We start from the raw sequence: 57,671 nt of genomic DNA on the forward strand, positions 1-57,671 counted from the left end.
GCCGTCGCCATCGTAGCCTCGCTAAAGCTCGACAACTCCCACATCGTGACCTGTTAACCCGCTCAAAGGTGGGAGCTGGCTTGCCTGCGAAGGCGGCGGTACAGGCGACATTTCTATCGACCATGCCGCCGCAATCGTAGCCTCGCTAAAGCTCGACAACTCCCACATCGTGACCTTTGAACCCGCTCAAAGGTGGGAGCTGCCTTGCCTGCGAAGGCGGCGGCACAGGCGACATCTCTATCGACCATGCCGCCGCCTTCGTAGCCTCGCTAAAGCTCGACAACTCCCACATATTGATTTGTGCACCCGCTCAAATGTGGGAGCTGGCTTGCCTGCGAAGGCGGCGGCACAGGCGACATCTTTATCGACCATGCCGCCGACATCGTAGCCTCGCTAGAGCTCGACAACTCCCACATAGTGACTTGTGAACCCGCTCAAATGTGGGAGCTGGCTTGCCTGCGAAGGCGGCGGCACAGGCGACATCTTTATCGACCATGCCGCCGCCATCGTAGCCTCGCTAAAGCTCGACAACTCCCATATCGTGACCTGTGAACCCGCTCAAAGGTGGGAGCTGGCTTGCCTGCGATAGCAATCTGTCAGTCAGTACATTGTTGACTGAACCACCGCTATCGCAGGCAAGCCAGCTCCCACAGTTTTTTCAGCGGTGGGTCAGGGGTTATTGCTGCCAGGCCGCGGGGTTTACCAGGTTCTTCGGCCTTTCCCCGGCCAACGCCTGCAGCAGGTTGTCCACCGCACACTTGGCCATCGCCTCTCGTGTCTCATGGGTGGCCGAGCCGATATGTGGCGTCGCCACCACGTTGTTCAAACGCAGCAACGGTGAGTCGTGACTCAGCGGCTCACGCTCGAATACATCCAGCCCCGCCGCACGAATCGTGCGCTGTTGCAACGCCTCCACCAGCGCCGCTTCGTCCACCACCTTGCCCCGCGAGATGTTGATAAAGAGCGTCTCCGGGCCCATCAGCGCAAACTCTTCGGCGCCAATCAGTTTTTCTGTTTCGGCCGTCAGCGGCAACGTGAGGCAGACAAAATCGGCCTGTTGCAGAAGGTCAGGCAAGCTGCGGTACTGCGCACCAAAGCGCTGTTCCACCAACGGTTTGGGCGAATGGCTGTGGTAGATCACCGGCATGCCAAAGCCAAAATGCCCGCGTTGGGCCAGGGCTTCACCGATGCGGCCCATGCCGATGATGCCCAGGGTCTTGCCGTGCACATCGCTGCCGAAGTGCGCGGGGCCGATGTTTTTGTTCCACTGCCCGGCGCGCACCATGTCGGCCAGTTCAACCACGCGGCGGGCGGTGGCGAGGATCAGCGCAAAGCCGGTGTCGGCGGTGGTTTCGGTGAGCACGTCGGGGGTGTTGCTGAGCAGGATGCCGCGCGCGGTCAGGTAGTCGATGTCGTAGTTGTCGACGCCTACCGACACGCTGGCCACCGCTTCCAGCTGCGGCGCCAGGTCGAGCAGTTGGGCATCCAGGCGCAAGCTGGCACCGAGCAGGCCGTGGGCGCCCGGCAGCGCATCGCGCAGCTGGGCCAGGCCGCTGGCGTCCAGCGCTTCGATCAGGGTGACGTCCGCCTGTTCATGCAGGCGCGCCATCAGCGGTGTGGAGAGTTTTTTGTACAACACAACGGACTTTTTCATGCGGTCTTTACCTTCAAATCCAGGGTTGGTGCCGGCGCGCGGTCGCTGGCGCCGGGCTTGAGGAAAATCGTCAACACCACCGACAGCAGCAGCGCGCCGCTCATCAGCAGGTACGAAGCACCGGGCGAGCCGGTGCTGCTATTGAGGTAACCCACCAGGTACGAACCGCCGAACGAACCGAGGGCGCCCATGCTATTGATCAGCGCCATGGCGCCGCCGGCGACGTTGGCTGGCAGGATCTCGGGGACGATGGCAAAAAATGGACCGTAGGGCGCATACATACAGGCCCCGGCAATCACCAACAGGGTGTAGGACCACCAGAAGTGTTCGGCACCCAGAGCGTAGGAGCCATAGAACGCGACGGACGCGATCAGCAGCGGCGGCCAGACAAACCGTTTACGTTTTTGCAGCTTGTCCGAGCCCCACGACACCACCAACATCCCAATCACCGCCGCCAGGTATGGCAGCGCCGACAGCCAGCCGGCCTCGACCATGTCCATCTGCAGCCCGGCCTTGAGGATCGACGGCAGCCACAGTACAAAGCCATACACGCCGATGCTCCAGCAGAAGAACTGCAGCGCGAGAATGATCACCTTGGGCGAACGGAACGCTTCGCCATAGTTCTTCACGGCCTTGATGCCCACCTGTTCGGCGGCGAGGGCGGCTTCCAGGCTGTGCTTTTCGCTGTCGCTGAGCCACTTCGCGTCTTTTGGCCGCTCATCGGCCAGGCGCCACCAGATAAACGCCCACAGCACGGCGGGCAAACCTTCGATGATAAACATCCAGCGCCAGCTGAAATGCTGCACCAGGTAGCCCGACACCACCGACATCCACAGCATGGTCACCGGGTTGCCGAGGATCAGGAAGGTGTTGGCGCGCGAGCGTTCGGCACGGGTGAACCAATGGCACAGGTACACCAGCATCGCCGGCATCACCGCAGCTTCGACCACGCCAAGCATGAAGCGAATCACGATCAGCATGTAGGCGTTGGACACCACGCCGGTCAGCGTGGCCAAGCCGCCCCAGAGGATCAGGCTGACAAAGATCAGCTTCTTCACGCTGCGCTTCTGAGCGTAGATCGCCCCCGGTACCTGGAAGAAAAAGTAACCAAGGAAAAACAGCGCCCCCAGCAACGACGACATGCCGGGGGTGATCATCAGGTCTTCGGCCATCCCGGAGGCGGCGGCGAAGCCGTAGTTGGCGCGGTCCAGATAGGCCAGGCTGTAGGTGATAAAAACGATGGGCATGATGTACCACCAACGGCGGGTGGCGAGTTTCACGGTTTCCATGGGGTTGCTCCTGAGCTTGTTGTAGTTGTGGCAACAGGTAGTGGGTTAGGCAACGGCTTGTACGGGTAACTCCAGGCGGGTAGGCAAACCTTCCATATCGCCGCGACTCTGTACGGCACGGCTGCCGATCCAGTTGCCGCGCTGCACGGCCGCGGGGAAGCTGAGGTTTTCCAGGAGGGCGCTGATCATGCCCACGGCAAAACCGTCGCCGGCGCCCACGGTGTCGACGACTTTGGCCACGGGCACGGCGGCGATAAACCCTTGGTCCAGGTGCGTGCGGTAGTAAGCGCCGTCCGCGCCGAGCTTGATGGCCACGGCTTCGGCGCCACGGTCGAGGTAGAACGCGGCGATATCGGCCGGGTCATCGAAACCGGTCAGCAGGCGGCCTTCACCCAGGCCCGGCAAGACCCAGTCGGCGAGGCTGGCGAGGGCGTTGATCTCGCGGACCATCTGCGCCTGGCTGGCCCACAGCGCCGGGCGCAGGTTGGGGTCGAACGACACGCTGCGCCCGGCGTTGCGCATTTGTGTCATCAGTTCCACCGACAGCTCGCGGGTCGCCTCGGACAGCGCGGGCGGAATCCCGGTGGCGTGCAGGTGACGGGCGTTGAGCAAGGTTGGGCTGATCGCCGCAACCGACAGGTGACTGGCCGCCGAGCCCTTGCGGAAGTACTCCACCTGCGGGTCGGCGCCGGCTTCTTCGCGGGACTTGAACTGGAAGCCGGTCGGATGCAGGGGATCAACGGCCACGTGCGTGCAATCCAGCCCTTCGTTTTGCAGCGTGTCCACCACAAAACGCCCGAGAGAGTCATTGCCCACGCGGCTCAGCCACGCCACCTTGAAACCCAGGCGCGACAGGCCAATGGCGACATTGCTGTCGGCACCGGCAATGCGCTTGTGGAACTGCGCGACCTGGGCCAGATCGCCGGTTTGCTCGGCGACGAACATCGCCATGGTTTCGCCAAACGAGAGGATATCGATCTCAGACATGGGCGTTCTCCGCACGCGGTTGGCCAAGGTGGGCGAGGGCGGTGACCTGCTGCGCGGTGACCGCGATCAGGTCGTCGCCCTGCAACGGAAATTCCACCGCCCGGGTAATCCCTTGAGTCATGTGCTTGAGCAATTGTTCCCACAGGTGCAGGTCGGTGGCGCCGGGCGGCAGAGCGACGAGTTTGCCGTCCGGGCGGCGGGCCACGGCCTTGCAGTGCAGGTAATCCACATGCCGGCCGAGCAGGCGCGCGGCGGTGAGGGCGGATTGGTCCTGCCACTGCCAGTTGCCGATGTCGAAGGTCATCTTGATCGGCAAGCCCAGGCGTTCGACCTCGGTAAAGAAACGCTGCATCGGCTCGATGCGCCCACCGTGCAGGGTCTGGTCATTTTCCACCAGCAACCGGACCGGATGGCGGTTGAGCAGGGCGTGCAGGCTGTCCAGGTCATTGGTGTCGGTGAAGTAGCCGAGGGAGACTTTCAGCCAGCGCGCACCGAAGGCCTGGGCGCGGTCGAGGGTGGCGGCGAGCTCGGCGTTGGGCTGGGCGCGGCCGGCGACCCACAGTTCCAGAGGCGAAGAGAACACCGATTGCAAGTCATGCTGCGCGGCGGCCTGGGCCAGTTCGGCGGGGTGTTCGTGGGTCAGCAGCTCTTCACGCCATTCGATGCGCTGGGCACCGGCGGCGGCGAGCAGTGCGACAAAACTCAATTGGCCCTGCTGGCGGACCAGGTCGGCGCCGTAGCTGGAAAGGCTGATGGAGACGGGGTATTTATGCATTGTTGTTTACCTCTGAAACCGGTTTCATTTTTAAGCGCAATTCAAAAAAGTGGGAGCTGGCTTGCCTGCGATAGCGGTGGCTCAGTCAATCCTTGCTTGGCTGACCCACCGCTATCGCAGGCAAGCCAGCTCCCACAATGGATTGTGTTGAGCCTCGGATAATCAGTCGGGGCAGGAAATCCTGGGTGCGCGTCGGCTCGGTATCGCCGCGCAGGCGCTTGAGCAGGCACTCGAAGGCGCTGGCGCCGATGGCTTCGGTGGGCTGGGCGAGGGCAGTGATGCCATTCCCTACCAGCGGATACCAATCCAGATCATCCAGGGCGATCAGGCCAACGTCGTCGAACAGGTTGCAGCCCAGGTGTTTGAGCGCGCGGGTGCAGGCCAACGCGGCGACGCCGTTGGCACAGAACAGTGCCTTGGGGCCAGGTTTGGCGAGGAAGGCTTGCAGGTGTTTCTCCAGTTCGCCGTCCAGTTCCACGACAGCGCCGGTCAGCTGCGGGCGAGCGGCAATCTCGCCCTTGAAGCTGTGCAACCGCTCCAACCGCGAACTGGTGCCATCGGTGGCTTCGCTCACCAGCAGCACGTCGCGATAACCCTGTTGCTCCAGATGCTCAACGGCCATGCGCACCGCCGCCGGGTTGTCCAACCCCACCAAGTCGCTGTGCAGCGGCGCGAGCTTGCGATCCACCAGCACCAGGGGCATTTCCCGTTGCAGTTCCAGCAATTGGTCGAGGTGATGGCCGAGGGTGTTCACGATCAGCCCTTCGATGTTGTACGAACGCAGCGCGGCTAGGTGCTGGCGTTCCTGTTCGTCATCGCGGTCGGTGTTGCACACCACCAGGCTGTAGCCGTGCTGGCGGCAGGCGGTTTCGACGCCGTGCATCACGGCGATGGAATAGGGGTTGCGGATATCGGCGACGAGCATACCGATCAGGCGTGTGCGCCCACGTTTGAGGCCACGGGCCATTTGGTTGGGACGGTAGCCAAGTTGCTCGATGGCTTGCTCGATGCGCAGAGCGATGGCATCGGAGAGCAGGGCGCGATCGTCGCCGATAAAACGCGAGACGCTGGCTTTGGACACGCCGGCGTGTTGGGCCACGTCGAGCATGGTCACGCGGCTGCGCTGGGCGGCGGAAAATGAAGTCACGGTTTGGCCTTTCTTATTGTTGGAGTTCGGGTTGCACTGAAACCGGTTTCAGAAAACACCAGCCATCGTTTGCAGTCAAGAGAAAGTTCGTTGGATAACACGGCGTTCTGGTTGATGAGTCCGACGGGCGGTAACCCCACCTGTTAGTTATGACAGTATCAGGGGGGGGCTGTCTGGGTGTTCAATCGGCATCAGATAAATCGCATAGCAGCTTTAAATGTATTGGGTGTAGGGCTAACAGGAGGCCGCTATGAGCAAGCCAAAACCCATTAAATCAAAGCCCACCAAAGCAGGGGCCAGCAAAGCAAAGGGGGGTAACGTTGTTGCTGGTTCTGGGGCAGTCCTGGCTTTCGATGGTCCCCGGGTAGTTCATGCGCTGTCAGACGGATTAGTGCCTGCACAGTACTATTTCAATAACCTTGCGTGCGAAATCGTAACACCATGGACCTTTCTGCCCGGCAATGGAGAGACTCATTACGTCATACCCGTGTGGGATGACCACAGCGCGGCACCCGTCGACGTGCTACCTGCCCTGCGACTGGATGGTCCGCTGACCCCTGCCGACTTTCCTATTCCGTTTGATATTCCCCAGACTTACTTGCTGATCAGTGCGAATGTCGATCTCTCTTTCCGGATCCATCTCGACTCGCCAACCTCGCCAAATTTCGACACGTCTGACCCCACGCTGCTCAGGATAGATCGGATTGCGCCTGGGGTTGGAGGGCCGCTGCTACCGGCGATTTTTCCGGTTGATCCGCTCACTGACGCTTACTTGGGCATGACGCCATTGGTGCCCATGCAAGTCCCTGGAGCTTATGTGGGCCGTGAGATTGGCGATGAAATACTGATGTATTTTTCGGATATGAACGCGCTACCGACGGGTGCGCCTACGGTGATTTCTCCGCCGCTGGTGAGTGCCACTGGGTCAATAATCGTGCAAGTCCCCAATACGGTTTTCCAGAACTTCCCTGGCGCCCCTTTTATTTTTTGCTTTTATCGACTGAGGGATCGGGCCGGCAATCTCAACCCAGAGTTTTCCCTGGTCGCGCAGGCCGCGCTGGAGGTGGGACTGCCCGCCCCGACTTACCCGCGGCCGCATTTTCCGCAGACTGATTCTGAGCCCATAGCGAATCCAAACCGATATATGACGTGCGCCTGTACACCAAAAATCTGGTTCGGCGTCGAGATTCGCATTGACCCGAGTGCAGGGCCGGGTTCGGGTATCCAGCATGGGGACCTGGTTGTGATGCGCTTTCAAGGTTATCGCCAGGCCCCTGACGTGGACCCACTTCCAGACATCGCCGATACCCAAAGTCACATTTGGGACTCGGTAGCGGACGCCTTGGGTTACTCCTTCTGGATTCTTGATGTTGAGCGTCTGATCCGCCCGCTCAAGGAAAGGGCGGGAGGGGAGGCGAGTTACAGGGTGTACAGGGGGGGATTAATGATTGGCCGGTCTGGCTCCCGGTTCGCACGGTTTGACCGCGTAGTGCCGTCGACGCCACCCACTCGCTATTGCTGGATACACGGCAATGCGCCTGAGCCCTGACCCTGGGCGCAGATGCACAGCATCCTATGGGTAAAGCGTTATCGGGGCGCCGAGGCAGATTTCACCGCAAGCACTAAGTGTTTTGGCTATGCCGCACATGAAGCGGTAGGGAGATGTATTGCCGGGAAATGAGTTCGTCCTCGGTATGTCCCAGGCGGATAAGTGGTTTTTTTGAAAGAAACCTACATTGAACGAACGTGGAGATCATCAAAAATGAGCAGCAATCCGAATGTGCCATTGGCCCCCCTGGCAGCCCCAGCGGCCCCCACTATCGTGGGTGCCCTTGATGATGCTACCGGACTGATTCTGGCCAGTAATGCGACGGCCCCCCTCACCGTACGATGCAAAACGGGCGATTTTTCAGATTTCGATGATTTTTTCGTCGTCGAAATGGCGGACGCTACACAACCACTGTTGGTCTGGGCTCCAGTGACAGCGCCGATTCAACTGAGCGCGACCCCTATCCCCATCCCTGACAGGTTCGAAATCACCGTGCCCGCTCCACCAGGTGGTTTCCGGCATGGTTTCTATCGGCTACGTAGCGTTCAGTACCTCAACATCAGTGGTGTTCCGGCAGCGACGGGAGAACACTCGGAGCCTGGGAATTTTACCGTTGACCTGCTTTCGCCGTATTCCGATCCCTCCTTTCGAGATCAGCCCGATGCAGTAGGATGGCCCGCAACGCTTCCCGTTGGTGCGGTGATCGACAACGCATATTTGGTCATGCATGGCGGGGTGGAGTTCGTTATTCCTGATAACACCTTCGTGCCTGTCCCAGGCAGGTGGCAGGCCGGTGACTTCATTACCTTCTACTGGAGCCCGGTGATGTTCCCGCGCCCAGCGGACATCGTCAGCCCCCCCGGTGGGATTCCAATGATGCAGACAGGCAATACGTTTTTCCTACCGGCAGCAATGATTGATTTGAGTGGGGACTACTACGCGTTCTACACCCTCACAGACCGGGCGGGAAACGTCAGTCGTCCTTCATTCATCGAAACTCGGCGCGTTGCTTTGATCGACGATCCAGACCGTGGCACCCCATTTCTTCCTTTAGCGCCTGCGCCCGAGGGCGGTAGCCCAGACGATTTGATCAATATTGCAGACTACCTGAGGGATCCTGAGGTAGTGGTCAGGCTTTATAACAACCACGCGCCCGCGCTTGATCGCCTGGAGATACAGTGGGATACGCAACCTTATGGCCCATTGGGCATGCCATTCACGTCGTTCCCGCAGACATTCAACGGCATGCAGACAGCAATCAGGGACGCTTATACCCAAACCACGGTTGGGCCGCAGTCGGTGCCTGTGCGCTATCGGATTTCGCGCAACGGGGCCTTGTTCCCCTCTTTCGACAAAACCATTCAGCTCGATTTGTCGGTAGGGGGGGCGGTCAACCCTGGTTTGCCGGGTACACCCAACATCAACCTTAACGAGCCCCATGTATTCGGGGCCGGTTCGACGACCCCGGATGTGCTGCTGCCTGCCCATGCTGATCAACAGGTACGCGTGGACATCGTCTTGTGGACCGTTGCAGTGGCGCCGCATCCGGGGCTGTCGATCATCTTTCTCTGGGAGGATGAGCGGGTTGGACCGTTCCCTATCGGTACTGCGGCGGGGGGCAGTACGTTCTCGTTCAGTATCGATTGGGCCGTGGTTGCCCGTCATGGCAACGACCTGAAGACCATCAAATATCTGGTCCTCGACCCGGCGACAACCAACGAAAACGAGTCGCCATCCACCACGGTCGATGTACAGGACGCCGTCGTCGTGGAGTTGGCGAAAGCGCAGTATATCGCTGCGAACGCGACTCGTTGGTTCTGCTCGGACTTGAAAACTCGGACGCCCGGGACGCCCCCTGTGCTGTTTGGTGAGGTTTATGTGCCAGGCGATCCACGGATGGCCCTCGGCGTGTCACTGACATTGACGTTGAGTCTTGACAATACATATCCAGGCCTGCCAGCGGATCCGGACCCGGTTACGAAGACTCACCTAAGCTTGACCCAAAACGACATCAACAACGGAATCACGTTCGAAATTGACTACATGCCGGACCTGGCCCAGGCCCCGAGGGGCACTATCGTGGCGACCTATGAAACGGTTTTGAGCAATGGAGTGACTGGCCATGGTGAACCGTCGGACATACGGAGCACGCTGGCGAACACCCACTTCTTCTGCGATGGGACCAATATTCCCTCACCTTGATCGAGCCTGAAAAAGAATAGGGGAGCGTAGCTCCCCTTTTTTGCGCAAGCATTTCCCCCGCCCTGGCTGCTGCCGGTTCACTCACCTCAATAAGATTAGTCCTACAGAGCTTGGGATGTTTGGTACGTACTCTTTGCGCCGCACAGGTAAGGCTCCATTCCTTGGGAACGAGCCTAACCGTTTTCATCGGCTCCACCCCCAGAGAGTGAACGACCATGTACGTACCCGCCAACTTCAAGCTCAAGCCCCTGAGCGCGATGATGAAAGTCCCGACCATGACCCTGCTTATGTTTGCAGCGGTTCATGGGGCTGCCCACGCCGATCAGCTGATTGGCGAACCAAAGACCATTGACTCCAGTGAGCCGTCCAAAGACTGGCAACTGGATCATAAGTCCGAACTGACCCTTAACGGCGCCACTGCACAGACTATCTTGTCCAATGATTCGGCGTTGATCGTGAACGCCGGCAGTCGAGTGAATGACATCCGCGCTACGCAAGGCTCGACCGTCAGCCTCACGGGCGCACATGTAGAGTCGCGCAACCCGTCGTTTGGTGCCGTGCGCCTGGATGACAGCACTGCAACCATCACCGGCAGTACCCTGATCAGCCATACCAATTTCGGCTTGCAGGCGTTCCAGAGTGCCGGTTCGCTTAAAGGCGGGGTTGCCGATGTGTTCAACAGTGTCATCAAAGGCGTTACTGCCGGTGCGCTTGCGCAAGGTAACAGCGAGCTGCACTTCAACCAAAACACCTGGGTTGAAGGCACCGGTGCCGACAGTGCCGGCGTTCGACTGGACAGCGGTGCACTTGTGACCGCCAGCCAAAGCACATTGATCGGTGGCAAGAACGGTGTGCTCATGACGAACCTGTTGAACAGCGCCGAATCCAGCAAGTTGGTGCTGGACAACTCCCACGTCGAAGGCCGCACGGGCTCCGCGATTCTTGTCGAGGGCCGCCCAGGACGCGTTCCGACCGTCGACATCGACGTACGCAATGGTTCGACCTTGACCGGTGGTAACGGCACGCTGCTGGAAGTGAACAGCGGCGCGACTGCCAACATGAATGTCGACAACAGCCGTTTGAACGGCAATGTGATTGTCGAGGATGGCAGCACGGCGCATTTGAGCCTGCAGAACAATGCCGGCATTACCGGCCAGTTGAAGAATGTCACCAGCCTGAACGTGGGCGATGCATCTTTCTGGGAGTTGACCGGCAACAGCCAGGTGGGCGCCTTGAGCCTGGCGGGTGGGACGGTCAAATTTGGCGACACTAACGCCTTTTATCAATTGGACCTGGACAGCCTGGAAGGCAATGGCACCTTTGTCATGGGCACTGATTTTGCCCGTGGCGTTACGGACTTCCTGAACATCGAAGGCGAGGCCAAGGGCAATCACAGCCTGTTGCTCGCGGCCAGCGGTACAGAGCCGGTGAAGCCTGAAGAGATTCGCGTGGTGCACACCGGTGGTGGCGACGCCAACTTTTCCCTGGTGGGCGATGTGGTCGACGTGGGTGCTTTCTCCTACGGTCTGAAGAAGGAAGGCACCGATTGGTTCCTTGATCCCAACAACCGCGTGATCAGCCCAGGCACCCGCTCGGTACTGGCGCTGTTCAACACTGCACCGACCGTCTGGTACGGCGAGGCCACTTCACTGCGTACGCGTATGGGTGAACTGCGATTTGAGCCAGGTCAGGCGGGTGTATGGGTTCGTGGTTATGGCAATAAATACAAGGTGGCCGAGAGCACTGGCGTGGGCTACGACCAAACCCAGCAGGGTTTCACTCTGGGTGCCGACACGCCGCTGGCCGATAGCCAGTGGATGGTGGGTGTGATGGCTGGCCACAGTTCGTCCGACCTGAACCTCAAACGCGGCACTTCCGGTAACGTGAAGAGCTACTACCTGGGTGCCTATGCCACCTGGCTGGATGATGAAAGCGGCCTGTATTTCGACGCCGTTGCCAAGGTCAACCGCTTCCACAACGAGTCCAAGGTCGGTTTGAGCGACGGCACTTCGTCCAAGGGCAAGTACAACAACACCGGTGGTGGCTTGTCGGCTGAATTCGGTCGCAACATCAAGCTGGATGACGGCTTCTTCGTCGAACCGTATGCCCAAGTGTCGACCGTGGTGATCCAGGGCGCCAACTACAACCTGGATAATGGCCTGAAAGCCGACGGCGAACGTACCCGCTCGATCATGGCCAAGGCCGGTGCAACGGTTGGGCGTGATATTCAACTCGACAGTGGCAGCGTGGTCCAGCCTTACCTGCGCGCGGCGATGGTGCACGAGTTTGCCAACAACAATAAGGTGTCGGTGAACAACAATGTGTTCAACAACGACCTGTCCGGCTCGCGTGCCGAGTTCGGCGCAGGCGTCGCGGTGAAACTGTCGAAGAACCTGCAACTGCATGCCGATCTTGAGCACAGCAGCGGCAGTAAAGTTGAACAGCCTTGGGGGGCCAACGTGGGTGTTCGGTACACCTGGTAAACCCCGATCAAAAAAGCCCGTATCGCAAGATACGGGCTTTTTTTTGCTTGTCGGCTCAGGTATGAATGTCGAAGTTGACGACCAAGCTGTGTACAACGCCGCTTGGATTGGTATCGGTGGTAACAACAGCGGAGCCCTGGACCTTGATAAGCTGCGGGAAGATTTGTTGAATGCTCAAGGAGCCGATAACGCCGCGTACCACGTAAGTATCCGTCGCAGTCTTGATCGAGAGCCAGAGTCTGGTAGAGGTGAACTCACTTGTCGTCAAGTCGAACGTCGTGCCGGCCGGCGTGTGGTCCGCAAACTGAATATAGATTTCCCGCACGGTGTCCTGGCCCTCGGTGTTGCGTCCAGTAATACCCAGAATGCGTTGTGAGGGGTCATTAACAATGGTGATGGTTTGGACACTGATTTCCTGGGCATCCAGGAACACCGAGAAGGTTCCCTCTGCCTCACGTGCCCGGGGGAACAATACGCTCTGTTGGTGGGGAGTCAGCGTTGCAGTTTGTGCTGGCATGATTGCGTCTCCATCTTGGATGAATAGGTCAAAAACGCGGGATGGCCGGAGTCTCTGGCTCAACTGACAAATAGCGCTGTGGGCAGCGCTGTTAACTGTCAAAGCCTGCAGGTAGAGCAGGGGCATTTACCTGACTTCATCGATCACTATCTTCGAATCAGCCGCCGTACCGTGGTTTCAATTAGACGCGCTTCCTTGAATAAATCTACTGTCAGATATGACAGTTCAACAGCCCGGTTTTTTACTTCTTCAAGGCCTAAACAGGTGCGTATTGCTCAGCCAAACAACCCAGCCGCAATATTGATCGAGAACCCCAGGATCGCCGTATTGAACAGAAACCCGATCAACGACTGCCCCAATACCACCTTGCGCATGCCCCGCGTGGCCACACCCACATCCGAGGTCTGCACCGCCACGCCGATGGTGAACGAGAAGTACAGGAAGTCCCAGTAATTGGGGGTCGTCAGACCTTCGGCAAAACGCAGCGCCGGTTCCTTGCCGTCCCAGGTGTAATACAACCGCGCGTAATGCACGCTGAAAATCACCCCGATCAGCAACCATGAACCGATCACCGTCAGCCCGGTAAACCCATAGTGCAGCAGGCGCGCGGTGGTCGGCAGGTCTTTGCTGCCGACCAGTTCGAAGGTGATGGTCGCCAGGCTGGCGATGGCCGCGATGCACACCATGAACAGCACCAGCCCGGCGTTCTCATCTTCGACCTCGGCGATGCGTTTGACGTCGGGGGCCTTGGCGCGCATGGTCAGCCACAGCATCAGTACCAGGTAGGTCCAAACGCCGGCGTTCCAGCCGATGAGGATTTTGCTGGTGAGGCTTTCGGCGGGAATCAGGATGCCGACGGCAAGGCCAAGCACGGCGGCGGCGGAAAGGCGAGGGTGGGTGCGGGCGAGGAAGGGCATGGCGGCTCACAACTGACGATGTGTGAGCAGACTGTACAGGATCATGAATGCAGCAACTAACCCCTGTGGGAGCGGGCTTGCTCGCGAAGGCGGTGTGCCAGTCAATGCATCCGGTGACTGACACACCGCCTTCGCGAGCAAGCCCGCTCCCACCAGGGGAACTACGGTGTTCGTGCTATCGAGGTTTTTTCTTCACCAGTTTCATCACCACCACAAAGAACACCGGCACAAACACCACCGCCAGCGTCGCGGTGATCATCCCGCCAATCACCCCCGTACCAATCGCCTGCTGGCTCGCCGAGCTGGCCCCGGTGGCAATCGCCAACGGCACCACGCCGAGGATGAACGCCAGCGAGGTCATGATGATCGGCCGCAAGCGCAGGCGTGCCGCTTTCAACGTCGCGCTGATCAGGTCTTCGCCCTGGTCATACAGGTCCTTGGCAAACTCGATGATCAGAATCGCGTTCTTCGCCGACAGGCCAATGATGGTGATCAAGCCCACCTTGAAGAACACATCGTTGGGCATGCCGCGCAAGCTCACTGCCAACACCGCGCCGAGCACGCCCAGTGGCACCACCAGCAACACCGAGGTCGGGATCGACCAGCTTTCATACAACGCGGCCAGACACAGGAACACGATCAGCAGCGACAGGCCCAGCAGCAGCGGCGCCTGGGCACCGGACAAACGTTCCTGCAACGACAGCCCGGTCCACTCCTGGCCCAAGCCCGCCGGCAACTGGCTGACCAGGCGCTGGATTTCATCCATCGCCTCGCCGGTGCTGTGTCCCGGTGCCGCTTCGCCGCTGATGGCGATGGCCGGGTAGCCGTTATAGCGCGTCAACTGCGCCGGGCCCTGGGTCCACTTGGCTTCGACAAATGCCGACAGCGGCACCATCTTCCCTTCCTTGTTGCGCACATTGATCTTCATCAAGTCCGCCACCTGGCTGCGCTGGTCGCCTTCGGCCTGCACCACCACGCGCTGCATGCGGCCCTGGTTGGGGAAGTCGTTGATGTAGGCCGAACCAATCGCCGAGGACAGCACATTGCCCACATCGGCAAACGACACGCCCAGGGCGTTGGCCTGCTTGCGGTCCACTTCCAGCTGCACCTGCGGCGCTTCGGCCAGGGCGCTTTCACGCACGTTGGCGAGGATCGGGCTTTTTTCGGCGGCCGCGAGCAGCTCGGTACGCGCCGCCATCAATGCGGCATGGCCGACGCCACCACGGTCCTGCAAGCGGAACTCAAAGCCGCTGGAGGTGCCCAGGCCGTCTACCGGCGGCGGCAGGATGGCGTAGGCAATCGCATCCTTGAGCTCGCTGAAGGCGGCGTTGGCGCGGTCGGCAATCGCCATGGCCGAATCCGCGCTGCCCCGCGCCGACCAATCCTTGAGCGTGGTAAACGCCAACGCGGCGTTCTGCCCCGAACCGGAGAAGCTGAAGCCCATGATCATGGTGGTATCGCCCACCCCAGGCTCGCCGGCGTTGTGCGCTTCGATCTGCTCGGCCACCTGCACCGTACGGTTCTTGCTGGCGCCGGGCGGCAGCTGGATATCAGTGATGGTGTAACCCTGGTCTTCCACCGGCAGGAACGAGGAGGGCAGGCGTGTGAACATCCAACCCAGGCCCACCAGCAGCACCAGGTAAATCAGCAGGTAACGGCCGCTGCGCTTGAGGGCGTAGGCCACCCAGCCTTCATAACGGTCGGTGAGCTGCTCGAAGCGCCGGTTGAACCAGCCGAAGAAACCGCCCTTGGCATGGTGCTCGCCCTTGGCAATCGGCTTGAGCAAGGTGGCGCACAGCGCTGGGGTCAAGGTCAGGGCAAGGAACGCCGAGAACAGGATCGAGGTGGCCATCGACAGCGAGAACTGCTGGTAGATCACCCCCACCGAGCCGGCCATGAACGCCATCGGCAGGAACACCGCCACCAGCACCAGGGTGATGCCGACGATGGCGCCAGTGATCTGACCCATGGCTTTACGCGTGGCTTCCTTGGGCGACAAGCCCTCGGTGACCATGATGCGTTCGACGTTTTCCACCACCACAATCGCATCGTCCACCAGGATGCCGATGGCCAGCACCATACCAAACATGGTCAGCACGTTGATCGAGAAACCCAGCAAGAGCATGGTGGCGAAGGTGCCCATCAGCGCAATTGGCACCACCAGCGTCGGGATCAACGTGTAGCGCACGTTCTGCAGGAACAGGAACATCACCGCAAACACCAGCGCCATGGCCTCCAGCAAGGTGTAGACCACCTTGGTGATCGAGACCTTGACGAAGGGCGAGGTGTCGTACGGAATCTTGTACTCCACGTTCGCCGGGAAGTAGCGTGACAGCTCGTCCATCTTCGCCCGCACCAGGGTCGCGGTGTTCAGCGCGTTGGCGCCGGGTGCCAATTGCACGCTGACGGCGGTGGACGGCTTACCGTTCAGGCGTGTGGAGAACTGGTATTCCTGGCTGCCGATTTCCACCCGCGCCACGTCGCCGACGCGCACGGTGGAGCCATCGGGGTTGGCCTTGAGCACGATGTCGGCGAATTCCGCCGGTGTGGACAGCTGGCCTTTGACCAGGATCGCCGCGGTGATTTCCTGGGTTTTTGTACCCGGCAAATCACCGATGCTACCGGCCGAGACCTGGGCGTTTTGCGCGCTGATCGCCGCATTCACATCGGCCGGCGTGAGGTTGAAGCCGATCAGCTTCTGCGGGTCGATCCAGATGCGCATCGCGCGCTCGGCGCCATACAGCTGCGCCTTGCCCACGCCGTCCAGGCGCTTGAGCTCGTTCATCACGTTGCGCGCCAGGTAATCGCTGAGCGCCACGTCATCGAGCTTGCCGTCGTTGGACGTAAGCGTGACCAGCAACAGAAAGCCAGCGGAGACTTTCTCCACCTGCAAACCTTGCTGGGTCACCGCCTGCGGCAGGCGTGGCTCCACGGCCTTGAGGCGGTTTTGCACATCCACCTGAGCCATCTCCGGGTCGGTGCCCGGCTGGAAGGTCGCGGTGATGGTGGCCGAACCGAGGCTGCTCTGGGACTCGAAATACAGCAGGTGATCGGCACCGTTGAGCTCCTGCTCGATCAGGCTGACCACACTCTCATCCAGGGTCTGCGCCGACGCGCCGGGGTACACCGCATAGATTTCGACTTTCGGCGGTGCAACGTTGGGGTACTGCGCCACCGGCAACTGCGGGATGGCCAGCAAGCCCGCCAGCAGGATAAACAGGGCCACCACCCAGGCGAAGATCGGGCGGTCAATAAAGAACTGCGGCATGGCGGATTATTCCTTAACGAGCTGGCCGGAGGCGGGGCTGTTGTCCACCTCTACTTTTTCACCGGGGCGGGCGTGTTGCAGGCCTTCGACGACGATGCGGTCGCCGGGCTTGAGGCCGTGGCTGACCACCCAGCGGTCGTCGATCACCGCACCCAACTCCACCGGTTGCTGGCTGACGGTTTGCTCGGCGTCCAACAGCAACACCATCGGGATGCCGGCGCTGTCACGGGTAATGGCGCGTTGCGGCACGCTGATGCCTTGCTTGTCGACGGCCTGCTCCAGGCGCACCCGCACAAAGCTGCCGGGCAGCAGGTCGAGGTTCGGGTTGGGGAATTCGCTGCGCAGGATGATCTGCCCGGTGCCCGGGTCGACGCTGATCTCGGCGAACAGCAGCTTGCCCGGCAACGGGTAGAGGCTACCGTCGTCCTCGATCAGCGTGGCCTTGGCCTGGTCCTGGCCGACCTGCTTCAAGCTGCCGGCGCGGAAAGCGCGGCGCAGGTCGTTCAGCTCGCGGGTGGACTGGGTCAGGTCGGCGTGGATCGGGTCCAGCTGCTGGATAATCGCCAGCGGCGTCGCCTCGTTCTGGCCCACCAGCGCCCCTTCGGTGACCAGGGCACGGCCGATACGCCCGGAAATCGGCGCAGTCACGGTGGCGTAGCCCAGGTTCAGCCTGGCGCGCTCCACGGCGGCCTTGTTCGCGGCGACCTCGGCGTTGGTCTGGCGTAGCGCTGCGCGGGCGTTGTCGTAGTCCTGGCCGCTGATGGCCTTGTCTGCCACCAGTTGGCTGTAGCGCTGCTCTTGCAAGCGCGCCTGGAACGCGTTGGCCTCGGCCTTGCTCAGGTTGGCCTGGGCGCTGTCGAGGTCGGCCTTGAACGGAGCCGGATCGATGCGAAACAGCACGTCGCCTTGTTTGACGTCATGGCCTTCCTTGAACACCCGTTGCATCACCACGCCCGCCACCCGCGCCCGCACTTCGGCAATGCGCGGCGCAGCGATGCGCCCGCTCAGCTCGCTGGTGATGGACAGCGGTTTGGCTTCAAGGGTTTCGATACGCACTTTGGCCAGGGGCATCTGCGGCGCCTCGGCGGCGGACTGGTCACACGCGCTCAGGGCAAGGGTCAGGGCCAGCAGGCAAAACGGCGCAAACAGATTCTTCGACATGCTCTTATCCCAATAATGACTGGCGCATCCTAAAGTCACCTGCGCCGTGGTGCTGTGAAGCTGTGTAGCTCGTCTGTGAAGAAATGTAAGGTGCTGCCCACGCTGGGCTGCGGGCGTATATCCTTGCACAATCTCGCAAGCACCGAAGATCCAATGTGGGAGCGGGCTTGTGTGGGAGCGGGCTTGCTCGCGAATGCGGTGGTTCAGTCACCTCATGAGTTGGCTGATCCAGCGCATTCGCGAGCAAGCCCGCTCCCACATGGGATTTGTGTAAGACCAATAACTGTATTCGATGGAAACACCTTACATGCCCAACATCCTCCTGGTGGAAGACGACGCCGCACTCTCCGAGCTGATTGCCAGCTACCTGGAGCGCAATGGCTACCACGTCAGTGTGCTCAGCCGTGGTGACCATGTACGTGAACGCGCGCGCCTCAACCCACCGGATCTGGTGATCCTCGACCTGATGCTGCCCGGCCTCGACGGCCTGCAAGTGTGTCGCCTGCTGCGCGCCGATTCGGCGGGCCTGCCGATCCTCATGCTCACCGCCCGCGACGATAGCCACGACCAGGTGCTGGGCCTGGAAATGGGCGCCGACGACTACGTGACCAAACCCTGCGAGCCCCGCGTATTGCTGGCGCGGGTGCGCACCTTGCTGCGGCGCAGCAGCCTGTCCGAACCGCAGGTGGCCAACGACCAGATCCTCATGGGCAACCTGTGCATCGACCTGTCGGAACGCACCGTGACCTGGCGCGAGCAGGTGGTGGAGCTGTCCAGCGGCGAATACAACCTGTTGGTGGTGCTGGCCCGGCACGCTGGCGAAGTGCTCAGCCGCGACCAGATCCTGCAACGCCTGCGCGGCATCGAGTTCAACGGCACCGACCGCTCGGTGGACGTGGCCATCTCCAAGCTGCGACGCAAGTTCGACGACCACGCCGGCGAAGCGCGCAAGATCAAGACTGTGTGGGGCAAGGGCTACCTGTTCAGCCGTTCCGAGTGGGAATGCTGACCGATGTTTCGCGTACTCCTGCGGCTGTACCTGATCACCATCGTCACCTACAGCGCGGCGATCTTCCTGATTCCCAAGCTGGTGATCCAACTCTTCGAACACCGCTACATGGACTACAACGTCGAGCAGTCCCGCGGCATGCAGAAGCTGATCGTCAAGCAGTACCTGCGCGCGCCGGTGGAGCGTTGGTCGCAATTGACCGAACAGCTGAGCGCTGACTTTGCGCCGCTCAAGGTGCAACTGCTGCTGCGCCAGGACGCCAGCTACACGCCGGCCGAAGCCCAGTTGCTGGCCCAGGGCAAACCGGTGATCCGCCTGGGTGAGTGGGGCTGGATGGAAGACATCAGCTCGCCGATCAACGAGCAGTTCGTGGTCAAGCTGACCATTCCCCCGGACCCGCTGGACATGAACCTGCTGTACTGGTCGATGAACGTGCTGATCGGCGCGGCGTTGCTGGCGTGCCTTCTGGTCTGGTTGCGTCCGCACTGGCGTGATCTGGAGCGCCTGAAAAGCACCGCCGCGCAATTGGGCCGGGGCAACCTGGCGGAACGCACGCGCATTCCAGCCAGTTCCAATATCGGCAGCCTGGCGGCGGTGTTCGACACCATGGCCGATGATGTCGAACAGTTGCTCAACCAGCAGCGCGACCTGCTCAATGCCGTGTCCCATGAACTGCGCACGCCGCTTACGCGCCTGGATTTCGGCCTGGCGCTGGCACTGTCCGACGACTTGCCCCAGGCCAGCCGCGAACGCCTGCAAGGCCTGGTGGCGCACATCCGCGAGCTGGATGAGTTGGTGCTGGAACTGCTGTCCTACAGCCGCCTGCAAAACCCGGCGCAGTCGCCGGAGCGGGTTGATGTGGTGCTCGATGAGTTTATCGACAGCGTGCTGGGCAGCGTCGATGACGAGCTGGAAAATCCCGAGATCGTCATCGATGTGGCCCTCGACTGCGCCGTCGAGCGCTTCAACCTCGACCCGCGCCTCACTGCCCGCGTTTTGCAAAACCTGCTGCGCAATGCCACGCGTTACTGCGACAAGCGTATCCAGGTGGGCGTCAGGGTCGGGCCGGACGGTTGCGAAATCTGGGTGGACGACGATGGCATCGGCATCCCGCTGGACCAGCGCGAGCGCATCTTCGAACCGTTCTACCGCCTCGACCGCAGCCGCGACCGCGCCACCGGTGGTTTCGGCCTGGGGTTGGCGATCAGCCGGCGCGCCATGGAAGCCCAGGGCGGCACCCTGGTTGCCCAGGCATCGCCCTTGGGCGGCGCGCGGTTTCGCGTGTGGCTGCCCAGCGTCGCCTGATCAGAGCACCTTCACCGCGCGACCAATCGCCTGGATCGGCCCCGTCGGTTTGCCGGTCGGCGAGCCGCGGAGGTCTTCCAGGGTCAGCTCGAACAGTTGGTTAGGCGACAGCGGCGGCAGCTTGTCCAGCGGCACCGACAGCGTCTGCCCCGGCTTGACCAACCCCAGCGACACCGGGCCCTGCCAGCCATCGCCCTTGGTCCAGAATTGCAGGGCCTTGTCGGCCGGCACTTCCATCACGCCCAGCGGAATCAACTGAATCTGCTGGTTGTTGCTGGCCTGGATCACCCAGCCCGGCGCCTGGTTTTGCGGGGCTACCAGCACCACCACAAACGTCGGCTCAATGTTCGTTGGGCGGGTCAGCAACAGCGCCGCAAGAGCCAGCGTCGCCACCAGCCCGGCGCCGGCCAGGCCGCGCCACAGGGCCAGCAGGTCCCACCACGGGGCGCGTACGCCGCTGAGGTTGCGCTCGATGCGCTGCCACAGGTGCGGTGAGGGCGGGACCGGTGCAGCCAATGCGGTCAGGGGCAGCAGGCGCTGCTCCCAGGCGTCGACGGCCGCGCGCAGCTCGGGGTCGTGCTTGAGGCGCTGTTCCACCTCGGCGCGCTGTTCGCCGGGCAGGGTGCCCAGTACGTATTCGCTGGCCAGTTCGTCCAAAGGGTTGCTCATGCCATGCACTCCCGCAGCGCGGCGAGGCTACGTTTGATCCAGGCTTTGACGGTTCCCAATGGGGTGTCCAGTTTCCGGGCGATTTCGCTGTGGGAATAACCGTCGACATAGGCGTGCAGGATGCACGAGCGACGGGCCGGGTCGAGCTGTTCCAGGCAGGTGTGGATCTGCCCGGAGTGTGTGGAAAATTCGGGGGTTGCGGCAGGCTCGTGTTCGTCGCCCAGCGGCACTTCACGGTAGCTGTTGCGCATCGCATTGAGGGCCAGGTGACGGGTCACGCTGAATACCCAGCCACGGGCGGCGCCGCGCGCCGGGTCGAAACTGCCGGCGCCGCGCCAGATCTTGATAAACGCGTCATGCACGACATCTTCGGCCAGGGCCTTGTCCCGCGTGATCCGCAAGGCCACACCGAGCAAGTGGCTGCTGTCCTGCTCATAGAGTTGGCGCAACGCGCGCTGATCGCCACGGGCACAGGCCAGCAGACAGGCTTCGTAATCAAACACGTATGGCTACCCCCAATGGCAGAACAACGAGTTCATCTGCACTGGGGGCAGCGTAGCCGAGTTTGTTCAGTTGGCCGCCCAGAAAATGTAGTCGGCCTGGTACTTCACCACTTCCTGCTTGCCTTTGTTGGCCGTGGTGCACTCGCTGCTCGGTGCCACGCCGCCCTTGAGGGCCACGCGCTGGATGTAACTCACGCCGCTCATCGCGCCCTTGCCTTCGGCGGGGTTGGCCTTGACCAGTTGATACGGCAGGTTGCCCGGGCTCGACGGGGCCACGGCCAGTTGGGTGCCGGTGATCTTCGAACCATCCTTGGCCTGCCAAGTCGCCGGTGGGCCAAAGTAGGTGCCCACTTGTTTGCCGCTGCGATCATTGAGCACCGCTTTCGGGCCGACAAAGGTCCATTCGGTCTGGCCGGCGGCGTTGGCTTTGTCGCGGCACTCGTAGGTGATTTCGCCGACGCCGGTGGTTTCCATGGAAACCTTATGGCCATCCGGTACCTTGATGCTATCCGGTAAACCGCTCTGGGCGAAGGCGGCCGGGGCGGCGAGCAGGGAAGTCAGGCAGAGCAATGCTTTGGCGTTCATGGGTGTTTCTCCATTGGGTAGAACAGCAGGGTTGCTGCAGGTACTACCCATGGGCGCGGCAAATGGATGCAGACACCCGCAAATAAATCGGTAAAAACACAAAATGATCTAAAGTCAGATCACATTGATATAAGTCGTTATAAGAAAAATCGCTATCCTGCCGCCAGAAATTTATAAGGCCGCAGGTAGTTGTAATGGATGTGGGTAATTTTGGTTTTGTCGTTGCTGGCCTGATTGTTGGTTTTATCGTGGGCATGACCGGTGTGGGCGGGGGCTCGTTGATGACCCCGATCCTGCTGTGGTTCGGCATCAACCCGGCCACCGCCGTGGGCACTGACCTGTTGTACGCAGCGATCACCAAGTCCGGTGGTGTGCTGGTGCACAGCAAGAACAAGAACATCGACTGGACCATCACCGGTTGGCTGACCCTGGGCAGCGTGCCCGCGGTGCTGCTGACCCTGTGGTTCCTCGCCAGCCTGCACACCGACCCCAGCGCGATGAACGCGGTGATCAAGCAAGCCCTCGGCGTGGTGCTGCTGCTGACCGCCCTGGCGATCCTGTTCAAGAAACAGCTATTGGCCTTCGCCCAGCGCCATGCCGGTGACGACTACCACATGAGCCCGCGCAACCTGAACCTGCTGACGGTGGTCACCGGCGCCATCCTGGGCACCATGGTCGCGCTGACCTCCATCGGCGCCGGCGCCCTCGGCACCGTGGCGCTGTTTATCCTCTATCCGTTCCTCGCCACGCGCCGCCTGGTCGGCACCGAGATCGCCCACGCCGTGCCCCTGACCCTGGTTGCAGGCCTGGGCCATGCGAGCATGGGCAATATGGATTGGCACTTGCTGGGCTTTCTGTTGATGGGCTCGTTGCCGGGGATCTACATCGGCAGCCACATGACCGGCAAGCTGCCGGACGGCGTGTTGCGGCCGTGCCTGGCGGTGATGTTGATGGCCATCGGCTACAAACTCGCCTTCTAAGCCGGGCGCTGTTGATCGTTCCCACGCTCTGCGTGGGAATGCCGCCGGTGACGCTCTGCGTCACGCCTTCAAGAACGGACGCAGAGCGTCCATGGATGCGTTCCCACGCAGAGCGTGGGAACGATCAACTGTAACTGGCCTTAGGCTTTTGCCGGGCCATTGCCGATCTGCCACACAAACGGCGGCTCAGTCCCATTGATCACCCAATCCCCGACAATCCGCGCCTTGTAGATCACCGGGTTGTGCGACGACACCGTACGCGCATTGCGCCAATGGCGATCGAGGGCTTTACCCTGGCGCACATCCGACGCCCCCAGTGCGTTGAACAACTGGCTGGTGGCACGCTGAATCAACTCCGACACCACCACCTGCGCCGTCGCCGATTCAATCTCGGCCGCCACATTGGCGGCGCGCTCGGCGGCGTCATCCCCGCCAAACCGGGCCACATACGCCTGCTGGGCTGGCTGCGTGGCTTTCAACGCACTGGCCTCGGCCGCATAGACCAATGCCGCGACGTCACCCACCACCTGCTGGATCTGCGCATCCTGGCTGACATGGGGCGCATTGCCATGGCTGTAGATGCGCTTGCGGTTGCGCACCTGCTCGGCCACGTCGTGCAGCGCGGCGCGGCCGATCCCGGCCAGGCTGGCCAATAACACCAGTTGGTAAAACGCGGTCTGGTATTTGAAGCGCGTGGCAAAGTCGATGACGTTGTCCGCTTCCACCACGGCGTTGGTAAAGCGCGAGGTGCCGCTGCCGGTGGTGCGCTGGCCAAAGCCGTCCCAGTCGTCGCTGTGCTCTACGCCGGGCTGGCGGGCGCGGGTGGCGGCGATCACGTCGGCTTTGGTGTCGCTGCGCTGGGCGTACACGTCGATCCAGTCGGCGAAAATGCTGCCGGTGCTGTAGAACTTTTCACCGTTGAGAACCCAGTTGTCACCGACGGGGCTGACCTGGGTGACGACATCGCCAATGGCGACAGTGCCGATTTCGGTCCAGGCGCAGCCGACGATATCGCCGTCGACAAAGCGTTTGAACCACAGGTCGCGATTGGCGCTGGGCGGTGCGTTGAGGCGGTCTTCGGCAAATGCAAAGTGCCCGCGCAGCGCCTGGGGGATGTTGGAGTCGGCGGCGGCCAGTTCGATCAACAGTTCAAACAACTGTGGCAGGGACGCGCCGCCGCCGCCGTACTCCACTGGCACGCGCACGGCGCCAAAGCCGGCGGCCTTGAGCCACTGGATCGGCTCATGGGGCAGGGTGCGGGTCTGTTCGCGTTGCACGGCGCTTGCGGCGATGCGTGCGAAGATCGGCCGGAAGCGCGCGGCCAGCGTGGGGTAATCGACGCCGATGGACAGCGGGTTGATGACGTGGTGTTCGGTCATGGGGAGCGGCTCCTGTGGTCAATGCAGGGGTGATTGCACAGTCCGTGCCGGGTATGCAGGCCAGTGTTTACGGGGGAAGGGCCGCTGTAACTGTTGCCCCGGCAACAGTGGTTCGACAAACCGTCGCGATCTGCGACATCGCGACAACGCCACGCCTTTTGCCGCAACCCGCCTGGCGCGGGCGTTTGGCCGGGCTGGCACGCTTGCTGCTCAAGCCTTCGGTACATCCCCTATGTACGAGGTAGTGTCCGATGAGTCAGCAGCCTGTGAAATTTGCCTACTGGGTACCCAACGTCAGCGGTGGGTTGGTGGTCAGCAAGATCGAGCAACGCACCCACTGGGGCATCGATTACAACCGCAAACTGGCGCAGCTGGCGGAAGCCGCGGGCTTTGAATACGGCCTGACCCAGATCCGCTTCACTGCCGGCTACGGCGCCGAGAACCAGCATGAATCCGTGGCGTTCAGCCATGCCTTGCTGGCGGCGACCACCACGCTCAAGGTGATCGCCGCGATCCTGCCCGGGCCTTGGCAGCCGGCGCTGGCGGCCAAGCAACTGGCGACGATCGACCAGCTCACCAACGGCCGTATCGCGGTGAATATCGTCAGCGGCTGGTTCAAGGGCGAATTCCAGGCCATTGGCGAACATTGGTTGGAGCATGACGAACGTTATCGCCGCTCCGAGGAGTTTATCCGCGCGCTCAAAGGCATCTGGACCGAGGACGATTTCACCTTCAAGGGCGACTTCTACCGCTTCAACAACTACACCTTGAAACCCAAGCCCCTGGGCCAACCGGAAGTGTTCCAGGGCGGCAGTTCGCGGGCCGCTCGGGACATGGCCGCGCGGGTGTCGGACTGGTATTTCACCAACGGCAACACCCCTGAAGGGATCAAGGCCCAGGTCGATGACATTCGCGCCAAGGCAGCGGCCAACCACCATTCGGTGAAAGTCGGGGTCAACGCTTTTGTGATCGCCCGCGACACCGAAGAAGAGGCCCGCGCCGTGCTCGCCGAAATCATCGACAAGGCCGATCCCGAGGCCGTCAACGCCTTTGGCGACGCGGCGAAACAGGCGGGCAAGGCGTCACCGGAAGGCGAGGGCAACTGGGCAAAATCCAGCTTTGAAGACCTGGTGCAGTACAACGACGGCTTCAAGACCAACCTCATCGGCACCCCGCAGCAGATTGCCGAACGCATTGTTGCGCTCAAGGCGGTGGGCGTGGACCTGGTGCTGGCCGGCTTCCTGCACTTCCAGGAAGAAGTCGAGTATTTCGGCAAGCGTGTGTTGCCACTGGTGCGCGAGCTGGAAGCCAAGGCCGGGATCAAGCAGGTGGCATGAGCACACTGCGGATCAATTGTGGCGAGGGAACTTGCTCCCGCTGGGCTGCGTAGCGGCCCCAACATCTTGGGAGCGCTGCGCACTCCAGCGGGAGCAAGCTCCCTCGCCACAATAAGCTCCCCTGTCACAGGTTACTGGCGGCTCTTTTCATTGAGGGTTTTTTCCAGGCGCAGGGCGCTGGTGTGGTCTGCGTAGTAGTCGTCGACCTGGGCAAAGCGCCGGTAGCCGTTGCGCTCGTACAGGCCAAGGGCACCGGGGTTGTCGGTGCGCACTTCCAGGCGCAGGTGGGTGCAGCGCTGCGCCATGGCGCAGGCTTCGATGCGGGCCAGCAGTTGCTGGCCCAGGCCCATGCCGCGCGCCTGCTCGGCGATGGCGATGGAGTACAACCGCGCCCGCGTACTCCGGCGGCGTAACAGCAGCAGGGCATAACCGAGCAGTTGCCCGTCACGCGCCACCACCAGCAACTGGCCGTGGGCGCGGCTGACCATCCAGCGCACACTGCGCGGCGAGAGCCGATCACTGATAAAACATTGCTGCTCCAGAGTGATTAACGCGGGTATATCTGTGGTGCATGCAACGCGAAAGGAAAGTGCCATATAGCCGCCGTAAAAGTTGCGTAACGAAACGGGACTTCTCTAAAGGATCGTGCTTAATAGAAAAGATCGAGTTCTCTAAAGCGGATCAAATACTATGTCAGCGGTACAAGGTCATTGGCGTGAAGTATCCGAGCAAAGTGTGGTGGCGACAATAACTTCCAACGGTTATTTTTCCACGACTTCCAAACCGTCCAGTCAAGTAGTGATCATCGTCGAACGCAAGGAAGATTGGGCCTCCTATTTTCCCAGTGAAGACATCGTCACCGCCCAGGAATACCTGGAGCAAACCCGCGACAGCGACACCGGCAAGCGCGTGCAGGTGATCAACCTGTGCCGCAGCTACAAGTACCTGGGCCACGGCTACTACTGTTCGCTGCTGGCCGAGGCGCGGGGGCACAAGGTGATTCCTTCGGTGCGCACCATTAGCGAGCTGACGAAAAAGTCGTTATACGGGCTGGCCCTGGATAACTTGGACAAGACCCTGGATAAAGCCCTTAGTCATCACCTCTACAGCAATACAGAAGGCTTTACCCTGACCCTTTATTTTGGCCGGACCACCATAGAGCCATTGCAGGACTTGGCGCGTGAGTTATTTGAAACCTTTGCCTGCCCGATTCTATTAGTTGAATTCAAGAAACATAACGGCTGGCATATCGAAGGCGTCAAGTGCGGCGTGTTGCATAAGTTGCGCGATGACCAGGAAGACCAATTCGCCCACGCCCTCGACAACTTCAGCCGCAAGATCTGGCGCCAGCCGCGCTCACGCCGGGTGGCCCGTTATGACCTGGCGATCCTCCACGATCCCCTGGAGCAATTGCCGCCGTCCAATCCCAAGGCACTGGAGCATTTCATTCGCGTGGGCAAGGGCCTGGGCATTGATGTGCAGTTGATCGAGCGCAAGGACTACGCGCGCCTGGCCGAATACGACGCCTTGCTGATCCGCGAGACCACCAGCGTAGACAACCACACCTACCGCTTCGCCAAGAAAGCCGAAAGCGAAGGCCTGGTGGTGATGGACGACCCGGCGTCGATCCTGCGGTGTACCAACAAGGTCTATCTCGCCGACCTGCTCAACAGCCATCAACTGGGCATGCCCGCCACCGAGATCCTCTACAAGGAACGACCGGAAGACTTCGAACGGGTCGGCGAGCGCCTCGGGTTTCCGTTGGTGTTGAAGATCCCCGACGGCTGTTTTTCCAAGGGTGTGATCAAGGTGGAAAGCCAGGAGGCCTTGCTCAAGGCCACCGCCGAGCTGTTCGAGCATTCAGTGCTGCTACTGGCCCAGGAGTTCTTCTACACCGAGTACGACTGGCGCATTGGGGTGCTCAACCGCAAGCCGATCTTTGCCTGCCAGTACTTCATGTCCAAGGGCCATTGGCAGATCTACAACCACAAGGCCATCGGCCAGGCCATCAACGGTGAGTGCCGCACCCTGGCGGTCCATGAAGCGCCGAAGGCCGTGGTGGAGTTGGCGGTGAAGACCGCCAACCTGATCGGTGACGGCCTCTACGGCGTAGACCTCAAGCAGTCCGGCGACAAGGTGGTGGTGATCGAGGTGAACGACAACCCGAATATGGACGCGGGTATCGAGGATGCGTATTTGCAGGACGACCTGTATGGCCTGGTGTTGGAGGAGTTTGTGCGGCGTTTGGAGTTGAAGCGCCAGGGGCAGGGTTGGTAGCACAGACACAGAAGATCAACTGTGGGAGCTGGCTTGCCTGCGATAGCGGTGGTCCAGTTAAAACAACTGTGACTGACCCACCGCCATCGCAGGCAAGCCAGCTCCCACAAAAAATCCAGTTCCAACAGGGGAATTCAGGGTGTGGCCTGGAGAGTCAGCACCTCAAACCCGTCCGCCGTCACCGCCACCGTATGCTCCCACTGCGCCGACAAACTGTTGTCCTTGGTCACCACCGTCCAGCCATCCTTGAGGCTGCGCACTTTGGCGCCGCCCTGGTTAAGCATCGGCTCGACGGTAAACACCATGCCTTCGCGCAGTTCCAGCCCGGTGCCGGGGCGGCCGAAGTGCAGGATTTGTGGTTCCTCATGCATCTGCCGGCCAATGCCATGGCCGCAGTACTCGCGCACCACGCTGTAGCCGTTGGCCTGGGCGTGGCTCTGGATGGCATGGCCGATGTCGCCCAGGCGGGCGCCGGGCTTGACCTGGCGGATGCCGGCCCACATCGCTTCGAAGGTCTGCTCCACCAGGCGCCGAGCCTTGGGCGCCACGGTACCAACCATGTACATCTTGCTGGAGTCGGCGATGTAGCCGCCTTTTTCCAGGGTGATGTCGATGTTGATGATGTCGCCGTCCTGCAATACGTCCTTGGCACTGGGCATGCCATGGCACACCACCTCGTTGATCGAGGTGTTGATGGAGAAGGGGTAATCGTATTGGCCAAGGCTGGCGGGGCGGGCCTGCAAGTCGTTGCGGATAAACGCTTCGACTGCGCTGTCCAGCTCCAGGGTGGAGCGGCCGGCGGCGACAAAGCCGTCGAGCATGGTGAACACCTGGGCCAGCAGGCGCCCGGATTCGCGCATCACGGCCAGTTGGGCGGCGGTCTTGATCATCAGCTGCGCCTCCGGATCAGGTCGGGTTTGTCCAGCAACAGTTTGTTGATCAGCTCGTTGTAGGGCAGGTTGGGATTGAGTTCGGCGAGCAGGCCGATCTTGATCCAGAACTCGGCCTGGGCGTTGATGGAACGGTCCATCGCGGCGCTGGCCAGGCGCAGTTGTTCGTGCAGTTGGTCGGTGATCTTGACGATGCCCATGGGGTTCACTGTGCTGAATGGATATACAAAGCGTATATGGTTCGTATATCACACGTAAACCTTTTGTTGACTCGTCCTGCCGTGGGCGGTTAATTTCAGGGCATGAGCTATCCAACGTTCCGCAACCAGCCAAGCATGATTATTACCGCCATTCCTCATTTGGCGGGATAGCGCACGGCTGTACCCAAACCCGCCCTAGAGGCGGGTTTTGTTTTTCCGTCTCCAGGGCCCTTGATACCACGCCAGGAGACACCCATGAGCACCTGCACCGCGCCCCACACCGCCGACCCGGAACTGCTTGAGCATTACGTGAAAAAAATCCTCGCCGCCCCGGTGTACGACCTGGCGGTGCGCACGCCCTTGCAAGCGGCGCCGGCGTTGTCGGCCTTGCTGGGCAATACCGTGCTGCTCAAGCGCGAAGACCTGCAACCGACGTTTTCCTTCAAGATCCGCGGCGCCTACAACAAGCTGGTGCAACTCAGTGATGCGCAAAAGGCCCGGGGCGTGGTGACGGCCTCGGCGGGCAACCATGCACAAGGCGTGGCGCTGGCCGCCCTGGAATTGGGGATCAAGGCGCGTATCGTCATGCCCGCCACCACCCCGGAACTCAAGGTGCTGGGCGTGCGCTCGCGGGGTGCCGAAGCGGTGCTGCACGGGGCGAGCTTTCCGTTTGCCCTGGCCCATGCGTTGCAACTGGCCGAAGCCTCGGGTTGCACCTTTGTCTCGCCCTTCGATGACCCGGAGGTGATCGCCGGCCAAGGCACCGTGGCCATGGAAATCCTGCGCCAGCAACAAGGCCGGCTGGACGCGATCTTTGTACCGGTGGGCGGCGGCGGGCTTATCGCCGGGATTGCCGCGTACGTCAAATACCTGCGCCCCGAAGTGCGCATCGTCGGCGTCGAGCCCGAAGGTTCCAGTTGCCTGTTGGTGGCCCTGCGTGCCGGTGAACGGGTGGTGTTGCCCAGCGTCGATGGGTTTGCCGATGGCACGGCGGTGGCGCAGGTTGGCGCGTTTGGTTTTGAAATCTGCCGCGACTGGGTGGATGAAGTCATCACCGTCAGCAACGACGAACTGTGCAGCGCGATCAAGCTGATCTACGACGACACCCGCTCTATCACCGAGCCTTCCGGGGCATTGGCGGTGGCAGGCATTCGCAAGTACGTCGCGCGCAGCGGTGTCTGTGGGCAGACCCTGGTGGCGATCAATTCCGGAGCGAATATCAACTTCGATAGTTTGCGACATGTTGCTGAAAGAGTGGCGGCGCAAGGTGTCGCTTGATGCGAACTGGCGGGTTAAACGTTTAATCGCAGCGGTTCGGCGATTATTTAAACGCCGTTGTTGCCGATATATAACGCCGCACGCGGCTTATGAGGAAAGGTTACAACGCCAACGGATTTTGCCGGGTAGGCTGGTGATTGCAAGCGTCTTCCAGGGTTGGCAAGACGTGACAGGCCAGTGCCTGTCGGATCCATAACAATCGATTGGCAGTCTCAGGAAAGGAGAGGTTGACCATGCTTTCGGAACTGGAATTACGCAGCATTATTGAAACAAGTTTCCTGCCCAAACGGTGTGAATGCACCAAAGCCGAAGACGCTTCGCTGACGATCAAGGTCTTTGACGACCGTGACCGTGACCGGGTGGATTTGGAGGTCAAAGGCATCAACGCCGATAAACTCGATAGCAGCCGCGCCATTTGCAACCTGATCACCGGGTTGCGCGAAGACCTCAAGCACACCCATGTACCCATCCTGCAAAGAGCGGGCGGGCGTGCCCATTGATCAGGCAGCCGTTTGAGGTGTCAGCACCGAAGCTCTATGGGCCTGGATAAACGCCAGGCCCAGTACGGTTTCCGTGGCCACGGCCAGCAGGATGCCGGGGCCGGCGTTGCCACTGAGCCTTCAATTCTGGGACATGCAGGCGTCAGACAGTTTTTTGTAGCTCACGTACTGCTCGACGCCGGCCTTGTCGAGGAACTTGATATCGGCCTTGATGACCTTGCATTCAGTGGTCATCGGTTCGTTCATCGAGATGACCTTCTGCACATCCATGGGCATGCCATAGCGATAGGGCACGGGTTGTGAATCGGCTTGGGCCACGCCCGATACGGCGGCCAGCGCCAAGGTGAGGCTGATCAGCAGGGTTTTTGTGTTCATGAGGATTCTCCAACAGGGATTCGCTGGCCCATCGTGGTGATGGGTGGATGCGTTCACTGTTGTCTCCCGAGATTAACCATTGATTAATTTCGGGGCTTCCTGACAGAACCTTCATGTTCAAAAGCGATTGCCTACATGATCGCCGAATTTGTCCTGCATCTTCACGCAGATTTAATCCAACTGGTCACGGTAAGGCAGATCGGGTCCGGTCTTGCCGCAGGTCATGGCCGCTGCGCGAATCGCAAAGCCCAGCATGCTGTCGATCTGCTCACGGGACAGCTGTTGCAGGCCGTCTACGGAGTCCAGGGCGTGCTCGGTCAGCCAAGCAATCAACGCCGCCTGGAAGGTATCCCCGGCGCCGACCGTATCGGCCATCACCACCTTGACCGCAGGTTGTGACCAGTGCCCATGCTGGCGGCTGAACACGCTCGCGCCTTCGCCACCGCGGGTGAGAAACACCAACTGGCAACGGTGTTGCAGCCAGCCTTGCAAGACACTTTCCGGCGACTGTTCGGGGTAGAGCAGGTGCAGGTCTTCGTCGCTGACCTTGATCATATCGGCATGCTGGACCAGCTCGGCGATGCGCGCACGCCACAGCTGGATATCCGGTTGCGGGTTGAGACGCACGTTGGGGTCGAGGCTGATCAGGCGCTTGCCGCTTTCACGCTGGACCAGGCGCAGCAGGGTGTCGCCAACCGGCTGCACCACCAGGGAGAACGAGCCGATATGCAGGCCGCGAATGTCATCGCCGAGGGCCGGCAGATGGCTGATCTCCAACAGGCGATCCGCGCAGCCTTCACCGCGAAAGTTGTACTGCGGCGAACCATCGCTGCCCACCGCGACCATCGACAGGGTGGTCGGCGCGGCAAATTCCACGAGGAACTGTTCGCTCACGCCTTCATCCCTGAGCACCTGCAACAAACGCCGGCCGAGGAAGTCCGTGGACAGGCCACCGAACAGCCCCGCCTCGACGCCCAGGCGGCGCAAACCCACGGCCACGTTGAACGGCGAGCCACCGGCAATCGCCTTGTAGTTGACCTTGGACGCCTGCCCGCTGGCATCCTCTTCGCTGAAAAAATCAAACAGCGCTTCACCACACACCAGATACATAGTCGTTCGCTCTTAAAGGGTGGCCACGTGCTGTTGATAGCGCTCGTAGGCCTGTTGATAGGCGCTGACACTGGCCGCCACCGGCACGGTGCGGCTGGCCAGGTCGAGGCTCACGCACTTGGCGCACAGGCTGGCCAGGGATTCGCCGGATTGGCTCCACGCTGCCTGGATCGCTGCGCCCAGTGCGGCGGCCTCCGGTTGTTCGGTACAGATCACTTCGGTGTTCATGATGTCGGCGACCATTTGCCGCCACAACGGGCTTTTCGAGCCGCCGCCAATCAAGCGGATGCTCTGGCTTTGCAGGCCGGTCTGGCGCAGCAGGTCAAGGCCGTAGCGCAGGCCGAAGGTGGTGCCCTCGACCACGGCGCGGCAGAGGTTGGCGCGGGTCAGGTTGGTCATGGTCAGGCCCTGCAGGCTGCCGCTGGCGTGGGGCAGGGCGGGCACGCGCTCGCCGTTGAGGAACGGCAGCATGCTCACGCCCTCGGCGCCAATCGGGGCCGCAGCGACCAGGGCGTTGAACGCGGCGAGGTCCAGGTCGAACAGCTCGCGGATCACCCCGGTGGCATTGGTCAGGTTCATGGTGCAGATCAACGGCAGCCAGCCGCCGCTGGATGAGCAGAATGTCGCCACCGAGGCTTGCGGGCTGACGTTGGCTTGCTCGGCAAACGCATACACGGTGCCCGATGAACCGAGGCTCATGGTGATCACGCCGGGGGCAATGTTGCCGGTGCCGATGGCGCCCATCATATTGTCGCCGCCGCCGCAGGCAACGATCGCGTTGGGGTTGATACCCAGGCGTTCGGCGATGGCCGGCAGGATCGTGCCAACGGCTTGATCAGCCTCGATCAGCTGTGGCAACGCCGCTTCCAGGCGCCCACTCGGATCGATGTGCCTGAGCAGGTCCACATCCCACGTGCGGCTGCGCACGTTGAAGTAGCCGGTGCCCGACGCATCGCCGTACTCAGCGACGGCACGCCCGGTGAGCCAATAGTTGAGATAGTCGTGGGGCAGCAGGATATGGGCGATGTGCGCGAACACGTCTGGGTGCTGCTCGCGGGTCCACAGTAGCTTGGACACGGTGTAGCCCGGTGCGATCGCCACGCCCAGGCGTTCCAGCGAGCCACTTTCGCCGCCCAGGTGTTGCAGCAGGCGCTCGTTTTCGGCGGTGGTTTCGGTGTCGCACCACAGCTTGGCCGGGCGCAGGACCTGGCCGCTGTCATCAAGCAGCACCAGGCCGTGCTGCTGGCCGGAAACGCCGATGCCGAGGATGTCCTGGCCGTCCACGCCGGCCTGTTGCAAGGCGCGGTGGGTGGCGGCGGTGAAGGCGTCGAGCCATTCCTGGGGGTCTTGCTCGCGGCGGCCGTTGGCGCCGCTGATCAGTGTATGGGCGGCGGCCCCGAGGCCCAGCACCTTGCCGCTGGCAGCGTCGAGGACGATGGCCTTGGTGCCCTGGGTGCCGCAATCGATGCCGAGGAACAGGTTTTGCTGGGTCATGGTGGGGTGCTCAGCATTAATTATTGTTGGAGTGAAAATGCGGTCCCTGTGGGAGCTGGCTTGCCTGCGATAGCGGTGTATCAGTCAGCCCATGGGGTGCTGACCCACCGCTATCGCAGGCAAGCCAGCTCCCACATTTTTTAAGCCGGTTTCTTCAGGAGGGTTTGCAGGGTTTGGGTGACACCGTTGTCACGCAAGCTGGCAAAACACCGTTCAAACGCTGCCACAAACTCAGGCGAGTTGGGAATAGCCTTACCGAAAATCTCCTCCACCCCCAACAGCCGCTGGCTGATCAACCCATCATCACTCACCAGCCCCTGGCAGAACTCCGCACGCGGGTCCGGGATGGTGTAGCGCACGCCGTTCTCATCCACGCCCTTCAGATACAACGCCCACGCCGCCACCACCAGCGCCGCACGTTCCGTCTCGCGACCATCGGCGATCAAGCGGTTGATGGTCGGCACGGTGAACTTGGGAAACTTCGACGAACCATCGGAACACACGCGCTCCAACTGGTCGGCAATCGCCTGGTTGGAGAAGCGATCCACCAAGGTCTGCTTGTACTGCGTGAGGTCGATGCCGGGCACCGGCGCCAGGTTGGGCGTCACGTCCAGGTCCATGTAGGTGCGCATATAGGCGACGAACAGCGGGTCGTTCATGGTCTCGTGGACAAACCGATAGCCCTTGAGAAAACCCAGGTACGTGAGGGCCAGGTGGCTGCCATTGAGCAAGCCGATCTTCATCTCTTCGTAGGGCGTCACGTCATCGGTGAACTGCACGCCGACCGTTTCCCAGGCCGGGCGGCCGTTGACGAACTTGTCTTCCAGCACCCACTGCACAAAGGGTTCGCACACCACCGGCCAGGCATCGTCGATGCCGTGTTCGTCATGCAATTGCAGGCGGTGGGCGGTGCTGGTCATGGGCGTGATGCGATCAACCATGGCATTCGGGAAGCTCACATTCGCGGCGATCCAGTCATGCAGGTCGGCATTGTGCAGGGCGGCGAACGCCAGCAGTGCCTTGCGCGTGACAGCACCGTTGTGCGGCAGGTTATCGCAGGACATCACGGTAAACGCCGGCGTGCCCGCGGCGCGGCGTTGCGTCAGGGCGGCGCAGAGAAAGCCGAACACGGTTGTCGGCGCCTTCGGGTGCGCCAGGTCATGTTGGATCTGTGGCAGGTGGGCCATGAACTCGCCGTTGCTGTCGTCGATGCAGTAGCCGCCTTCGGTGATGGTCAGCGAGACGATGCGGATAGCCGGGCTGGCGAGCTTGTCGATCAGCGCCTGGGCGCTGTCTTCGGCCAGCAGCATGTCGCTGATGGAGGCGATCACGCGTACTTCGGTGTCGTCGGTGTCGCCCAGTTCATACAGGGTGAACAGATAATCCTGGCCGGCCAGGTCGTCGCGGGCCTTGCGGTCCTCGCTGCGCAGGCCGACGCCGCAGATGCTCCAGTCCAGGCCAACGCCGGTGTTCATCAGTGCGTCGGTGTAATACGCCTGATGGGCGCGATGGAAACCGCCGACGCCGATATGGGCGATGCCCTGCGAGGTGGGCGTGTAAGTCGGCAGCTGTACTTCTGGCGCCAAGCGGGTGAGGTTCTGTTTATTCAGTTTCATCACAACTCTCGCAAAATCAGGCGGCAGCGCGCAGTGGGCGGGCCACGGCGACGCCGTCGGTGTCGAACAGATGGCAGTGCGCCGGGTCGAGGTGCAGGTGCAGGGTTTCGCCGTATTGGCTGGCCATGTCGCCACGGATGCGCATGGTCAGCGGCTCGCCGTTGGCGGTGATGACGTGGCAGAAGGTGTCACTGCCCAGGCGCTCGCCGACGTCGGCGGTGACGGTCAGGGTGGTTTGGCCAGCGGTGGCGATTTCCAGGTGTTCCGGGCGGATGCCCAGGGTTACCGCGCTGCCTACACTCAACGTCGCGCCGCTCAACGGCAGGCTGACGGTGGTGCCAGCGTCCAGTTGCACGTCGCAGCCCTGGCTGTCGATGCGGGTGATCTTGCCCTTGAGAAAGCCCATTTTCGGCGTGCCGAGAAACCCCGCCACAAACAGATTGGCCGGCTGGTGGTACAGCTCCAGCGGCGAGCCGACCTGTTCGATGCGGCCGCTGTTGAGCACCACCACTTTGTCGGCCAGGGTCATGGCTTCAACCTGATCGTGGGTCACGTAGATCATCGTCGCTTGCAGCTCTTTATGCAGGCGTGCCAGTTCCAGGCGCATCTGCACGCGCAGCGCGGCGTCGAGGTTGGAGAGTGGTTCGTCGAACAGGAAGATCTTCGGGTTGCGCACAATCGCCCGGCCAATGGCCACGCGCTGGCGCTGGCCGCCCGACAGCTGCTTGGGCTTGCGCTCCAGCAACGGGCCCAGTTCGAGGATGCGCGCGGCTTCGCTGACTTTGCTTTCCACCAGCTTCTTGTCCACGCCCGCCAGGTCCAGGGCAAACGACATGTTCTTGCGCACGCTCATGTGCGGGTACAAGGCGTAGGTCTGGAACACCATCGCCAGGTCGCGCTTGGCCGGGGTCACTTCGGTGATGTCGCGGCCATCCAGTTCGATGGTGCCGTCGCTGACTTCTTCCAGGCCGGCGATCAGGCGCAGCAGGGTGGATTTGCCGCAGCCCGACGGGCCGACGAAGACCACGAATTCCTTGTCGTTCACCTCAAGGTCGATGCCCTTGATGATGGAGAAACCTTCGAAGCCTTTTTGCAGATTCTTGATTTTCAGGTTGGCCATGATGGGCCTCCGCTTGGAATTATTATTTAACAGCGCCGAAGGACAGACCGCGCACCAGCTGTTTCTGGCTGATCCAGCCAAAGATCAGGATCGGCGCGCAGGCGAGGGTCGACACGGCGGACAATTTGGCCCAGAACAAGCCTTCGGGGCTTGAGTAGGAGGCAATCAGCGCGGTCAGCGGCGCGGCATTCGACGAGGTCAGGTTCAACGACCAGAACGCCTCGTTCCAGCACAGGATCAACGACAACAGCACGGTGGAGGCCAGGCCTCCCTTGGCAATCGGCAGCAGCACGCGGACCATCTCTTGCCACAGGGTGGCGCCATCGAGGCGGGCGGCTTCGAGGATGTCCTTGGGGATGTCCTTGAAGTAGGTGTAAACCATCCACACCACAATCGGCAGGTTGATCAGGGTGTAGATAATGATCAGCGCGATATGCGTATCCAGCAGGCCAAAGCTCTTGGCCAGCAGGTAGATCGGCATCAGCACGCCCACCGGTGGCAGCATCTTGGTCGACAGCATCCACAGCAGCGTGCCCTTGGTGCGCTGGGTTTCGTAGAAGGCCATGGAGTAGGCCGCCGGCACCGAGATCAGCAGGCACAGGGCCGTGGCGCTGAAGGAAATCACCACCGAGTTCCAGGCGTAGGCGAAGTAATTGCTGCGCTCGTTGATGTGCAGGTAGTTCTCCAGCGTCGGCGTGAAGATGAACTGCGGCGGCGTGGCGAACGCGTCGATTTCGGTCTTGAAGCTGGTCAGCACCATCCAGAAGATCGGGAAGAAGATCAGGATCGCGATGGCCCAGGCCAACGTGCCGAGCAACAGACTTTGCAGGCGGCGAGATTGTTGAAGCGTCATGGCGCGGCCCTCAAGGCTTGTCAGTCAGGTTTTTGCCGATCATCCGCACCAGGATGATCGCCGCGATATTGGCGATGACCACGGCAATCAAGCCGCCGGCCGAGGCCATGCCCACGTCGAACTGAACCAGCGCCTGGTTGTAGATCAGGTAGGCGAGGTTGGTGGACGCGTAGCCCGGGCCACCGTTGGTGGTGGTGAAGATTTCGGCGAACACCGAGAGAAGGAAGATCGTTTCGATCATCACCACCACGGCAATCGGGCGGGCCAGGTGCGGCAGGGTCAGGTGCCAGAAAATCGCGATGGCGCCGGCACCGTCCAGGCGCGCGGCTTCCTTTTGTTCCTGGTCGAGGGACTGCATGGCGGTCATCAGCAGCAAGATGGCGAAGGGCAGCCATTGCCACGAGACAATGATGATGATCGACAGCAACGGGTAGTGCGCGAGCCAGTCCACCGGCTCGGCGCCAAAGAACTTCCACACGGCGGCGAGAATCCCCGACACCGGGTGGAAAATCAGGTTCTTCCAGATCAGCGCACCGACGGTGGGCATGATGAAGAACGGCGAGATCAACAACACCCGCACCAGGCCGCGACCGAAGAACTCACTGGCTTCGAGCAGGGCGCTGATCAGCACGCCCAGCACCACGCTGATCAGCAGCACGCTGCCCACCAGTAACAGGGTGTTGGTGGCGCCGGGCAAGAAGCCCGAATCGGTGATGAAGTAGGTGAAGTTTTCCAGCCCGACGAATTGGTTTTCACCGGGGTAGAGCAGGTTGTAGCGGATCAGCGAAAAGTACAGGGTCATGCCCAGCGGCACGATCATCCACAGCAGCAGCAGGGCAACCGAGGGGCTGACAAGGAACCAGCCGGGGTTGGCCAGGCGGTTTTTGGGTGATGTATTCATGGTATTCAAGGCCAGTGCAGAGCAAGAATCGGAGTGCAGTCCCTGTGGGAGCGGGCTTGCTCGCGAATGCGGTGGATCAGTCACAGATTCATCAACTGGAAGACCGCCTTCGCGAGCAAGCCCGCTCCCACATTTACAGTGGAAGGCTTACCTCATTTGGGATAGCCGGCCCGCTTCATTTCGCGCTCGGTAGTGGTCTGCGCGGCGGTCAGTGCAGCGTCCACCGTCTGCTGACCGGTCAACGCCCCCGAGAAGAACTTGCCGACCTGCGTCCCAATCGCCTGGAACTCAGGAATGGTCACCAACTGGATACCGATATACGGCACCGGCTTGAGCGTCGGTTTGGTCGGGTCCGCGACTTTCAGCGATTCCAGGGTCACCTTGGCAAACGGCGCGGCTTTCATGTACTCGTCGCTGTAGGTCGAGGTCCGGGTGCCCGGTGGGACGTTGGCTACGCCATCGGTCTTGGCCACCAATGCGCCGTATTCCTTGGACGTCGCCCAGCTGGCGAACACCTTGGCGGCATCCTTGGCTTTGGAGCTGGTGGGGATCGCCAGGCTCCAGGAGTACAGCCACGAGGTGCCCTTGTCGGTCTTCTCGTGTGGGGCGAAGGTAAAGCCGACGTGGTCCGCCACCTTGCTCTGGGTTTTGTCGGTGACAAACGAGCCGGCCACGCTGGCATCGACCCAGATCGCGCATTTGCCGCTGTTGAACAGCGCGAGGTTTTCGTTGAAGCCGTTACTGGAGGCCCCCGGCGGGCCGGATTTCTTCATGTTGTCGACGTAGAAGTTCAGCGCATCCTTCCACTCTGGCCCGTTGAATTCCGGCTGCCATTTCTCATCGAACCAGCGCGCCCCGTAGCCGTTGGCCAGGGTGGTGATCAGCGCCATGTTCTCGCCCCAACCGGCTTTGCCGCGCAGGCACAAGCCGTATTGTTCTTTGGTTTTGTCGGTGAGTTTGCTGGCGAATTCGCCGATCTGCGTCCAGGTCGGGTGCTCGGGCATGGTCAGCCCGGCGTCCTTGAACAGGTCGGTGCGGTAATAGGTGATCGAGCTTTCGGCATAGAACGGCAGGGCGTACAGCGAACCCTTGACCGACAAGCCGTCACGCACTGAAGGGAATACGTCGTCGAGGTCGTAGGAGGCTGGCAGATCTTTCATCGGCTCCAGCCAACCCTTGGCGCCCCACAGTGCAGCTTCGTACATGCCGATGGTCAGCACGTCGAACTGTCCACCTTGGGTGGCGATGTCGGTGGTCAGGCGTTGGCGCAGCACGTTTTCTTCAAGTACCACCCAGTTCAGCTTGATCTCCGGGTGCTCGGCCTCGAAGGTTTTCGAGAGCTTTTGCATGCGGATCATGTCGCTGTTGTTGACGGTGGCAATGGTCAGGGTCTGCGCGCCAAGGCTGACGGCGCTGAGGGTCATGCAGGTGCAGGCAAGCAGAGCTTTTGCTGTGAACTTCATTGCGCACTCCATTTCCGCGCCCAGGGGGCTACAGAAGGACAGTTATTGTTGTTGTGTCTTCCTACAGGGGGTCAGGAAGAGTGTGCGGTTGATTACAGCCTTGAAATGGGGTTGTGACAAATCCTTGGGAGCACTGGGACTGATACTTTTTTGCACTCGATTCAAAGAGCTTCGCTGTAGATACTTGCTCGTGCGGATGGAGCGATGGCGCAGCGCAGGTGCTGCGCCCTGGTCCGCGGGGCATGCCGAACGTGTCAACTCCCAATGGGTTGGGACAGCTTTTTAACGTCTGCTTTCGACCAGTTCTCCTTGGCGAGATTGTTCTCATTGAAGACTGACATTCCATACAACGGTTTTGAAGGAGTTCCAAAATGGGCCTGACTGCTACCAATTGGGCCCTTCTTCAGGAGCTTGCTCACCCCAGCCTTCATCGCGTTTTCAGATTCGAACTTGGCAAGGCCATAGCTTGGTTCATAAAAATACCAGATCTTTTTGCTTATATCGGTGGGGTCTATCCTCACGCCCGCGACCATTGCGTGATCATCCGAGCTGATGAGCCATGTGATCGTACTTGTCGCCTTGCTCATCTTCTTGATGATGTTGTCAACCGGGACGAGAGTCCCGGAACCGGCATGAAGTTGTGGTTGATACATCATCGAATTCTCGAGTTTCGAGATGCTCTCGAGAAACGCGGCATTCGCGGCGAGTTTCGGTCTTGCAGCGGCAATGACTAGATTATCGAGCAATGTATTTTCCGTGCCATCCATTATTGCCATAGCCATTGCGGTGGAAAGCCCAGCACACTCGCCAGGGGAGAAGATGTGTGTCAGGGCAAGATAAAGCGCCTGGGGCATAGGGCGAGCGGTACCTCCAGCCGATTTCATTTCTTTCATGAAACCCTCGGAAAGTCTTTGAACGGTGTCCAGATTTATTCTCTCTCTTTGCCGCATCAAACTGCCTATCTGCTCAGCAGTGAATTCTGAATCGGCAATTAGCTTCGCGATTGTTTTAGGTCCCATATTTGGGGTGTAACCCGCTATGTTATCGAGATTTAACGTGTCGTAGCCTTTTTGATACCCTGGCGTTTTACGTGCTTCGGTGACTTTATTTTCAAAATTTTCAATCAACTCTTTTTGGGTCTGTCTCTCTTGGGGCGATAAACCAAATAGAGGGTTTAGAGAGCTTTTGGTGGAACCTTCCGGCACAAATCCATTAAGCGCAGGGCCCTCAGCCTCTAGCGTCTTGCCGTTATAGGCGTGCCATTCATCATCTTGAAAAATAGCGCTGATCTTGGTTTTTTTCCCTGCGCTGGAGCTGGCGGCGGAACCGTCAGCCACATTCCCCGGTGTCGTAACTTCGACAGCTGAGCCTTGCAGGCGGCTGGTTGCATTGAATGACTCAGAGGTAGCGGTGGAGGTCATGTCCCTCATCGTAATGCTTTCGGCTTCCTTAGCCCCAAACTTCTCTATAAACCCCGCACCGACCTTGGCTGCCGCCCAGGACGCCGCAGATTTTGCCAGGCCCCACAACTTGCCGGCGCCCTCGGTGGCAACAACGATAGCGACATCAATGGCAAGGTCTGCGCCCGCCTTCAGGAATTGGCCGTGATAAATGTCTTCCAGGCTGCTGGCGCCGGGCAAGGAGTGCCACAGGGCTTTGAAGAAGTCACTGGGTTCTGTCGCCGTTTCAAGCGTATTGCTGGACCAGTTGCGGTGAAGGTTCACAAACTCGGATTTATTCAGGTAGGTCGAGTCGATCATGACCTTGGCAAGTTTGGATAGTCTGCCCGCCACGTAGTTGGGAGAGAACGCATCGTCTTCCTTGTGGGCTGGGAAGTTGACTTCCAACGGCCAGGGTTCATTGTTGTCATCCAGCAGGTGTTGGTCGGTGGTGCGCAATACAACGTTAGTTTTAACTCCCGTCCTGGGCTCTTTGCCACTTTTGAAAGCATCAGCGTCGATTTCGAGATTGACCTCTTTGCCCAGCGGGGTGGAGGGATCGATGTCAGCAACTCTTACAATCTGGCCCCACGTCGGGTAAACCGCAAAATCTCTTCTGACCCCGTTGTAGACAGACGTTATCACCATGCCGCTGCTACTACCGGGACCTTCAACATTTAAAAACGCTACGTCGCCATAAAGCAGGCTTTTTTGCTCCTCTACCGGTAGCTTTTTAAGCATGTCCTCAAACAACGTCGTGGTATGAAGCCTGCGCAGGTTGAAGTCAGCCTTTATGGCCTTGTCGAATTCACCGTTGATAACCGGAAAGTCAGGCTCTTTGGCTTTTTTACGCAGGCTGTCGAAATCCACCTGATTGCCTTCCTGTAGCCAGCTTTCATCCAGCCTGCCGGCTTCATAGATTTCTACGAGGCTGTAGTGGCGGCCGCTGATAACACCACCGAGCTCGTTCTCCACCATGAATCGTTTTTCATAATCAATATCGGGGCCAAACTTTTCTCTTAGCACCTTAAGCGCCATGTCCCTTCTGTTGGGCGCTGGCGACGTGCTCAACCAGTTGATCGCTTGGGCGGTGTTACTGGCTTGCGCCTGGAGTTTTTCCTGGCTGTCTTTCAACTGTTCCAAGGTGTAGTTGTTCTTGTCGACCTTGTTGTTGAGGGCGGCCCAATCCAACAAAGGGTTCATCTGCGCGTAGCTTTGTATTTGCGATTCCAATTTTGAAATAGGCTGGATTTTGTAATTTTCCATTATCTGTTGATAGGTCATGTTCGCGGTCGCTCCGGGGGCCGTCCATTCGATCCGGTTGACCGCTGCCGTAAAGTTGAACCACTCCGGGGAGCCGAGCGTCATTTTTTGCGGTGCATCTTTCACCAGCAGGTGTGGTGCAGCGCCCCGCATCAGCAGGTGCGAAACCGTCGATGCAAGGTCGGACGGAATGTTCTTCTTGGTCGTCAAATATTGGTTAAACCGGTCACGGATAAAGCGCGCGCCGCGCCCGGCGTTATCAGCGCCCATCAAATCCACACCAGCAACGGTCTTATGCTGCGTTCCGGCCGTTGGATCCAGCTCCAGCACCAACGCCGTCAATAGCCATTGCTTCAGGCTGGATGGGGTTGCGGCCCCCTTCATCTGGCTTTGCAGATGAGTGGCGAGTTCAAGCGCATCGTCGCTGGTGAACAGTTGCTCCAGTGCTTGTTCAGGGTCGCTACTGAGGTTGGTAACCTTGCTGCTCAGGTAATTGAGGAGGGTGCCACTGGTGCCGATGTTGTTTTTCACCTCCTCGACCAATGTCCCGCGCTGTGCGGTCGTCAGCGGCAGTTGCGTTGACAGGAAGCCCCAGTAGTTGCCAAGGGGAGGGGAATGGGGAACCGGTGACTGCAAGGCTGCCAGCAAATTATCGTTGTCGGCATTTGATCTGATTGGATACCAGTCATTGTGTGCGAGGAATGCTGCAAGCTGCGTTACGCCTTTCGGTTGATGGCTTGAGTGCGGGTCAACCGCAAAGCGACGGAAGTCGCTGTTTTTATGCCCGGCTTTCAACAAGCCGATCAACTGATAACGGTCGTTGCTATCACCCAATGCGGTTTTTTGCTGGCCCAGCCAGCCCACGATTTTTTGTGGGTCATCAGGTAGGCCAGGGAGCTTTTGGGTACTGCCCAACGACTCAGTCTGTTGTGCAAATAACGGGCTGCTTGGGGCGTTGCTGAGGCCATAGAGGTTGGCCACCCATTGGTACGGCATGCCGCTGCCTTCGGCGTGAGCAAGGGCAATCGGTTGCCCGGGCTTGGCGAATGCCTGCGCGGCGGTCAATACAGGTGCGAGCACATCAAAATGCTTGGGGTACTTTTGCGCAAAATCACTGACGGAGAAGCGCTGGTCGACGCCGTTGACGCTGCCGATCAGCGCTTGGTCCGTCGGGTCATAGCGCAAAGAGTTCAGGGCAATATTCTGTTCCTTCATCCACTCGGTGAAACCACCCCCGTTGAGGGCTTTGACCAGGTAGGCCCGCCACTGGCCGGCGAGGCTGTTGGCCGGTATCGGCTGGATGGTTTTCGACGTGACCTGGTCGGGGTTGGCTTTCAGCTCAAGCATCGCACGATGTACGGTGGATGCCAGTTCGCCTTCGGCGCTGGCTAAAAGGTCTTCGGAGGACAGGAGGTTGGCCTTGACGGTGGTGGCCAGGGTTTCAAGTGGCGATAATGATGGCGGCGTGTTTTCCAATTGTTTCGTCACGGCTTGCTGGCGCTGCCGTACTGCGATGGATTCGGGATCGCTGGGGTCTTCACCGATCAACGCTTTGAAACCATTATTCTGGTTCATCTCGTCGATACGCTGCAGGGTGGACGCGAGCTGGCGTTGCTGCCAGTCGGGGCGTCGAGTGTCCTGCTCTTGGTGAGGCGGCGGTTCATTGTAAAAAGCCATGACTTTATACAGGCTGGCGGAGTTGCTGGAGGGGTAGGTGACATCCTCATCAGAGCCCGCGGCCATCTGTTGCAACGCATCTTTTATCTCGGTCCAGACATCGTTCCAACCAGACACATCGTTCAGGTTGAACGTGGTTTCGACGCCTTTTACGGTGCCCGTCAACTCGCCGCTGATGGGGTTGATGCGTATGCTGGTGGGGTCGACGTTGTTCTCTTGGAAAAAGGTGGCGGCTGTTTTGCCCTGCAGCTTTTTCAACAGGTTTTCACGCACCAGACTGTAAGTTGAATACTTGGGAATGTCCTCCAGAGTGACCGATGTTTCGTTTTCGGCCGTTTCTGGCAGCAGCTTCATCATCCCGCGGCTGACCAACTGTGCCAGTGCCTGATCGTCTTGCTGAACCTTTTGTTCTGCCGTCGAAGGTGCAAACTCTTCAAGAATCGTGGTTAGCGCTGGTGGCGATAGATCCACAATGCGTTGGCGGGCGTCTCTTTGTTTTTGTTTGATGGGCGCGTCGAGCGGGTCTGAGCTGCTGAGCGTCTTGAAACTGCCGTCGTGCAGAAGTTTCCCTGCGGTTTTGAGCCTATCGTTGGCATCGAGGCCGCTCAATGAATACCCGTAGAATTCGGCGACATTGTGAGCCGATGCGTGATCGCGACCATAGTACGCAAGTGTGGGGTAGCCCTGACCCACCAGTTTTTTTACGGCGGCTAAAACGGCAGATGAGGCAGCTGCCCACTCGGGATTGTTATGCGCGAAATAATTGGTGAAGCCTCCATCTGTACCTGTCTCCGACAGGCTGCCGTCTGGATCGAAGACCAGCTGTGAAATATTAATCGACTTGGCTTCGGCAAACGACTTGAAAGGCTCCGATTCCAGTGCGTCACCAAGCTCAGACAACGCCTGGCCATAGCTAGAGTACGGCGGTACGGGGAGCTTGTACGCATCTTCGATAGAGCCGCTGGTTTCGGCATTGCGTTCGCGGCGAATCAAGGCATTGCCAAGATTTATCGCCAGCTGCCTGTCATCCCTCTCAACCAAGGCGTCGGCGAACTGGCTAACTGACAGCTTGAGAGGGTCAGGTTCGGTGGCCGGATTCTGCAAGTCTCGACGCGAACGCGACAAGACAGGATCAAACTTAGGTGGGCTGGGCGGCGGGCTAGCGATTGTTTCCTGACTCGGCCGTGCGTGGGTTATGTGCGGCTTGATTTCAGTCGGCGGCTGGCGTGTGACACTGTTGCCGGAAAACTGCGAGACATTGATCATGGAGACCCTTTACCTGTAAGTCAGAAAAGCATCGTCTTTCTAACGAAAGCCGAGGCGATGCTTACACTGAGTCACAGGGCGGGATGATTGGGTTCCATTGGCGATGGGGGAGGCGTTGTTGTTGAGTTATCGGTCTTTTGGTTGGCGGTGTTGCGCTGCTGCCCGAGTCAAACCAGGTTCTGTTCCGTGAGCCGCTGTACGGCCAGACGTCGGTAATGAGAGGGCGTCATACCCTTGAGCTGCTGGAAGCGCCGGTTGAAGTTGGAGATGTTGTTGAAACCCGACTCAAAGCACACGTCCGTCACCGCCTTGTCGCCGTCCGCGAGCAACTCGCAGGACTTGCTGATACGCAACCGATTGACGAACTCGATAAACGTGCGCCCGGTAGCCTGTTTAAACACCCGCGAGAAATACGTCGGCTTCATCCCCAGGTATTCCGCCACTTCTTCCAGCGACAATTCCCGCGCGTAGTGGGCAAAAATGTAGTCCACCGCGCGGTTGGTGCGGTCGATGCTGTGTTCATCGGCCAGCTGTGGCGTGGTGGCGCCCGACAGTAGTTGGTAGTCCTCACACGCACTGAGCACTTCCAGCAGAATAAAAAAGTGCCCCAGGCGCGCCATGCCCTGGGCATCCTCGATGCGTTGCATGAGGGCCATGGCCTGGGCGATGGTGTTTTTGCAGCGGAACTCGATGCCGTACTGCGCACGCTCCAACAGCGGTGCCAGGCTTTTCAGTTCGGCGAAGATATGGCTACCGCCTTCAAACAGCTCATCGGTGAAGTTCACCAGCATGTCGCGTTTGGGCACCACTTCGTCTTCTTCGACCTGGCTGATCCAGTTGTGGGGCAGGTTGGGGCCGGTGAGGAACAGACTTTCCGGGTAGAAGTTGCCGATGTAGTCGCCGATAAACACTTTGCCGGAGCTGGCGACGATCAGGTGCAGCTCGTACTCCTTGTGGAAATGCCAGCGCACCAACGGGCAGGGGAAGCCGTGTTGGCGATAGATGATGGACAGACCGTTGTGATCGTCCATCAGCTCGTAGGAAGGGTCGGTGATGCGCGCTGCTCGGGTCATGCTGCCGTCGCTTTATTGTTGGTTGCGACCCGAATAATGCCCCTATGTGTGTAAGGCTGCCAGCGCCGATGTTTATACGACGCGGTTTTTTGCTTCGATCCACTGCGACATGTATTGCGTACTTTTATGGGCATGGTGACGCAGCATGCTGCCGGTAAAGTTGTCCCGGCGATGGGCGGCCAGGTTGTTCCGGCATTGCTCAAGGCATGCCACCAGCGCCGGGGCGTGGCGGGTGACGTCGTAACGCCGCGCGAGTAACTGGCGGCCCTGTTCCTGGGCCGCGGTCCAGCGCTCGTGGTCCTGATACAGCGCCACGGCGGCCGTGGCCAGTGCCGCTGCGCTCTGCTCGATGGCGCCCGGCCACGGTTGCTCATCGCCCATGGCTTCGGCCCCGATCGGCGTGGTGACATTTGGCGTGCCGCAAAGCATGCCATCCGCCAGCTTGCCCTTGATCCCGGCACCAAAACGCAATGGCGCCAGGCAGATACGCGCGGCGCCCATGACCTGCAACGCATCCTCGGCCCAATTCATTACATGAAAGCCTTGCGCCGGGTTGTGCAGCGCCGTCGCCTTGGGCGGCGTGTAGGAACCGTAGATGTGCAACTGGGCGCCCGGCAGTTGCTGGCGAATCAGCGGCCACAGGCTGTTCTTCATCCACAGCACCGCATCCCAGTTGGGGGCGTGACGGAAGTTGCCGATGCTGAGGAAGTGCGCGCGGTCTTCAAACGGTGTAAAGGGCGCAGTGGGCACCTCCAGCATCAGCGGGCACCAGTGGAGCAGGGCGGCGGGCACCTTGAACTGCTCGGTGAGCAGGCGGGCTTCGACGTCGGAGATCATCAGGCTGATGTCGCAGCGGTAAATGGCCGCGATTTCGCGCTTGGCGATGTCGGTGTCGGCCATCAGCTCGAACTCTTCCTTCAGGGCCGGGGCAAAGAGGGCGTTGAAGTCATCGCTGTCGGGGTGGGCCTTGAGGTGCTGCTTCAGGCGTTGCTGGCGCGCGTCGCGCAGGCTTTGCAGGTCGCAGGTTTCCAGGACGCGCAGGGCGTCGGGGCAGTGTTTTTCGACGCGCCAGCCGAACTGTTCTTCCATCATGAAACGGTCGAACAGCACGATATCCGGGGCCAGTTCGCGGATAAAGTCATCGAAGCTGCTGTTATTGAGTTCGATGGCGCATTCGGCGATGCCCAGTACCGAGAGATCAGCCTTGTGCTCGCCCAATGCAGCGGGGCTGCTGAAGGTAATGTCCCAACCTTGCGTAAGAAAGGTTTCGAGTATTTGCATCATATGCCCGCCCGCGGCCGAGGAACGGGGTTCCGGCCAGACATAACCAATGACCAGGACTTTGGTGGCAGGCTGATTCATCAACAACGGTTTCCTTGAAGGAGGGGCGAAAAGCGCGCAATTAAACCACAACCACGTCGCATGACAATTTGTGTCTGGCGGTAGGTAGTCATCGCGCTTTGTGGTTAACTTCCGCCTCTCGAATTCGTTTAACCCAACACAGCAAAAGGATTCCGTTCATGGCTCAAGTCACCCTCCGTGGTAACCCTGTCCAAGTTGAAGGCGAACTGCCACAAGTCGGCACCCAAGCCGCTGACTTCACCCTGACTGCCGGCGATCTGTCGGACGCCACCCTGGCCACTTTCGCCGGCAAGCGCAAAATTCTGAACATCTTCCCAAGCGTCGATACCCCGACCTGCGCCACCTCGGTGCGCAAGTTCAACGCCCAGGCCAACGATGTGGCCAACACCGTTGTACTGTGCATCTCCTCGGACCTGCCATTTGCCCAAGCGCGTTTCTGCGGCTCCGAAGGCCTGGAAAACGTGAAGAACCTGTCGGATTTCCGCAGCGCAGCGTTCTCCGAGGACTACGGCGTGAACATCGTTGATGGCCCGCTGCGCAGCCTGACTGCCCGCGCTGTCGTGGTACTGGACGAAAACGATAAAGTCCTGCACAGCGAACTGGTCGCCGAAATCGGCCAAGAGCCAAACTACGAAGCAGCCCTGGCTGTTTTGAAGTAACTGTATCTGCGTATGACTGTCGTCTGGCAGTAACACGCGTGCTACATGATTGCGGCCTGGCCTAGTCCAGGCCGTTTTCATTTAAGGGTCAAACGCTTAGCTGAATTAGCCAATGGACTAAGGTCAGAAGTTAAAAGTTGTAAGCCCAAGGTAAATAGCCGGTAAAGGCGCTTCTCTAAACGCGCTCCAGTGCTTATCTTTCAGCCTCCCAAAGAAGAAGCTCTCGCGCCCAATGGTTGATCAATCCATGCAATCCTCCCCCCGTAAGTCCCGCCGCTGGCTGTTTGGCCTGCTTGTGCTGCTGGTTATCGCCGGCCTGTGCTGGAAATTCTGGCCCGCCAGCCATAAGGACGGCGCCGAGAAACCCGCGGGCCATGCCGGCAAGACGGGGATGATGCGCCCGGGCTTCGGGGGGGCTGCTGGCCCGGTGCCGGTGCGCGTGGCCCCGGCGGTACTCGGTGAGTTCCCGGTGTACTACAAGGCGCTGGGGACGGTGACCGCGCTCAACACCATCAACGTGCGCAGCCGGGTGGGCGGTGAACTGGTGAAGATCGCCTTTGAAGAAGGGCAGATGGTCAAGGCCGGCGACCTGCTGGCCGAGATCGACCCGCGCAGCTACCAGAACGCCTTGCTCCAGGCCCAGGGCACGCTGTTGCAGAACCAGGCGCAACTGAAAAACGCCCAGGTGGATGTCGAGCGTTATCGCGGCCTGTATGCCCAGGACAGTATTGCCAAGCAGACCCTGGACACCGCCGAAGCGCTGGTCCTGCAATACCAGGGCACGGTCAAGACCAACCAGGGTGCGATGGATGACGCCAAGCTCAACCTGGAATTCACCAAGATCCGCGCGCCCATCGGAGGCCGTGTCGGCTTGCGCCAAGTGGACGTGGGCAACCTGGTGGCGGCGAACGACACCACGTTTATCGCCGTGATCACCCAGACCCAACCGATCAACGTGGTCTTCACCCTGCCGGAAAACACCCTGGGCACCGTGCTCACCCGTTACCACGCCGGCAACAAGCTGCCCGTGGAAGCCTGGGACCGTGGCGACGTGAAACAACAGGCCGTGGGTGTGCTGCAAAGCCTGGACAACCAGATCGACGTGACCACCGGCACCCTGAAATTCAAAGGGCGCTTCGATAACAAGGACCAGGCGCTGTTCCCCAACCAGTTCGTCAACGTGCACCTGCTGGCCGACACCCTGCACAACGTGGTGCTGGCGCCGTCTGCGGCGATCCAGTTCGGCAATAGCGGCACGTTTGTCTACAAACTCGATGGCGACAAGAAGGTCAAGATCCAGCCGCTGGTCATCGGTGACACCGATGGCGACAACACCGTGATTAAAGAAGGCCTGGTGGCCGGCGATCGCGTGGTGCTGGAAGGCACCGACCGCCTGAAGGACGGCACTGAGATCGAAGTGGTCAACGACAGCACCGAAGTGCTGACCACCCCGACCGAGCACCTGCAAGGCAAGCCGGCGGCGAAAGGGGAGACCGGCACCACTGCCGGCAAGGCGCAAAAGGTCGGTTCATGAACCTGTCGCGGCTGTTTATTCTTCGCCCGGTCGCCACCACGCTGAGCATGCTCGCCATTGTGTTGGCCGGCATCATCTCGTATCGCTTGTTGCCGGTGTCGGCGTTGCCCCAGGTGGATTACCCGACCATCCGCGTGATGACCCTGTACCCCGGCGCCAGCCCTGACGTGATGACCAGTGCCGTCACCGCGCCGCTGGAGCGCCAGTTCGGGCAAATGCCCGGCCTTACGCAGATGGCGTCCACCAGTTCCGGTGGCGCGTCGGTGCTGACCCTGCGCTTCAACCTTGACGTCAACATGGACGTCGCCGAGCAACAAGTGCAGGCCGCGATCAACGCCGCCACCAACCTGCTGCCCAAGGACCTGCCGGCGCCGCCGGTGTACAACAAGGTCAACCCGGCGGATACCCCGGTGCTGACCCTGGCCGTCACCTCCAAGACCATGCTGCTGCCCAAGCTCAATGACCTCGTCGATACGCGCATGGCGCAGAAAATCGCGCAGATCAGTGGCGTCGGTATGGTCAGCATCGCGGGCGGACAGCGCCAGGCGGTGCGTATCAAGGTCAACCCCGAGGCCCTGGCGGCCAACGGATTGAACCTGGCGGATGTGCGCACCCTGATCGCTGCGTCCAACGTCAACCAGCCCAAAGGCAATTTCGACGGCCCGACCCGCGTGTCGATGCTCGATGCCAACGACCAACTGGTCTCGCCCCAGCAATATGCCGAACTGATCCTGGCCTACAACAATGGCGCGCCACTGCGTCTGAAAGACGTGGCACAGATCGTCGACGGCGCCGAAAACGAGCGCCTCGCCGCCTGGGCCAATGAAAACCAGGCCGTGCTGCTGAATATCCAGCGCCAGCCCGGCGCCAACGTGATCGAGGTGGTGGACCGCATCAAGGCGCTGCTGCCGAGCATCACCGACAACCTGCCCGCCGGCCTCGACGTGCTGGTGCTCACCGACCGCACCCAGACCATCCGTGCCTCGGTCACCGACGTGCAGCACGAATTGCTCATCGCCATTGCCCTGGTGGTGATGGTGACCTTCCTGTTCCTGCGCCGGGTCAGCGCGACGATCATTCCCTCCATCGCGGTGCCGCTGTCGCTGGTGGGCACTTTTGGCGTGATGTACCTGGCAGGTTTCTCCATCAACAACCTGACGCTGATGGCCCTGACCATCGCCACCGGGTTCGTGGTGGACGATGCCATCGTGATGCTGGAGAACATCTCCCGCTATATCGAAGAAGGCGAAACGCCGCTGGCCGCAGCGCTCAAGGGCGCCAAGCAGATTGGCTTTACCTTGATCTCCCTGACCCTGTCGCTGATCGCCGTATTGATCCCGCTGCTGTTCATGGCCGACGTGGTGGGGCGCTTGTTCCGCGAATTTGCCATCACCCTGGCAGTGGCGATCCTGATTTCCCTGGTGGTGTCCCTGACCCTGACGCCGATGATGTGCGCGCGCCTGCTCAAGCGTGAGCCCAAGGAAGAAGAACAAAGCCGTTTCTACAAAGCCAGCGGCGCCTGGATCGACTGGATGATCGAAGCCTACGGGCGCAAGTTGCAGTGGGTACTCAAGCACCAGCCGCTGACCCTGCTGGTGGCCATCGCCACCCTCGGCCTGACGGTGGTGTTGTACCTGGTGGTGCCCAAGGGCTTCTTCCCGGTGCAGGACACCGGCGTGATCCAGGGCATTTCCGAAGCGCCGCAGTCGATTTCCTTTGCGGCCATGAGCCAGCGCCAGCAGGAGCTGGCCAAGATCATCCTGGCCGACCCGGCGGTGCAAAGCCTGTCGTCCTATATCGGTGTGGATGGCGACAACGCCACCCTCAACAGCGGCCGCTTGCTGATCAACCTCAAGCCCCACGGCCAGCGCGACTTGAGCGCAGCCGAGGTGATTACCCGCCTGCAACCGGAACTCGACAAGCTGGTGGGCATTCGCCTGTTTATGCAGCCGGTGCAGGATTTGACCATCGAAGACCGCGTGAGCCGCACCCAGTACCAGTTCAGCATGTCGTCACCGGACGCCGACCTCTTGGCGCTGTGGAGCGACAAACTGGTGCACGCCTTGAGCCAGTTGCCGGAACTCACCGACGTCGCCAGCGACCTGCAAGACAAGGGTTTGCAGGTGTTCCTGGTGATCGACCGGGATGCCGCCTCGCGCTTGGGCGTTACAGTGTCGACCATCACCGACGCGCTGTACGACGCGTTCGGCCAGCGGCAGATTTCCACGATCTACACCCAGGCCAGCCAGTACCGCGTGGTGTTGCAGGCGCAATCTGGCGAAACCCTCGGCCCGGATGCGCTGAACCAGATCCACGTGAAAACTACCGATGGCGGCCAGGTGCGCCTGTCCAGCCTGGCCCGTGTCGAACAGCGCCAGGCGCAGTTGGCTATCGCCCATATCGGCCAGTTCCCGGCGGTGATGATGTCGTTCAACCTGGCCCCCGGCGTCGCGCTGGGCAAAGGCGTGGAGCTGATCAACCAGACCCAGAAGGACATCGGCATGCCGGTGGGCGTGCAGACCCAGTTCCAGGGCGCGGCCCAGGCGTTCGAAGCGTCGCTGTCGAGCACCTTGCTGCTGATCCTGGCGGCGGTGGTGACCATGTACATCGTGCTCGGCGTGCTCTACGAGAGCTATATCCACCCGATCACCATCCTGTCGACCTTGCCGTCGGCGGCGGTGGGCGCCTTGTTGGCGTTGCTGCTCAGCGGCAATGACCTGGGCATGATCGCGATCATCGGCATCATTCTGCTGATCGGTATCGTGAAAAAGAACGCGATCATGATGATCGACTTCGCCCTCGACGCGGAACGCAACCAGGGCCTCGACCCGCAGACGGCGATCTACCAGGCGGCGCTGCTGCGCTTCCGGCCGATCCTGATGACCACGCTGGCCGCGCTGTTTGGCGCGGTGCCGTTGATGCTGGCCACCGGTTCGGGCGCGGAATTGCGCCAACCCCTGGGCCTGGTGATGGTCGGCGGTTTGCTGGTGAGCCAGGTGCTGACCCTGTTCACCACGCCGGTGATCTACCTGTACTTCGACCGCCTCGGTCGGCGCTGGCGCAAAGAGCCGCAAAGCCTGGAGCCGGTTGAGTCATGAACCTGTCCGGACCTTTCATCCGCCGGCCGGTAGCCACCATGCTGCTGAGCCTGGCGATCATGCTGCTGGGCGGGGTGAGCTTCAACCTGCTGCCGGTGTCACCGTTGCCGCAGATCGACTTTCCGGTGATCGTGGTCTCGGCGAGCTTGCCCGGAGCCAGCCCCGAGGTGATGGCGTCTACCGTGGCGACGCCGTTGGAGCGCTCGTTCGGCGCGATTGCCGGCATCACCACCATGAGCAGCAACTCCAGCCAGGGCTCGACGCGGGTGATCCTCGCGTTCGACTCCGACCGCGATATCAACGGCGCCGCGCGGGAAGTGCAGGCGGCCATCAATGCCTCGCGCAACCTGCTGCCCAGCGGTATGCGCAGCATGCCGACCTACAAGAAGATCAACCCGTCCCAGGCGCCGATCATGGTGCTGTCGCTGACCTCGGACGTGTTGCAGAAGGGCCAGCTGTACGATTTGGCCTCGACTATCCTCTCGCAAAGCCTGTCCCAGGTGCCCGGCGTGGGCGAAGTGCAGATCGGCGGCAGCTCCCTGCCGGCGGTGCGCATCGAACTCGAACCCAAGGCCCTCGACCAGTACGGCGTGGCCCTCGACGATGTGCGCAACACCATCGCCAATGCCAACCAGCGCCGGCCCAAGGGTTCCCTGGAGGACAGCGAGCGCAACTGGCAGATCCAGGCCAACGACCAGCTGGAAAAGGCCAAGGACTACGAACCGCTGCTGATCCGCTACCAGAACGGCGCGGCCCTGCGCCTGGGCGATGTGGCGAAGATCAGCGATGGCGTGGAAGACCGCTACAACAGCGGTTTCTTCAACAACGAACCGGCCGTGCTGCTGGTGATCAACCGCCAGTCCGGCGCCAACATCATCGAGACCGTCCGCCAGATCAAGGCCCAGCTCCCGGCGTTGCAGGCGGTGCTGCCGTCCAGCGTCAAGCTCAACCTGGCGATGGACCGCTCGCCGGTGATCACCGCGACCCTGCATGAAGCCGAGATGACCTTGCTGATTGCCGTGGCCCTGGTGATCCTGGTGGTGTACCTGTTCCTCGGCAACTTTCGCGCGTCGCTGATCCCGACGTTGGCGGTGCCGGTGTCGCTGGTGGGCACCTTTGCGGTGATGTACCTGTTCGGTTTCTCGTTGAACAACTTCTCGTTGATGGCGTTGATCCTTGCCACCGGCCTGGTGGTGGACGATGCCATTGTGGTGCTGGAGAACATTTCCCGGCATATCGACGACGGCGTGCCGCCGATGAAAGCGGCGTACCTGGGGGCCCAGGAAGTCGGCTTTACCTTGCTGTCGATGAACGTGTCGTTGGTGGCGGTGTTCCTGTCCATCCTGTTTATGGGCGGGATTGTCACCAACCTGTTCCGTGAGTTTTCCATCACCTTGTCGGCGGCGATCATTGTCTCGCTGATCGTCTCGCTGACCTTGACCCCGATGCTCTGCGCCCGTTGGCTCAAGCCCCATGTCAAAGGCCAGATGACTGGCTTGCAACGCTGGAGCCAGAAGGTCAACGACCGCATGGTCGCCGGTTACGCCACCAGCCTGGATTGGGTGCTGCGTCACCGCCGCCTGACCCTGCTCAGCCTGTTGATTACCGTGGGCGTGAATATCGCGCTGTACGTGGTGGTGCCCAAGACGTTCATGCCGCAGCAGGACACCGGCCAGTTGATCGGCTTTGTGCGCGGCGATGACGGGCTGTCGTTCAATGTGATGCAGCCGAAGATGGAGACCTTCCGCATCGCCGTGCTCAAGGACCCGGCGGTGCAGAGCGTGGCCGGCTTTATCGGTGGCAGCAACGGCACCAACAACGCGGTGATGCTGGTGCGCCTCAAGCCCATCAGCGAGCGCAAGGTCTCGGCCCAGGCAGTGATCGAGCGTCTGCGCAAGAACGTCCCATTGGTGCCGGGCGGGCGGTTGTTCCTGATGGCCGACCAGGACCTGCAATTTGGTGGCAGTCGCGACCAGAGCAGCGCGCAGTATTCCTACATCCTGCAAAGCGGTGATCTGGCCGCGTTGCGCCTGTGGTACCCGAAAGTGGTCAGCGCCTTGCGCGAGCTGCCGGAACTGACCGCCATCGACGCCCGCGAAGGCCGTGGTGCGGCGCAGGTTACGTTGATTGTCGACCGCGACCAGGCCAAGCGCCTGGGCATCGACATGGCGATGGTCACGGCGGTGTTGAACAACGCCTACAGCCAGCGGCAGATTTCCACCATCTACGACAGCCTCAACCAGTACCAGGTGGTGATGGAGGTCAACCCGAAGTACGCCCAGGACCCGATCACCCTGAACCAGATGCAGGTGATCACCTCCACTGGCGCGCGCGTGCCGTTGTCGACCATCGCCCACTATGAGAACAGCCTGGCGGACGACCGCGTCAGCCACGAGGGCCAGTTCGCCTCGGAGAACATTGCCTTCGACATGGCGCCCGGGGTCACGGTGGAGCAGGGCACGGCCGCCATCGAGCGGGCGATTGCCAAGGTCGGCTTGCCGGAAGATGTGATCGCCAAGATGGCCGGCACCGCCGATGCCTTCGCTGCGACGCAGAAGGGTCAGCCGTTCATGATCCTTGGCGCGTTGGTGGCGGTGTACCTGGTGCTGGGCATTCTGTATGAAAGCTACATTCACCCGCTGACCATCCTCTCGACCCTGCCGTCGGCCGGTGTGGGCGCGTTGCTGTCGATCTACCTGTTGGGCGGCGAGTTCAGCCTGATCTCCCTGTTGGGCTTGTTCTTGCTGATTGGCGTGGTGAAGAAAAACGCGATCCTGATGATCGACCTCGCCCTGCAACTGGAGCGTCATGACGGCATGAGCCCGCTGGAGTCAATCCGCAGCGCCTGCCTGCTGCGCTTGCGGCCGATCCTGATGACCACCCTGGCGGCAATCCTCGGCGCGCTGCCGCTGTTGCTCGGCACCGCCGAAGGCGCAGAAATGCGCCAGCCCCTGGGCCTGACCATTATCGGTGGCCTGGTGTTCAGCCAGATCCTGACCCTTTACACCACCCCGGTGGTTTACCTCTATCTCGACCGCGCGCGCCATCGCTTCAACGCCTGGCGTGGCGTGCGTACCGATGCTGCCCTGGACACTGCGCTATGACCGATTTCCCTAAGACAAGCCAGAAACTGTTGGTAACGGTGCTGTGTGGCCTGTTGCTCAGCGCCTGCGCCATCGGCCCGGACTACAAGCGCCCGGACGTCGTTGAGCCGGTGCAGTTCAAGGAAGCCCAGGGCTGGCGCCAGGCCACGCCAAGCGACGCCCTGGCCCGTGGCGCGTGGTGGGAGTTGTACGGCGACCGCCAGCTCAACGACCTGGTGGTGCGCCTGAACACCTCCAACCAGACCGTGGCCCAGGCCGAGGCGCGTTTTCGCCAGGCCCAGGCCCAGGTGCGCAGCGCACGCGGTGCGTTTTACCCCACGGTTGACCTGAGCGCCGGGAAAACCCGTGCCAGCCAGGGCACCGGCAGCAGCAACGCCAGTCTCAGCAGCTCCAGCAGCGGCATCCGCGATACCCTCAACGCGCAATTGGGGGTGAGTTGGGAGGCGGACGTCTGGGGCAAGTTGCGCCGCGGCCTGGAAGCCAACGACGCCACGGCCCAGGCCAGTTCCGCGGACTTGGCGGCGATGCGCCTGAGCCAGCAGTCGGAGTTGGTGCAAAACTACCTGCAACTGCGGGTGATGGATGAACAGACCCGCTTGCTGCAAGCCACGCTGGACACCTACCAGCGCTCGCTGCAAATGACCGAAAACCAATACCGCGCCGGTGTCTCCGGCAAGGATGCGGTGGCCCAGGCGCAAACCCAGCTCAAGTCCACCCAGGCCAGCCTGATCGACCTGATCTGGCAGCGCGCCCAGCTGGAAAACGCGATTGCCGTGTTGATCGGCGAGGCACCGGCCAACTTCAAGCTGGCGGTGAGCAACGATATCCCGGCGCTGCCGCAGATCCCCGTGAGCCTGCCGTCGCAACTGCTTGAACGCCGCCCGGACATCGCCTCGGCCGAACGCTCGGTGATCGCTGCCAACGCCAATATCGGCGTGGCAAAAGCTGCCTACTACCCGGACCTGAGCCTGAGCCTGGCCGGCGGTTATTCCAGCAGCACCTACGCCGACTGGATCAGCCTGCCGAACCGCTTCTGGTCGGTGGGCCCGAAACTCGCGATGACCTTGTTCGACGGCGGCCAGCGCTCGGCCGAAGTCGATCGCACCGTGGCCAGCTATGACGAAACGGTTGCCAAGTACCGCCAGACCGTGCTGGACGGTTTCCGCGAAGTGGAAAACTACATGGTCCAGCTCAAGGTGCTGGAAGATGAAGCCGTGGTCAGCAATGAAGCGCTGGACGCCGCCCGTGAATCGTTGCGCCTGACCCAGAACCAGTACAAGGCCGGGCTGATTGCCTACCTGGATGTGGTGCAGGTGCAGGCGACGGCGTTGAGTAATGAGCGCACGGTGTTGACCTTGTTGCAGACGCGCCTGGTGGCGAGCGTGCAATTGATCGCCGCGCTC

40 protein-coding genes and 2 pseudogenes (1 of these 42 running past the window's edge) are annotated in these 57,671 nt (G+C 60.8%); 15 read left to right on the forward strand and 27 right to left on the reverse strand.

All coding sequences use genetic code 11. The annotated features are described in order from the left end of the window. Positions 1–676 precede the first annotated feature (676 nt). The 5 genes from ACZRMO_RS26120 to ACZRMO_RS26140 form a co-directional block, all read right to left on the reverse strand. The gene (locus ACZRMO_RS26120; protein WP_463974745.1) at positions 677–1,654 is read right to left on the reverse strand and encodes a 2-hydroxyacid dehydrogenase; all 978 of its coding nucleotides are present in this window, start codon (positions 1,652–1,654) and stop codon (positions 677–679) included. Then, entirely contained in the window at positions 1,651–2,943 is a 1,293-nt protein-coding gene (locus tag ACZRMO_RS26125) for an MFS transporter (RefSeq protein WP_463974746.1), read from the reverse strand. The genes ACZRMO_RS26120 and ACZRMO_RS26125 overlap by 4 nt, the downstream gene beginning before the upstream one ends. 45 nt (positions 2,944–2,988) lie before the next feature. Next, a complete protein-coding gene (locus tag ACZRMO_RS26130) occupies positions 2,989–3,930 on the reverse strand; it encodes a sugar kinase (protein WP_463974747.1) in 942 nt (313 codons plus the stop codon). Then, positions 3,923–4,705: a sugar phosphate isomerase/epimerase family protein gene (locus tag ACZRMO_RS26135; RefSeq protein WP_463974748.1), complete on the reverse strand. Its 783-nt coding sequence runs from the start codon at positions 4,703–4,705 to the stop codon at positions 3,923–3,925. Before ACZRMO_RS26135 ends, ACZRMO_RS26130 begins: the two co-directional genes overlap by 8 nt. 85 nt (positions 4,706–4,790) lie before the next feature. Then, complete coding sequence (locus tag ACZRMO_RS26140; protein WP_463974749.1) at positions 4,791–5,852, reverse strand: LacI family DNA-binding transcriptional regulator; 1,062 nt, start codon at positions 5,850–5,852, stop codon at positions 4,791–4,793. A gap of 250 nt (positions 5,853–6,102) precedes the next feature. Between ACZRMO_RS26140 and ACZRMO_RS26145 the strand changes: the two genes are divergently transcribed. The 3 genes from ACZRMO_RS26145 to ACZRMO_RS26155 all read left to right on the forward strand — a co-directional run bounded on the left by ACZRMO_RS26145 (position 6,103) and on the right by ACZRMO_RS26155 (position 12,086). Further along, positions 6,103–7,401 (forward strand): hypothetical protein, encoded by a 1,299-nt coding sequence (locus ACZRMO_RS26145; protein WP_463974750.1) that lies wholly within the window; start codon positions 6,103–6,105, stop codon positions 7,399–7,401. Between the two features lie 213 nt (positions 7,402–7,614). Further along, positions 7,615–9,603: a hypothetical protein gene (locus tag ACZRMO_RS26150; protein WP_463974751.1), complete on the forward strand. Its 1,989-nt coding sequence runs from the start codon at positions 7,615–7,617 to the stop codon at positions 9,601–9,603. A 215-nt stretch (positions 9,604–9,818) separates the two neighbouring features. Next, positions 9,819–12,086 carry an autotransporter outer membrane beta-barrel domain-containing protein gene (locus ACZRMO_RS26155; protein ID WP_463974752.1) on the forward strand — a complete coding sequence of 756 codons (2,268 nt, stop codon included), beginning with the start codon at positions 9,819–9,821 and terminating at the stop codon, positions 12,084–12,086. 55 nt (positions 12,087–12,141) lie between these two features. Here ACZRMO_RS26155 and ACZRMO_RS26160 read toward each other — a convergent pair whose 3' ends face one another. The 4 genes from ACZRMO_RS26160 to ACZRMO_RS26175 form a co-directional block, all read right to left on the reverse strand. After that, complete coding sequence (locus ACZRMO_RS26160; protein WP_463974753.1) at positions 12,142–12,603, reverse strand: hypothetical protein; 462 nt, start codon at positions 12,601–12,603, stop codon at positions 12,142–12,144. Positions 12,604–12,878: 275 nt separating this feature from the next. Continuing rightward, on the reverse strand, positions 12,879–13,520 hold the full coding sequence (locus ACZRMO_RS26165) for a DUF1345 domain-containing protein (RefSeq protein ID WP_463974754.1): 642 nt from the start codon (positions 13,518–13,520) through the stop codon (positions 12,879–12,881). 175 nt (positions 13,521–13,695) lie between these two features. Further along, entirely contained in the window at positions 13,696–16,788 is a 3,093-nt protein-coding gene (locus ACZRMO_RS26170; RefSeq protein WP_463974755.1) for a multidrug efflux RND transporter permease subunit, read from the reverse strand. A gap of 6 nt (positions 16,789–16,794) precedes the next feature. Next, complete coding sequence (locus ACZRMO_RS26175) at positions 16,795–17,949, reverse strand: efflux RND transporter periplasmic adaptor subunit (RefSeq protein WP_463974756.1); 1,155 nt, start codon at positions 17,947–17,949, stop codon at positions 16,795–16,797. Between the two features lie 307 nt (positions 17,950–18,256). Here ACZRMO_RS26175 and ACZRMO_RS26180 point away from each other — a divergent pair, with 307 nt between their 5' ends. Beyond that, on the forward strand, positions 18,257–18,958 hold the full coding sequence (locus tag ACZRMO_RS26180; protein WP_017738648.1) for a response regulator: 702 nt from the start codon (positions 18,257–18,259) through the stop codon (positions 18,956–18,958). Positions 18,959–18,961: 3 nt separating this feature from the next. After that, a complete protein-coding gene (locus ACZRMO_RS26185; protein ID WP_463974757.1) occupies positions 18,962–20,263 on the forward strand; it encodes an ATP-binding protein in 1,302 nt (433 codons plus the stop codon). Here ACZRMO_RS26185 and ACZRMO_RS26190 read toward each other — a convergent pair whose 3' ends face one another. The 3 genes from ACZRMO_RS26190 to ACZRMO_RS26200 all read right to left on the reverse strand — a co-directional run bounded on the left by ACZRMO_RS26190 (position 20,264) and on the right by ACZRMO_RS26200 (position 22,020). Beyond that, positions 20,264–20,932, reverse strand: a complete 669-nt coding sequence (locus ACZRMO_RS26190; RefSeq protein ID WP_463974758.1) for an anti-sigma factor — start codon at positions 20,930–20,932, stop codon at positions 20,264–20,266. Next, positions 20,929–21,435 carry a sigma-70 family RNA polymerase sigma factor gene (locus ACZRMO_RS26195; protein ID WP_463974759.1) on the reverse strand — a complete coding sequence of 169 codons (507 nt, stop codon included), beginning with the start codon at positions 21,433–21,435 and terminating at the stop codon, positions 20,929–20,931. Before ACZRMO_RS26195 ends, ACZRMO_RS26190 begins: the two co-directional genes overlap by 4 nt. A 66-nt stretch (positions 21,436–21,501) precedes the next feature. Then, positions 21,502–22,020: a DUF3455 domain-containing protein gene (locus tag ACZRMO_RS26200; RefSeq protein WP_463974760.1), complete on the reverse strand. Its 519-nt coding sequence runs from the start codon at positions 22,018–22,020 to the stop codon at positions 21,502–21,504. 194 nt (positions 22,021–22,214) lie between these two features. Between ACZRMO_RS26200 and ACZRMO_RS26205 the strand changes: the two genes are divergently transcribed. Next, a complete protein-coding gene (locus tag ACZRMO_RS26205; protein ID WP_124529773.1) occupies positions 22,215–23,000 on the forward strand; it encodes a sulfite exporter TauE/SafE family protein in 786 nt (261 codons plus the stop codon). A 140-nt stretch (positions 23,001–23,140) separates the two neighbouring features. Here the strand turns inward: ACZRMO_RS26205 and ACZRMO_RS26210 are convergent, their stop codons facing one another. Then, the gene (locus ACZRMO_RS26210; protein WP_463974761.1) at positions 23,141–24,379 is read right to left on the reverse strand and encodes an acyl-CoA dehydrogenase family protein; all 1,239 of its coding nucleotides are present in this window, start codon (positions 24,377–24,379) and stop codon (positions 23,141–23,143) included. 251 nt (positions 24,380–24,630) lie between these two features. Here ACZRMO_RS26210 and sfnG point away from each other — a divergent pair, with 251 nt between their 5' ends. Further along, on the forward strand, positions 24,631–25,716 hold the full coding sequence (sfnG, locus tag ACZRMO_RS26215; RefSeq protein WP_463974762.1) for a dimethylsulfone monooxygenase SfnG: 1,086 nt from the start codon (positions 24,631–24,633) through the stop codon (positions 25,714–25,716). Between the two features lie 152 nt (positions 25,717–25,868). On the opposite strand, the pseudogene ACZRMO_RS26220 reads toward sfnG, so the two are convergent. Further along, positions 25,869–26,312 (reverse strand): annotated as a pseudogene (locus tag ACZRMO_RS26220) (GNAT family N-acetyltransferase); the annotation flags it as partial. A gap of 94 nt (positions 26,313–26,406) precedes the next feature. Between ACZRMO_RS26220 and ACZRMO_RS26225 the strand changes: the two are divergent. After that, on the forward strand, positions 26,407–27,993 hold the full coding sequence (locus ACZRMO_RS26225) for a RimK family protein (RefSeq protein ID WP_463974763.1): 1,587 nt from the start codon (positions 26,407–26,409) through the stop codon (positions 27,991–27,993). Positions 27,994–28,127: 134 nt separating this feature from the next. On the opposite strand, the gene map is transcribed toward ACZRMO_RS26225, so the two are convergent. Together map and ACZRMO_RS26235 are read right to left on the reverse strand one after the other, a co-directional pair. Continuing rightward, positions 28,128–28,883, reverse strand: a complete 756-nt coding sequence (map, locus tag ACZRMO_RS26230; RefSeq protein WP_463974764.1) for a type I methionyl aminopeptidase — start codon at positions 28,881–28,883, stop codon at positions 28,128–28,130. Then, positions 28,883–29,083, reverse strand: a complete 201-nt coding sequence (locus ACZRMO_RS26235) for a ParD-like family protein (RefSeq protein ID WP_463974765.1) — start codon at positions 29,081–29,083, stop codon at positions 28,883–28,885. Before ACZRMO_RS26235 ends, map begins: the two co-directional genes overlap by 1 nt. A 255-nt stretch (positions 29,084–29,338) precedes the next feature. Here ACZRMO_RS26235 and ilvA point away from each other — a divergent pair. Then, positions 29,339–30,337 (forward strand): annotated as a pseudogene (gene ilvA, locus ACZRMO_RS26240) (threonine ammonia-lyase, biosynthetic); the annotation flags it as partial. A 257-nt stretch (positions 30,338–30,594) separates the two neighbouring features. Further along, positions 30,595–30,861, forward strand: coding sequence for a DUF1652 domain-containing protein (locus ACZRMO_RS26245; RefSeq protein WP_463974766.1), 267 nt, complete (start codon positions 30,595–30,597; stop codon positions 30,859–30,861). A gap of 120 nt (positions 30,862–30,981) precedes the next feature. On the opposite strand, the gene ACZRMO_RS26250 is transcribed toward ACZRMO_RS26245, so the two are convergent. From ACZRMO_RS26250 to ACZRMO_RS26300, 11 genes are all read right to left on the reverse strand, one after another. Next, positions 30,982–31,236 carry a DUF2790 domain-containing protein gene (locus tag ACZRMO_RS26250; RefSeq protein ID WP_463974767.1) on the reverse strand — a complete coding sequence of 85 codons (255 nt, stop codon included), beginning with the start codon at positions 31,234–31,236 and terminating at the stop codon, positions 30,982–30,984. A gap of 171 nt (positions 31,237–31,407) precedes the next feature. Next, the gene (locus ACZRMO_RS26255) at positions 31,408–32,346 is read right to left on the reverse strand and encodes a carbohydrate kinase family protein (RefSeq protein WP_463974768.1); all 939 of its coding nucleotides are present in this window, start codon (positions 32,344–32,346) and stop codon (positions 31,408–31,410) included. A 12-nt stretch (positions 32,347–32,358) separates the two neighbouring features. After that, positions 32,359–33,840 (reverse strand): xylulokinase, encoded by a 1,482-nt coding sequence (gene xylB, locus ACZRMO_RS26260; protein WP_463974769.1) that lies wholly within the window; start codon positions 33,838–33,840, stop codon positions 32,359–32,361. A gap of 140 nt (positions 33,841–33,980) precedes the next feature. Continuing rightward, entirely contained in the window at positions 33,981–35,456 is a 1,476-nt protein-coding gene (locus ACZRMO_RS26265; RefSeq protein WP_463974770.1) for a mannitol dehydrogenase family protein, read from the reverse strand. Positions 35,457–35,472: 16 nt separating this feature from the next. Beyond that, on the reverse strand, positions 35,473–36,576 hold the full coding sequence (locus ACZRMO_RS26270; RefSeq protein ID WP_463974771.1) for an ABC transporter ATP-binding protein: 1,104 nt from the start codon (positions 36,574–36,576) through the stop codon (positions 35,473–35,475). Between the two features lie 22 nt (positions 36,577–36,598). After that, on the reverse strand, positions 36,599–37,429 hold the full coding sequence (locus tag ACZRMO_RS26275) for a carbohydrate ABC transporter permease (protein ID WP_463974772.1): 831 nt from the start codon (positions 37,427–37,429) through the stop codon (positions 36,599–36,601). 10 nt (positions 37,430–37,439) lie between these two features. Beyond that, positions 37,440–38,330 (reverse strand): carbohydrate ABC transporter permease, encoded by an 891-nt coding sequence (locus ACZRMO_RS26280; RefSeq protein ID WP_463974773.1) that lies wholly within the window; start codon positions 38,328–38,330, stop codon positions 37,440–37,442. 152 nt (positions 38,331–38,482) lie between these two features. Beyond that, complete coding sequence (locus tag ACZRMO_RS26285; protein ID WP_124529558.1) at positions 38,483–39,793, reverse strand: ABC transporter substrate-binding protein; 1,311 nt, start codon at positions 39,791–39,793, stop codon at positions 38,483–38,485. 254 nt (positions 39,794–40,047) lie between these two features. Continuing rightward, the gene (locus ACZRMO_RS26290; protein WP_463974774.1) at positions 40,048–45,438 is read right to left on the reverse strand and encodes a hypothetical protein; all 5,391 of its coding nucleotides are present in this window, start codon (positions 45,436–45,438) and stop codon (positions 40,048–40,050) included. A gap of 167 nt (positions 45,439–45,605) precedes the next feature. After that, a complete protein-coding gene (locus ACZRMO_RS26295; protein WP_463974775.1) occupies positions 45,606–46,511 on the reverse strand; it encodes a helix-turn-helix domain-containing protein in 906 nt (301 codons plus the stop codon). A 72-nt stretch (positions 46,512–46,583) separates the two neighbouring features. Beyond that, positions 46,584–47,873: a glycosyltransferase gene (locus ACZRMO_RS26300; protein ID WP_463974776.1), complete on the reverse strand. Its 1,290-nt coding sequence runs from the start codon at positions 47,871–47,873 to the stop codon at positions 46,584–46,586. 158 nt (positions 47,874–48,031) lie between these two features. Here ACZRMO_RS26300 and tpx point away from each other — a divergent pair, with 158 nt between their 5' ends. The 5 genes from tpx to ACZRMO_RS26325 all read left to right on the forward strand — a co-directional run. Next, positions 48,032–48,532 (forward strand): thiol peroxidase, encoded by a 501-nt coding sequence (gene tpx, locus ACZRMO_RS26305; protein WP_124529564.1) that lies wholly within the window; start codon positions 48,032–48,034, stop codon positions 48,530–48,532. A gap of 232 nt (positions 48,533–48,764) precedes the next feature. Beyond that, positions 48,765–50,066, forward strand: a complete 1,302-nt coding sequence (locus tag ACZRMO_RS26310; protein WP_463974777.1) for an MdtA/MuxA family multidrug efflux RND transporter periplasmic adaptor subunit — start codon at positions 48,765–48,767, stop codon at positions 50,064–50,066. After that, positions 50,063–53,164, forward strand: a complete 3,102-nt coding sequence (locus ACZRMO_RS26315) for an MdtB/MuxB family multidrug efflux RND transporter permease subunit (protein ID WP_463974778.1) — start codon at positions 50,063–50,065, stop codon at positions 53,162–53,164. The genes ACZRMO_RS26310 and ACZRMO_RS26315 overlap by 4 nt, the downstream gene beginning before the upstream one ends. Then, positions 53,161–56,268: an efflux RND transporter permease subunit gene (locus ACZRMO_RS26320; RefSeq protein ID WP_463974779.1), complete on the forward strand. Its 3,108-nt coding sequence runs from the start codon at positions 53,161–53,163 to the stop codon at positions 56,266–56,268. Before ACZRMO_RS26315 ends, ACZRMO_RS26320 begins: the two co-directional genes overlap by 4 nt. After that, positions 56,265–57,671, forward strand: the 5' portion of a protein-coding gene (locus ACZRMO_RS26325) for an efflux transporter outer membrane subunit (protein WP_463974780.1). 45 nt of this gene lie beyond the right edge of the window; the window shows 1,407 of its 1,452 coding nt (coding positions 1–1,407); the start codon lies at positions 56,265–56,267; its stop codon lies beyond the right edge, outside the window. The genes ACZRMO_RS26320 and ACZRMO_RS26325 overlap by 4 nt, the downstream gene beginning before the upstream one ends.

Source organism: Pseudomonas sp. B611, from assembly GCF_055407965.1.

Coding starts and splice junctions, on each gene's coding strand:
- ACZRMO_RS26120 (WP_463974745.1), bottom strand. CDS start 1,654: ATGAAAAAGTCCGTTGTGTTGTACAAAAAACTCTCCACACCGCTGATG.
- ACZRMO_RS26125 (WP_463974746.1), bottom strand. CDS start 2,943: ATGGAAACCGTGAAACTCGCCACCCGCCGTTGGTGGTACATCATGCCC.
- ACZRMO_RS26130 (WP_463974747.1), bottom strand. CDS start 3,930: ATGTCTGAGATCGATATCCTCTCGTTTGGCGAAACCATGGCGATGTTC.
- ACZRMO_RS26135 (WP_463974748.1), bottom strand. CDS start 4,705: ATGCATAAATACCCCGTCTCCATCAGCCTTTCCAGCTACGGCGCCGAC.
- ACZRMO_RS26145 (WP_463974750.1), top strand. CDS start 6,103: ATGAGCAAGCCAAAACCCATTAAATCAAAGCCCACCAAAGCAGGGGCC.
- ACZRMO_RS26150 (WP_463974751.1), top strand. CDS start 7,615: ATGAGCAGCAATCCGAATGTGCCATTGGCCCCCCTGGCAGCCCCAGCG.
- ACZRMO_RS26155 (WP_463974752.1), top strand. CDS start 9,819: ATGTACGTACCCGCCAACTTCAAGCTCAAGCCCCTGAGCGCGATGATG.
- ACZRMO_RS26160 (WP_463974753.1), bottom strand. CDS start 12,603: ATGCCAGCACAAACTGCAACGCTGACTCCCCACCAACAGAGCGTATTG.
- ACZRMO_RS26165 (WP_463974754.1), bottom strand. CDS start 13,520: ATGCCCTTCCTCGCCCGCACCCACCCTCGCCTTTCCGCCGCCGCCGTG.
- ACZRMO_RS26170 (WP_463974755.1), bottom strand. CDS start 16,788: ATGCCGCAGTTCTTTATTGACCGCCCGATCTTCGCCTGGGTGGTGGCC.
- ACZRMO_RS26175 (WP_463974756.1), bottom strand. CDS start 17,949: ATGTCGAAGAATCTGTTTGCGCCGTTTTGCCTGCTGGCCCTGACCCTT.
- ACZRMO_RS26180 (WP_017738648.1), top strand. CDS start 18,257: ATGCCCAACATCCTCCTGGTGGAAGACGACGCCGCACTCTCCGAGCTG.
- ACZRMO_RS26185 (WP_463974757.1), top strand. CDS start 18,962: ATGTTTCGCGTACTCCTGCGGCTGTACCTGATCACCATCGTCACCTAC.
- ACZRMO_RS26190 (WP_463974758.1), bottom strand. CDS start 20,932: ATGAGCAACCCTTTGGACGAACTGGCCAGCGAATACGTACTGGGCACC.
- ACZRMO_RS26200 (WP_463974760.1), bottom strand. CDS start 22,020: ATGAACGCCAAAGCATTGCTCTGCCTGACTTCCCTGCTCGCCGCCCCG.
- ACZRMO_RS26205 (WP_124529773.1), top strand. CDS start 22,215: ATGGATGTGGGTAATTTTGGTTTTGTCGTTGCTGGCCTGATTGTTGGT.
- ACZRMO_RS26210 (WP_463974761.1), bottom strand. CDS start 24,379: ATGACCGAACACCACGTCATCAACCCGCTGTCCATCGGCGTCGATTAC.
- sfnG (WP_463974762.1), top strand. CDS start 24,631: ATGAGTCAGCAGCCTGTGAAATTTGCCTACTGGGTACCCAACGTCAGC.
- ACZRMO_RS26225 (WP_463974763.1), top strand. CDS start 26,407: ATGTCAGCGGTACAAGGTCATTGGCGTGAAGTATCCGAGCAAAGTGTG.
- map (WP_463974764.1), bottom strand. CDS start 28,883: ATGATCAAGACCGCCGCCCAACTGGCCGTGATGCGCGAATCCGGGCGC.
- ACZRMO_RS26235 (WP_463974765.1), bottom strand. CDS start 29,083: ATGGGCATCGTCAAGATCACCGACCAACTGCACGAACAACTGCGCCTG.
- ACZRMO_RS26245 (WP_463974766.1), top strand. CDS start 30,595: ATGCTTTCGGAACTGGAATTACGCAGCATTATTGAAACAAGTTTCCTG.
- ACZRMO_RS26250 (WP_463974767.1), bottom strand. CDS start 31,236: ATGAACACAAAAACCCTGCTGATCAGCCTCACCTTGGCGCTGGCCGCC.
- ACZRMO_RS26255 (WP_463974768.1), bottom strand. CDS start 32,346: ATGTATCTGGTGTGTGGTGAAGCGCTGTTTGATTTTTTCAGCGAAGAG.
- xylB (WP_463974769.1), bottom strand. CDS start 33,840: ATGACCCAGCAAAACCTGTTCCTCGGCATCGATTGCGGCACCCAGGGC.
- ACZRMO_RS26265 (WP_463974770.1), bottom strand. CDS start 35,456: ATGAAACTGAATAAACAGAACCTCACCCGCTTGGCGCCAGAAGTACAG.
- ACZRMO_RS26270 (WP_463974771.1), bottom strand. CDS start 36,576: ATGGCCAACCTGAAAATCAAGAATCTGCAAAAAGGCTTCGAAGGTTTC.
- ACZRMO_RS26275 (WP_463974772.1), bottom strand. CDS start 37,429: ATGACGCTTCAACAATCTCGCCGCCTGCAAAGTCTGTTGCTCGGCACG.
- ACZRMO_RS26280 (WP_463974773.1), bottom strand. CDS start 38,330: ATGAATACATCACCCAAAAACCGCCTGGCCAACCCCGGCTGGTTCCTT.
- ACZRMO_RS26285 (WP_124529558.1), bottom strand. CDS start 39,793: ATGAAGTTCACAGCAAAAGCTCTGCTTGCCTGCACCTGCATGACCCTC.
- ACZRMO_RS26290 (WP_463974774.1), bottom strand. CDS start 45,438: ATGATCAATGTCTCGCAGTTTTCCGGCAACAGTGTCACACGCCAGCCG.
- ACZRMO_RS26295 (WP_463974775.1), bottom strand. CDS start 46,511: ATGACCCGAGCAGCGCGCATCACCGACCCTTCCTACGAGCTGATGGAC.
- ACZRMO_RS26300 (WP_463974776.1), bottom strand. CDS start 47,873: ATGAATCAGCCTGCCACCAAAGTCCTGGTCATTGGTTATGTCTGGCCG.
- tpx (WP_124529564.1), top strand. CDS start 48,032: ATGGCTCAAGTCACCCTCCGTGGTAACCCTGTCCAAGTTGAAGGCGAA.
- ACZRMO_RS26310 (WP_463974777.1), top strand. CDS start 48,765: ATGGTTGATCAATCCATGCAATCCTCCCCCCGTAAGTCCCGCCGCTGG.
- ACZRMO_RS26315 (WP_463974778.1), top strand. CDS start 50,063: ATGAACCTGTCGCGGCTGTTTATTCTTCGCCCGGTCGCCACCACGCTG.
- ACZRMO_RS26320 (WP_463974779.1), top strand. CDS start 53,161: ATGAACCTGTCCGGACCTTTCATCCGCCGGCCGGTAGCCACCATGCTG.